Consider the following 56,109-nt stretch of genomic DNA (forward strand, 5'->3'; position numbering starts at 1 on the left):
GCGCAGTCCTGGGATCACCACCAGCCGTGGTGGTATTTCCTGGGCACGATGCCGTCGATGTGGATCCCGGCTTTCCTGGCGATTCCGTGGGCGATTCCGGCCTGGCGCCGGCGTCTGCAGCGCCGCGATGCGCGCTACCTGCTGCCGTTGGTGTGGTGGTTGCTGATCGTGCTGTTCTTCTCCATCCCCAACGGCAAGCGCGACGTCTACATCCTGCCGGCGCTGCCGATGTTCTGCCTGGCGCTGGCACCGCTGCTGCCGGGGCTGCTGCGCAAGCGCGCGTTCCAGTGGCTGCTGGGCGGTTTCGTCGCGCTGCTGGCGCTGGGCCTGCTCGGCATCGGCATCTCGATGTTGCTGGGACAGCCGGGCTTCGAGCGCAAACTGATTCTGGATCGGGGCATTGATACCGCGGTGACCTCCGGCCTGGGCTGGGTGGCAGTCGCGCTGGGCAGTTGGGCGGTGCTCACCCTCTGCGTCGCCGGCGTGCGGCGCTTCCATCTGGCGGTCGTGGCGACGCTGACCATGGCGTGGGTGGCGTTCGGGCTGATCGGCTACCCCCTGTTCAACGACTCCAGTTCCGCGCGGGGCCTGATGCACCAGGTCGGCCAGCGCATCGGCCCCGATGCCGAACTCGGCCTGGTGGCCTGGAAAGAGCAGAACCTGCTGATGGCCGACCGTGATGCGGCCACCTTCGGGTTCAACCGCCGTTGGGACCGCCAGCTCGCCGATGGCGTTGCCTGGCAGGCGGCGTTGCCGCAGCAGCGCTGGCTGCTGGTGCAGGAGGACGCGCTGCTGGCCTGTGTGGACCGCACCAGCGCCGAGCTGGCCGGGGTCGCCAACCGTCGTCGTTGGTGGTTGGTAAGGCCGGGCGACATCCATGGCCCCTGCGTAGCCAGTGCCGAGGAACAGGCACGCGAGCGTGCGCTGCACCGGATCGACGGCGATGAATGATCTCTGCACTGCTGCGTGTGGTAATCGAGGTTGGCAATGACGTTCTCCCCTGCATCCGAGCCGGCTGCGCCTGTCTCCCTGCCGCCGCTGCAGGGACGTGCCGGCGTGGCCCATTGGATCGCCACCGTCGGCCTGTTCTGCATGCCGGCGCTGGTGTTGACGCTGCCTCAGAACCTGCTGCCCTACGGGATCCTGTTGCTGCTGAGCACGCTGCTGGCGCCGGACTACCTGTGGCGCGCGCGGGGCGTGGCGGGGCGCCCCGTGAAGGTGTTGACCTGGTTGATGCTGGCGGCGATCGGCTTCGCGCTGCTGTCGATGTACCTGTTCGAGCAGGGGCTGCGTGATATCGACAACCGCTCGCGGTTCGTGGTGATCCCCTGGATCGCGCTGTGGGTGTGCGCATTGCGCCCGGACATCCGGTGGCTGTGGGCAGGCGCGCTGGCCGGCCTGATCGGCACGATGGTGCTGTCGATCCTGCAGGTCGCCGGCGGCGCACCGCGTGCCGACCTGAATACCAACGCCATCGTGCTGGCCGACATCGTGCTGGTGCTGATGGTGCTGCTGGTGTTCTGCCGGCCGCACCAGCGCTGGACCTGGGTGATCGCGGGCATGGTGGCCGGCTGCGTGACCATCGTGCTCAGCGGCAGCCGGGGTGTCTGGCTGGCGTTGCTGGCGTTGCTGGTGGTGATGGCAATGAGCCTGCGCTGGCGAACCGGGCCCGCGCGCCTGGGCGTTCTGCTGGCCCTGGTGGCGATTGCCGGCACCTTGACCCTGACCATTCCCAGCCTGCGCGAGCAGGTCCGGCTGACCGAGCTCAAGCACGACGTGGTACGGATGGAGCGCGGTGACAGCGATTCCTCGGCCGGTGCGCGCGTGGAGCGGTTGCAGGTGGCCTATGAGACCTTCCTGGACCACCCGTTGACCGGCGTGGGCATCGGCCATTTCGACAGCGCGATGCAGCGGCTGCCGGTCTGCCGGGACGATCCCAGCGAGCTGCGCTGCCATCTGGGCCACGCGCACAACGATCTGGCCGAGTGGGCCGCGACCCAGGGCGCACCGGGCCTGCTGTTGCTGCTGGCCATCTACGGCGTACCGCTGTGGGTGTTCACCGGCCTGCACCGGCGCAGCGGCGAGCAGACCTTCCGTGGCCCGGCCGCCGCCGGGATCATGGTGGTGGTGACCTATGTGCTGTGCGGGATCACCCAGTCGATGTTCGCGCACCAGATCACGGCCAGCTTCTACGTCACCATCGTCGGCCTGCTGGCCGGGCTGTCCATCGTCCAGGGCCATACGCGTCGTCTGGCGGTGGCGCGGGCCAGGGCTCAGCCGCCGCGCTGATCCCGCGGTGGGTCGGTGACCGGCTGCCCGTTCTGCAGCATCCACAGCATGATGGTCTTCTGGCGCACGTAGTTGGCGCGGACATAGGCATAGACCAGCCCGTGCCAGCCATCGCGGAAGCCGCCGCGCAGCAGCAGTCCACGCCAGAACCGCCACGCCGGGGCCAGGATCAGCTTGGGCAAGGTGGCGCGCTTGCCGCGTGCGAACTCGTGCTCGGCCATCATCCGCGCGTAGCGCTGGGTCTTGAGGAGCTGCTGCTCCAGCGAACGGTAGGGGTAATGGATCAGATCGCCACGCAGGGTGCCGACCGCGCCATCGACACTGGCCGCCTCATGGATCTCGCGCTTGCCGCGCCAACCGCCCTGGCGGCGGTCGAACAGGCGCAGCACCCGGTCCGGGTAGGCGTTGCCATGCTTCAGGAACTTGCCGAAGTACTCGGAAAGCCGCGCGAACCGGTAGCCGTGGTGGCCGGCGAAACCGTTGGCCTGGGCGGACAGAATCGCCTCACGCAGGGCATCGCTGATGCGCTCATCCGCGTCCAGGCACAGCACCCAGTCATGCGTGGCCTGCTCGACGCAGAACGCCTTCTGGCTGCGGAAACCATCGAAAGGGCGTTGTAGTACCCGGGCGCCGGCGGCCGTCGCGATCGACACGGTCGCATCGGTGGACTGCGAGTCCACCACGACGATTTCGTCGCAGAAGGCCAGCGAGGCCAGACAGTCGCCGATGCGGTCGGCTTCATTGAACGCGATAATGCAGGCCGAAATGCGAGGCCGTTCAGTGGGAGCGGTCGAGGAGGACATGATGGCCGAGTACCTGCTGTTTGCGACGGAGCGTTATGCGCTGCCCATTCTCGCCCCTCTGGCGCAGGCGTTGCACGCATCCGGTCAATCGGTGTCGGCCTGGTTCGCCGATGGCGCCGCCGGCGCGTCGCTGCCCGGCGTGCCCAATGTGGGCCTGAAAGACGCGCTGGCACTGCGCCCGCGCGCGGTGTTCAGCGCCGCCAACTGGGTGCCGCCGTTCATTGCCGGGGCCAAGGTGCAGGTCTTCCACGGCTTCAATGTGCAGAAGCGCGACAGCGCCCGCGGCCACTTCCGGGTGCGTGGCCTGTTCGACCTGTACTGCACGCAGGGCCCGGCCACGACCACCCCGTTCCGCGAGCTGGCCGCGCGCGAGGGTCACTTCGCCGTGGCCGAGACCGGTTGGCCCAAGCTGGACCCGCTGTTCCGCGATGACGGTGGCTTTAGCGCGGGATTGCGCGTGCCTGCACAGGACCGCCCGGTGATCCTGTTCGGCTCGACCTTCACCGAGCGGCTGAGCGCCGCGCCGCACCTGTACGAGCAGATCGCGGCCGATATCGCCCGCGGCGAGCACTATTGGCTGCTGACCCTGCACCCCAAATGCGCTCCGGAGCTGTTCGAGCGCTACCGCGCGCTGGCCGGCGCGAATGCGCGCTTCATTGAGCCGGAACAGGTGATGGCCGCGCAGCGCGCCGCCGATGTGCTGGTCTCGGACACCTCCTCGATCGTCTCCGAGTTCATCGTGCAGCACAAACCGGTGGTGACCTTCCGCAACCGGGTTCCGCAGCCGCACATGATCGATTTCGACGATGCCCCCCAGTTGCCGACGATGCTGGCTCAGGCGTTGAATCCCGCCCCGGCGTTGATGGCCGAGATCCGCCGCTACGCCGATACCATCCACCCGTTCCGCGATGGGTACTCCTCCGAGCGGGTGATCGCGGCGACCGAGGACTTTCTGTCCGGTGAACTCGGCACGCTCAAGCGCAAGCCGTTCGGTGCGTGGACGCGCGGTCTGCAGATCCGCAAGGATCTCGGGTATTGGGGGCCGGCCAAGCGGTAAGGCGCTCTCCTACCAGCGCAGGCGACGCTTCGCCAACGCGCGGCCCAACTGTTCGTACACCGCACGCGCCTCCGCCTCCGGCAGGTACTGCAGCACCAGCGGCGTGCCCAGGCTTGCCCCCGCGGTATCCAGCCACACGCTGGCGGTGCCCAGCCGGCGGTCCAGCGGCGAGCGGGTCAGGCGCAGTGCCTGCAACTTGTCCAGCTCGGCAAAGCGCCACCAGCGCTGCCACCAGCCACCGCGCACGGCGACGTAGTCGTCATCCAAGTGATAGCCGATGCGGGCCATCTGCCGATGCGCGCGGAACGCCGACCACGGCAACCACAGCAGCAACACCGCGCCCCACGGGCCGCCGTACCAGATCGCGCCTGCGGTCAGCAGCGGCACGATGCACAGCGCGCCCAGGCACAGTCGCCACCAGCCGTGCATCTGGACCGGCTGCCAGCGCGCTGGCGGCCACTGCAGGTGCGGCAGCAGATGCTGGACCAGCCCATCGCACACGGCCGGCGTGGCCAGCGGTGCGAGCTCGCGCAGGTCGCGGCGCTCGCCTTCGCCGGGGTTGCCGGCAGCGATATCGATACGCAGTTGCCGGCGCTGGAACCAGCGCTGCAGCGCGCTCTCGCGCAACGTCCACGCCTGGATACGGCGCCGCGCCACACTGGTGCGCATGCGGGTCAGCAAGCCGCTGGCCACGGTCAGCCGGCGCTCGTGCTCACTGAGCCGGAAGCCGTAGTAACGCAGCAGCGCGAGCACCACCGACAACACCCGCAGCATGACCCAGAAGCCCACCACGGCGACCACGGCGGCCATCGCCCACAGCCACATCCCGGGGTGCAGGTGGCTGGCATAGCCGAAGGCCTGGCGGCCGCCGGCTTCGATCACATCGGAGACGCTCCCGCGCGGAAACAACTGCACCATCGCGCCCAGCACCGCCACCACCACGACCCAGCCGCGGTTGGAGAGCAGGCCGATACGCACCACCTCGCCGGGGCTCAAGGCGAGCAGCACGTCTTCGGCAGGCTCGGTGATGGGCGCCTCACCCTCGGCCGTGACCGGCGCGGCTTGGCCGCGCTGGCGCACCAGGCGCTCCAGTGCGAGGGCCTGGTCGAGCTTGAGGACCCGCATCTCCGCCTCGGGGCGATTCCCACCGGCCGATTCCAGCTTCAGCTCGGCCACGCCGAACAGGCGATGCAGCGGGTTCTGATGGACCACCACGTTGTGGATGCGCGCGAAGGGGATCTCGCGCCGATTGCGCGCGAACACACCACTTCGCACGGTGATCGCGGTGGTTCCGATCCGGTAGCGATAGGTGAGGTACTGCAGGACCGAGAACGCCACCAGCGCCACCACCGCGATCACCGGGCCGAGTGACAGCCACAGCTCATCGCGATCGCCGCGCTGGCCGAACACCACCAGCGCGATCAGGGGCACCAAGCCTTGGCGCAGCTGCATCAGCAGCACGAACAGCCATGACCAGGGATGCAGCCGCTGCTCCGGCGCGGCGTCAAGCGGCGGCGGGGTACTCACAGCGCGTCGTCGTCCTGGTCCAGCTGGTGCGCGAGGGTGTCGCGCAGGTGTTCGGCATCGGCGCTGTCCAGGCCGCTGAGCGTGACGGCGCTGAAGCGGCTGCCGGCGGTATGCACGACCAGCGTGCTCAATCCCGCGCTGCGTTCCATCGGGCCACGGCGCAGATCCAGGTGCTGCACGCGCGAAGTCGGCACGCGGGTTTCGTTCTGCCAGAGCAGGTCACGGCGCAAGCCGAGGCCTTGCGCGTCGAGCCGCCAATAGGTGCGGCGCTGACGACGGAAGGCGAGTGCGGCACCGACCAGCGCGCCGATCACGAGCATGCCGGCCGCACCCCACCAGCGTCCCGGCAGATCGAACACCACCCACAGCACGCCGAGCACGCCGCCGAGCAGGAGCGCGCCTGCGATCGCACCGCCAAACGCGGCCAGTGAGGCCGAACGCAGCGGCATCGCCTGCCAGTCGGGGGCGGCCGGCAATGGCGGCAGGGGCGGCGGCATGGGAGTGTCGAGGAGTTCGGACAAGGCAGGGCGCTCGGCTGGGAAACGGGCCGGGCGCATGCGTACAGGTGCAACCGCCCGTGGCGCAGACGGTAGCAGGTTGCCGTGGGCTATTGCGCGGCCTGGATCAGTGCGTCCACATCGAGCAGGTGGCCCGCGCGTTCGGCCTTGGTACGCAGGTACTGCTCGTTCTCGGCGGTGATGTCGCCGGTAACCGGCACGCACTCCACGACATCGATGCCGGCATTGCGCAGGCGCTGGGCCTTGGTAGGGTTGTTGCTGAGCAGCTGCACACGGGTTACGCCCAGCCCTTGCAGCATCGCCACCGCACTGCCGTAGCGGCGCTCATCGGCACCGAAGCCGAGCTGGGCATCGGCGTCGATCGTGTCCAGGCCATCGTGCTGGTAGCCGTAGGCGCGCATCTTCGCGGCGATGCCGGTACCACGGCCTTCCTGGTCCAGATACAGCAGCACGCCGCCGCCGAGCTCCTTGAGCTTGCGCAGGCCGCGCCGCAATTGGTCGCCGCAGTCGCATTTGAGCGAACCGAACAGATCCCCGGTCAGGCAGGAGGAATGCACCCGCACCGGCACCACGGCCGACAGATCCGGGGTGCCGACGATGATCGCGACCTGGTCGCGCTGGGCCACGCCGCCGCGGAACACCGCGAATTCGGTCATGCCGACCTCGCGCAGCGGCACCGGCGAGCGGGCCACCAGCTCATACGCGTGCGCGGCCTGCTCGGCACCCTGGCTCAGGTCGCACAGCGAGACCTGTGCGCAGCCATCAAAGCGTCGGTCATCGGCGTTCAACAGCACCCCGACCATCGCCGGCAGCAGCAGGCCGAGGCGGGCAATCTCCACGGCGCCATCATCCAGCGCCTCGCCACCGGTCCAGCCCGGCGGCATCGCGCCCGGATCGCGCAGGTAGCTGAGCGAGGGCAGGGCATCGAAGTCGATCCCGGCCAGCGGCACGCGCGCGCCACGTTCGGCACTGACGCCGAGCACGCGGGCGCGGGTGGCGGTGAGGAACAGGTAGTGGCGCTCTTCCGCGGCCGAGGCGAAGGCGGTGAAACTAGTGCGGGTGCTGCTGTCCAATGCGATGAAGGCCAAGCGCTGGCCGTGGCCATCGTCGATCACCACCGGGCGACCGGCACGCAGTTCGGCCACCGCGCGCTCGCAGCGGATCGCGGCCGGATCGCCGAACAGGGAAGAAGCAGGGGACATGGCAGGGGCCGTGGGGGACATCGTGGTTTCCACAGTGGGGACGGATCGCGGCGATTCAATCGCACCAGGGGCGCGACGCTGCGTCGCAGTCAGTGCGGATGGTCCTCGGTGGCATAGGGATCGTCCTCGCCGCTCTGCGGTGGGCGCAGCGTATAGCGCTTGTAGGTCCACTGGTACTGCGCCGGATCGCGCCGGGCGATGCGTTCGATGCCGGCGTTGAGGACGCTGGCGGCGGTACGCGGGTCCGGATCGGCCACGCCGGGCGGGGTCGCTTCAATATGCAGGGCGAACTCCATGCCCGGGCCGATCCGCTCGCACCAGCCGTACAGCACGGTCGCGCCGGTGCGCTCGGCCAGCCGGTTGACCAGGGTCATGGTCAGCGCCTCCACGCCGAAGAAGGGGGCGAACACGCCGTCGCCGGCCTTGGGCTGCTGGTCGGGCAGGATGCCGGTGGCGCCGCCGTCCTTGAGCACCTTGAACAGCTGGCGCACGGCCGGGCCCTCGGCGCGCACCTGCTGCACGTTGTCGCCGCCGCGGACCAGCTGCAGGAAGGCATCGCCCACTTCCTCATCCGGCGCCTTGTAGACGATCGCGATCGGCCCGCGCGAGGCCAGCCACTGATTGAGCAGCTCCCAGTTCCCGTAATGCGGGGCAGCCACGATCACGCCCTTGCCGGCGGCCAGGGCGGCGTCGTACAGCGCCTCGCCGTGGCGCTCGGTGAGCCGGGCCAGGTTGCGATCGCGCGGCTGGGTCCACAGGCGCAGGGTCTCGATGGCCTGCAGCGCGGTGGAGCGCAGCACGTTCCGATGCAGCACCGCACGTTCGGCGTCGCTCAGTTCGGGGTAGGCCAGCTCGAGGTTGCGGCGGGTGACGCGGCTCTCACGGGCATTGAGACGTATCCACAGCCAGGCCAGCCCGTTGGCGAAGGCACGCAGCCAGGACCAGGGCAGGCGGGTGAACAGGGCAGCGGCGCGGTAGGCCAGGCGGGCAGTGGTGTGCGGTTTCATCACCGCAAAGTCTAGCCGCTGGCGGCCTGCCTGTCGGCGCGCGGGCACGTTAAGGTAGGCCGCCTTCAGTTGCGGAGCCGTGTGCATGCTTGTCCTGATCCAGCGCGTCAGCGAAGCCAGCGTCCGCGTCGAAGACGAGGTCGTCGGCCAGATCGGCCCCGGCCTGCTGGCCCTGGTGGGCATGGAGCCGGGCGATGGCGAGGCCCAGATCACCCGCATGGCCGATCGCCTGCTTGGTTACCGTGTGTTTGGCGATGAGGCCGGAAAGATGAACCGGTCCCTGCGCGATACCGGCGGCGGATTGCTGCTGGTCAGCCAATTCACCCTGGCGGCCGATACATCCAGCGGGATGCGGCCGGGCTTCAGTACCGCCGCGCCGCCGGCGGAGGCTGAACGCGGATTCAATCGACTGGTCGATATCTGCAGGCAAAAACACGCTCCGGGGGTGGAAACCGGCCAGTTTGGTGCCCATATGGTTGTCAGCCTGGTCAACGATGGTCCGGTGACCTTCCTGCTCAGACCCTAGCCCCCGGGACCACCGCCCGGGAACGCGGGGCGCCGGGCTGGTATAATGTAGGTTCTATTCCCTCTCCCAGCCGGTGGCGCGAGCACTACATGGCCAACGAACGTCCTGCCCAGCAAAACGACATCAAGCTTCTGATCAGCAAGGGCCTGGAACAGGGCTACCTGACCTACGCCGAAGTCAATGACCACCTGCCCGACGACATTGTCGACCCGGAGCAGATCGAAGATATCATCGGCATGATCAACGGCATGGGCATTGATGTCCATGAAGTTGCGCCCGATGCAGAAACCCTGTTGCTCAACGATGGCAACACCGGCAACCGCGAAGTCGATGACACCGCGGCCGAAGAAGCCGCCGCCGCGCTGAGCGCGCTCGATACCGAAGGTGGCCGCACCACCGACCCGGTGCGCATGTACATGCGCGAAATGGGTACGGTCGAGCTGCTGACCCGCGAAGGCGAAATCGCCATCGCCAAGCGCATCGAAGAAGGTCTGGGCCAGGTCCAGGCTGCACTCGGTACCTTCCCGGTATCGGTGGAATCGCTGCTGGCCGACTACGACGCGCACAAGGAAGGCAAGAAGCGCCTGGCCGAAGTGATCGTCGGCTTCAACGACCTGGTCGAAGAAGTCCCGGCCCCGGCCGTGGCCGAAGACACCAGCGAAGACGCTGACGACGACGCCGATGAAGACGACGACGGCGACGACGTCGAGGAAGAGGCCGGCCCGACCGGTCCGGATCCGGAAGAAGTCGCACGCCGCATGCAGGCCCTGAGCGATGCGTACACCGCGTTCAAGAAGGCTGCTGCCAAGGGCGACCGCAAGCCGCTGGCCAAGCTGCGCGACGACATGGCTGCCGTGTTCGTGACCCTGAAGCTGCCGTTGCCGCTGACCGATGTGCTGGTCAAGCAGCTGCGCGACGTCATGGCCTCGATCAAGTCCCACGAACGCCGCGTGCTGAACCTGGCCACCGTGACTGCGCGCATGCCGCGCAAGGACTTCATCCGCTCGTGGGAAGGCAACCAGACCAACCTGGAGTGGGTGGAAGATGCACTGAAGCGCAAGCAGAAGTGGTCCTCGGCCCTGCGTGACGTGAAGGATCAGATCATCGCCGAACAGCAGGCGACGATCGACATCGAGAAGACCACCTGGCTGGAACTGGACGAGCTGAAGGAAATCAGCCGCGCCATGGCCTACGGTGAAGCGCGCGCGCGCAAGGCCAAGAAGGAAATGGTCGAAGCGAACCTGCGCCTGGTCATCTCGATCGCCAAGAAGTACACCAACCGCGGCCTGCAGTTCCTCGATCTGATCCAGGAAGGCAACATCGGCCTGATGAAGGCCGTGGACAAGTTCGAATACCGCCGTGGTTACAAGTTCTCCACGTATGCGACCTGGTGGATCCGCCAGGCCATCACCCGTTCGATCGCCGATCAGGCGCGCACCATCCGTATCCCGGTGCACATGATCGAAACGATCAACAAGTTGAACCGCATTTCCCGCCAGATGCTCCAGCAGTACGGCCGCGAGGCTACGCCGGAGGAGCTGGCCAAGGAAATGGACATGCCGGAAGACAAGATCCGCAAGGTGATGAAGATCGCCAAGGAGCCGATCTCGATGGAAACCCCGATCGGCGACGACGAGGATTCCCATCTGGGCGACTTCATCGAGGACACCAACGTGGAGTCCCCGATCGAGAACACCACCAACATCAACTTGTCTGAAACCGTGCGTGACGTGCTGGCCGGCCTCACCCCGAGGGAAGCCAAGGTGCTGCGCATGCGCTTCGGCATCGACATGAACACCGACCACACCCTCGAGGAAGTCGGCAAGCAGTTCGATGTCACCCGCGAGCGCATCCGCCAGATCGAAGCGAAGGCGCTGCGCAAGCTGCGTCACCCGAGCCGGTCCGAGCAGCTGCGCAGCTTCCTGGATATCGATTGATCGATACCGGCAGTTCGCGATGAAACACCAACAGACCCCGCGCAAGCGGGGTTTGTTTTTTGGGGCGGTCGCGGAGCTGCAACAACCTGCCTGCAACGCAGCTGATTTCTTCCAGACCCAGCCCGACCTCACCGTCGGCCGCGTCGTGGATGCCGGCAACGTGGCCCTGATGGCTGAGCGCCCCGGCTGCCTGGACACGCCGCAGGACGGCTGCCGCAGCGGCGATGAAGTTGAACCGGGCAGTGGCCTGGTGATCGGCAGCCGCTGGAACGACTACTACTGCGTGCAGGTTCTGCCACCCGGCAAAGAAGTGGTGGGCTGGGCGCCGGAACAGCGTGTCATGAAGACCGGCCACATGGCCGACACCGACTTCAGCAGTTGGCTGGGGCAGTGGGACGGCAGTGCCGGACGCGTGCTGGAGATCCAGGCCGAAGGCGACACGCTGCATCTGCGCATGCTGCCCTCGGGCGATAAAGGCGAGGGCACGCTGATCGGCAGCGCCGAGCCGATGGGCGATGAGCTGTTCCTGGGTGAGGAACCCTGCGCAGTGCGGGCCTCGCTGCAGGGAGCGGAGTTGGTCGTCACCGACAACGGGCAGTGCGTGATCGGCGCCGTCAACCCGGGTGGCGTCTACTCGAGCCGGGCGGCGGCGCAGCGGATGGAGCGGTTGTTCGAGGGGGCGGGAAATCACTAGGTTGCTTTTTATTTTTGTTTCTTGTTTCGTAACTTAATTGCTGCTGTGTCTTTGTTGGTGGCCGATGCGATGTTATTTTAATCAACGGCTTAGAGATATCATGAGGTTGCGGCTCGCTAAAGATTGGCGTATAGGTTCGTAACTTAATTCGTCTCGAAATCCAGGCCATGGCCCGTCCCCGTACCATCCAGCTCCAAACGCTGTTCGACAGCCTGCCGGCTGGCGAGGTGGTATCGGCGGCCGATCTCATTGATCGCCTGGGGGTCACCCGGGCAACCCTGAGTCGTCTGGTCGCCGAGGCCGGGGACCGCGTGGTGCGACTTGGCCGCACCCGCGCCACGGCCTATGCCGTCCGCCAGCAGACCGCCGCGGGCAGCGAGTGGCCGCTGTACCGTCTGCGCCCAGACGCCACCCTTGAAGAACTGGGCTCGGTCGTGGCACTCACGGGCGAGACCTTCCACGTGGCGACCCCTGCTGCACGTCCCAATCTGACCCGTTCGCCCGACGAAACCGTCGACGGCCACTTCCCGGGGCTGCCGTGGTATCTGGACGACCTGCGCCCACAGGGCTTCCTCGGGCGCACGTTCGCGCATCGTCGCAGGCGTGATCTGGGCATCCCCGAGGACCTCAATCGATGGCAATTGGGTGACACTCTGCAGGCTCTGGTACGTGCAGGCGGCACCGAGATCGGTGACCTCCTGCTTGGCGGCGATGCCGTGCAGATGGCGTTGCGCGCGCTTGATGCGCCTGGCGATCACGTCCCTACCGGGCAGCGCGCACGTCGTTATCCCGAGCGCGCCGCAGCGGCACTGGAAGGCGAAGACGTCGGATCGTCGCCGGGTGGCGAGCAACCGAAGTTCACTGCCACGGTGGAGCACGAGGGAGGGCGCTATGCGGCGCTGGTGAAGTTCGCGCAGCCCACTGCGGGCGAGGCTGCCGAACGCTGGGCGGACCTGCTGGTCTGCGAGCACCTCGCCCTGCATTGCCTGCGCGACGCGGGGGTGGACGCGGCGGCGTCCGAGATTCTCCAGACCGACACGCACACGTTCCTCGAGGTGCAGCGCTTCGACCGTACCGTCGACGTGCTCGGCCGGCGTGGCTTCGTCTCGCTGCTGGCGCTGTCTTCGGCCTTCGTCGGTGACGTGACCCTGGACTGGGGGACGGCGGCCGACGCGCTGCTGACGCAGGGCTGGGTCGATCGCGACGCGCAGGCCGCCATGGGCAGGCTGCACGCCTTCGGCCGGCTGATCGGCAACAGCGATATGCATCAGGGTAATCTGGGTTTCCACCTGGTCGACCGCGGCCCGCTGCCGTTGGCGCCCGCGTATGACATGTTGCCGATGTCACTGGCACCCTCGCGCACAGGGGTGCTGCGTGCAGCTACGCCGCTCGCCTCCATCGCGCCGGAGCGCAGCGGCCAGCTCGCGCACCTGCAATGGGCGGCGCCGCTGGCGGTGGACTACTGGCAGCGCGTGGCGGGCTCGGCGCTGCTGCACTCGGACGCGCTGCGTGAGCTGGCTGCGGAGAATGCGCGTCGGGTGCAGGCGATGGGGCAGCGTTTCGGCTGATGTGAGGGGTGCAGTGGAAAGCGCCTGCGGGCCTCCACTACACTGTGCGGCCGCAAGGGCCTATAGCTCAACGGTTAGAGCAGAGGACTCATAATCCTTTGGTTCCAGGTTCGAATCCTGGTGGGCCCACCACACCGGCGTCTCTGGTGACCGGCATCCCTGCGACCTACTTCGCTCACCTCGCCGCATCCCAAGCCAGAGACGCGCGCTGTCGTAGGCCGACCGCGCAGGCAAGCAACCGCTCCATGGGCCACCGCACCTCGCCGCTGTGAGTGCCGCAGCCATAGCTCCCATCCCATGACTTCTGCCACTCCTTCATGACTACAGCTGTAGTTACGCTGTGTCCGTTTCCGGAGGAATGCGCATGCGCTTGAAATGTTGGTGGATGGCATTGAGCTGGCTGGTGTGCTGCAACGCGTTTGCTGCCAGCGGCGGGATGGAGGATGCCCTGGCCAATTTGAAGGCCAAGGCGGCGGCATCGCGCTCCGATGCGATGCTGATACAGCGCGATGGAGAGACACTGCTCGAGACCCGCAGCACGGCTGCAGCGCAGCCGATCGAACTGATGTCGGCGACCAAGTCGGTGGTGGCACTGTCCATCGGGCTGCTGCTGCACAGTGGCGCGCTGGAATCGCTGGATCAGCCGGTAAGCGCGATCTATCCACAGTGGGCACAGGGGCGCAAGCAGCACATCACGGTGCGGATGCTGCTCAATCACACCTCCGGCCTGCAGAATGTGCCGAATGCAGGCATCGAACTGGAAGGTGCGCCGGATCTGGTCAAGCTGGCATTGGCGGCTGAACTGTCAACGGATCCCGGGTCGACGTTCTCCTACAACAACAAGGCGACCAACCTCCTCGCCGGCATCGTCGAGCGCGCTTCGGGGAAGACGATGGATCGCGTCGTCGAGAGTGGCTTGTTCCAGCCACTGGGCATCACGGACTACACGTGGCGCAAGGATGAGGCGGGCACGCCGATCGGCATGGCCGGCCTGGCACTGTCCGCTGCCGACCTGGCCAAACTGGGCCGGTTGATTCTGGACAAGGGTGTCGCGCCAGACGGGCGTCGCCTGCTGGGAGAAGACTTCGTCGCTGAACTCATCGCCGAAAGCGCCCGCTCGAAGGACGTGGGGCTGCTGTGGTGGAGAATTCCTGCCTGGGAGCGGTTTACGCTGAAGCCGGACGCGGCATCGATTCTGTCGCGCAACGGCGTCGATGCGGGCGTGGCGGCTGGGCTGTTGAAGGCGGGCAGTCGCGGGTTTGCCGGCAAGGGCGAGCTGTTCGCGTTTTTCGGAGAAAGCCTCGGGCCTGCGTGGGCTGACATCTACGGCCGGGAAATCACCAGCCGAAGCATCAAGCTCACGGACCTGTTCGATCAGGTGCGCGGGCCGGTCGCCGCCTACGCTGCCATGGGTTACATGGGCCAGTATCTGGTCGTGGTTCCAGAGACATCCCTGGTGGGGGTACGGCAGATCGCGCGCAAGGAGGGCCACGATTTCGCCGTCGACGACTATGCGACGTTTGCCGCCGACGTGTTGACCTTGTCCGAAGCACTGTAAGACGTTCGAGCCCATCTCCCCTGCAACTGCGGCGCCCAGCCCGAAGGCCGCACACACCGCGCCGAGCGTCACATTGAAGCGGCTGGTTCGCTGGGCCAGGTCGCTGATGATGACGGGGAGCAGTGCACGGACGATCTCCGCACCGACGTCAGGCATGTCTCCTGAGCGCGCCCGTCCGCGGGCGCCTCGTGTCAATGTGACCGCCCGCCCACGGGGTCAAGCGCGGCACGCGGCAAACAGGTCCAGGTCACGCTGGTAGACCTGGCTGCGGACATCGAACAGCCCCAGCAAGGAGTGGTAAACGTTGTCGTGACTGTACGCCGTGCCCTCGGCACGGTTTCGCAGGCAGGCCAGGTTGAGGTTTGCATGGTGCGCAAACGCCGGCGAGAACCACATCACCATCGGGACGCGGGTCTGTTCCTGAGGCGCAATGAGGTAAGGCGTGCCGTGGAGATACATACCGCGCTCGCCAAGCGACTCGCCATGATCCGAGACGTAGATCATGGCCACGTCCCGCTGCTCCGAATAGCTCTGCAGCAGATCAATGGTCCTGCCCAGCACGCGGTCGGTGTAGACCAGTGTGTTGTCGTACGTATTGGCCAGCGCCGCGTTGGTGCACTTCTGGATCTGGTTGCTATCGCAGGTCGGGGTGAAGACGTTGCCGTCGGCAGGGTAACGCTCGAAGTAGGTTGGGCCGTGGCTGCCCAGCTGGTGGAGTACGATCAGGCCATCCCCCTGCATGGCGTCGATGCGTGCGTTCAGTTGATACAGCAACACTTCGTCGTAGCAGGTGCCGTCCTTGTTGACACACTGTCCGGCTACCTTGAATGCCGGCATGTCGTCGGTGGCCACGCGCGCGCACACGCCTTTGCAGCCGCCATTATTGTTGTTGCGCCAGAGGATGTTCACGCCGGTACGCTTCAGGATATCCAGAACGTTTTCTTCCGTCGCCGCGCGGACGTCATCGTACTGGGTACGTGTCATTCTGGAGAACATGCAGGGAAGGGAGATGGCCGTGGCCGTGCCGCAGGATGAGACGTTCTTGAAGGCGATGATGTCGCTTCGCTTTGACAGCACGGGATTGGTGGCACGCGGGTAGCCGTTGAGCTGGAAGTTCTGCGCACGCGCGGTTTCGCCCACCACGGTAATCACCAGCCTCGGACGCCTGCCCATGCTTGTTGGCGGGCGGGTGGCATCCTCGGCGACGGGCTGCAGTGGCCGTGACATTGCGATGTACTTGCGCTTGAGATAGCCGTTGGCATGGCGCACGAAGTTGACCGGCAGTACCTGGTCCCTGAGCTCGCGGTTATTGCGCAGCAGGGAGGCATAGTCCTTGTAGAACACCATGGATATCACGGTCAGGATCGCCAAGGTCGCCAGCACGTTGATCAGCATCCAGGAGGCGGTCTGCAGCACGCGCCCGCTGCGGATGCGCAGCGAGATCATCGCCGCAGCTGGCAGCGCGCCCAGAAGTACGATGGTGAGCAGCAAGGGGACGGAGAAGTAAGACCCGAGCTCGGCCTGGTTGGTCTCGAAGACGTTCTGCACCATGCTGCGATCGATCAGGACGTTGTAGTGCACCATGAAGTAGGTGCTTGCGGCGCTGATGATCACCAGCAACGCCAGCAACGGCTTGCGCAGGTAGGGCAGCGCAAGCACCGGCATGAGCAGCAGGTTGAACAGGCAGAAGAAAAAGACCGGCAGGCTCAGGAAGAACAGCACGCCGCGCACGCTGTCGAGTTCCGCGTGCCCCCATAGCGCCTGCCACAGTGCAACGTTGCCGAGGGTGGTGAAGAACAGTGCGACTATCCATGTCAGCTGCACCGGGTTGATTCGCACGAACATAAGACGCTGAAACACGCGCATTCTTCCAATGAATGAAAAGTGCGCGCAGTATCAGAATGCGTGTATCAGGAAGTTGTCAGGCGCAGAACCAGGCGTTCCTCGGTGCTCTATCCAAGCAGGACGACCGCCCATATGGCGCCCACCATCAACAAGGCCGTGGCCTGAGCGGTACTCCCCATGTCCTTCGCATTCTTTGACAGCGGGTGGAGGTCGAGCGAGATGCGATCAACAACGGCTTCGATGGCGGAGTTGAGCAGTTCCACGATCAGGCTGATGAAGCTGACGGCCAACATCAGCGCACGCTCCACCGGGCTGACGTCGAGCACAAACGTGCCTCCCATCAGGACGCCATGCAGGACCAGCAGTTGTCGAAAAGCGGCCTCGCCTCGCACGGTCGCGAGCAACCCGTCGCGCGAGTGGATCACCGTGTGGACAATCCGGTTGAATCCGGTCCTGCCGTGGCGATACTTGCCGGCTCCGTCCGGGTCTGACCAGTGCATCTGACTCTCCTGCGAGGATTGATGGTTGCACAGGATCGGAGGGTCTGTGTCAGGAAGCTGTCAGGAGTTGGCGCGCAAGTGGCTGGTTGCCGAAGCCAGCGCGCGTCTAGGGTTGTTGGTCATCCGTGCCGGACATGTCCAGCGTAAAGCGGCAACCGTGCTCCGAACTCTCCACCGCCATGTGCCAGCCCAGGTGGTCTACGATCCGTTGCACGATCGACAGGCCAAGTCCTTCCCCGCTCTGGCGCAGGCTGGGCGCGAAGCGTTGGAACTGCTGAGGATCCATGCTGGGAGGCAGGCCTGGACCAGTGTCGACGATGGACAGCGTAGCCTCCCGTACGGTGATGCGGATTTCGCCTTTGTCGGTGTATTGGCAGGCGTTGCGCAGCAGGTTCCAGAGCACGCTACGCGCCAGTTCGGCATTGGTGTGGATGAAGGCGTCCTGCGGTGCATCCAGCAGCAGGACGACCGGCTTGCCCGCCAGCCAGGGCTGGCAGCGCGTCATGCATTCCTCGATCAACGGACGCAGCGGTACATTCTCCTTGGCAAGACGCTGTGGATCCCGTGAGAGCAGCAACAGGCAGGACAGCTGGCGCTGCATTTCCTGTGTAGTCCGAACGATCCGCTCGCCGCTCGCCCTCAGGTGGCTGTCCTCGGGCAGTTGGTGAACGATGGTCTCGGCCGCGCCGGAAATAATGGCCAGGGGCGTGCGCAGTTCATGACTGGCATCTCCAACGAAGCACCGTTCACGCTGCAGGTACTGCTCCGCCTCGTCGCTGTGCTGTGCGAAGGCGCGCGCCAGCACCCCGATCTCGTCGCGCGCCTCCTGGAAGGGAAACGGCGTCTGCCCGCGCTGCACCGCATCGGCCAGCAGGGTGATGGGGGCGATGACGCGCGCTGCCGTCAGTCGCCCGATCCAGAACGCGCAGAGGATGCACAACAGCATGACCACGAGCGCATAGCCATCGATCACGTGCTCCAGATATTGATACCGCTCGGCATCCTGGCGGAGGTAATAGCGTTGGCCGCCGAGGTCGAACACCAGCAGGTGCCAGACGTCGGGCGGGGCGGCGCTGTAATAGCCCGGTTCATACGGGCGCAGGGCATCGGGTACGTTTCGCGCTTCAAAGAGTTCACTGCCCGGAGACAGCGTCGGCGGCGTGCCATCGGCAAGGTTGCCCTGCAGGCGATCCATCTCGTCGTGCAGGCTTCTGGAGATGACGTAGGCCCTGAGCTCGTCATAATCCAACTGCTCGGCGGCGACCACGAAGCCCATGACGGCCACCATCAGCAGCACGAAGGACACGGTGATCCGCGTTCTGAGCGTCATCTGGCGGTAGAGCGCTTTCATGACGGCAACTGCCCTCCTCGGGTCGTCATTCCGGGACAGACGTCGTTGGCGCACTCAAGCGCCATCCGATGCCGTGCACCGTCTCAATAAGCGGATACGTGAAACTCTTGTCCGCATGCTGCCGAAGCTCGTGGATATGCGTCCGCAACGCACCGCTTTCCGGCGGGTGGTCACCCCACAGGAGGTATTCCATCTCCTGCTTCCTGACCACGCCGGGCGCGGCCCGCATCAGGCACACCAACAGCTTATGGGTGCTGGGGGTCAGCGTAATGGTCTGGCCCTGCCGCCACGCCTGTGGTGCACGGGTGTCCACCCGCAGGTCCTGCCAGGTCAGCGTGCCTTGGACGCTGCGGCCCTGGGCACGGCGCACCAGCGCCTGGATGCGTGCATCAAGTTCTATCAATGAGAAGGGCTTGACCAGGTAGTCGTCCGCGCCCATTGCAAAGCCCTGCACGCGGTCATCCACTGGGTCGCGCGCGGTCAGCATGATCACCGGTACGGGATTCTGGAATTCCTGACGAAGTCTGTGGCAAAGCGTCATGCCGTCCAGCCGCGGCAGCATGAGATCCAGCAGGATGGCGTCGTAGTCATTCCCGGTTGCCAGGCGCAGGCCCGCAGCGCCATCGCGTGCATCGTCGAGCACATAGCCCAGCGGCTCCAGGAATGCGTACAGGTTGGCCACCAACTCGGGGTTGTCCTCAATGATGAGCAGGCGTGTCATGGTTTGTTGGGACCTGGGCGCATCGGGGAACTGTGCGGGATCGTCATAGTGTTGCCAAGCGCTGCGGTCAGGCAGAGGCACCCTGTCGCCAGGTACGGCAGCCGGAACCACAGCGGGCGCATGCCTTACCTCAACACCGATGGTGCCTGGTCAATCCGCCACGCGCCATTCAACGCAAGCACCACCGCGAACTTCCCGCACAGCAGCACGTCGGCTTCATTGTCCGCGCGCACGCAGCGATCAGCGCCCGGCAGCATCAGGACCTCGACCTCGCCAATGAAGTCATGCCGCTCATGGTGCTGGCCACGCACCAGCACGCGATACGGTCCGCGAAGCGTACGCACCACCGGGTGACGGCCCGCGGCCTGTGTCGCCCCTACAAGGTCGATCGCCTTCCCGCGGGGCATCCGCCAGGCGATGCGCTCGGGTTGGCCGAACCACTCCAACGCTTTCACCTCGCGCGTCTGCAGGGCCCGCGTGGGCGGCGTGCGGCGCAGTGCGGCCGCGGCCCGCTGGCTGCGCAGTGCGGTCCACAGCATGCTGCCTACGATGAACATGCTGGCAGCAATCAGGTACACGAACACCAGGCCAAACCACGGCGAGCTGTTGGGAATGCCGAACAGCATCGCAACAAAGATGAGCAGCATCGCCCATCTGATCCATTCGTTCGAGCTCGTCCGTTCTGCCATGTTCGCTTTCTTCCGCCACACTCCGCAGCGTGCGGAGAATCGCCTATTCTGACACCGGGCGGCGGGCAGAATTCAGGTGTCGGAACGTTTTCCAAGGCGTCGCACGACGACGACTATCACCGCAGCAATGGCGACGGGGATAAGCATCACTGCGAAAATGACGAGCCAGTGGTAGATGCTGAAACTGCCCATGCGCGGTGCCTCCTGATGGTCGGTTCAATCCTACTATCCTCGCGGCAGGGCGCGTTGGAAAACTGTGTGGTGACGCTCATATCCTGGAAATGGCAGACGCCTTTCGTCACCCTGCCATTGGGCAGGTGTCCCCGCGCAGGTGCGGTGCTAAAACATCCAGCAACACCCCGCTCAGGCTCTGGATGATGAAGCAACGCTACTCAACACTGTCGGCCTGCCTGACGCTTCTGCTGCCCGCGGCCGCGTACGCCGGTGTCGACCTCGCCGCGCTCGACAAGGACATGGTCGGCCCACGAACCGAGATCCTCGTGCTGGGCAGCATCCACCTGAGCGAGCACGAGGCCCTCGATCCCAAGGCACTGGATCCGCTGCTGGACAGGCTCGCAGCCTTCAAGCCCGGCTACATCACCATCGAAGCCATCAGCGGTGAGCAGTGCGACCTGGCCACGCGCCATGCGGCGGTCTACGGCAATGATTACTGCGCCAGCACGGACATGGCGAAAGCGGCCACGGGCTTGGAGGTGCCGGCCGCGATCGTGCAGGTCAACACGACCTTGGCGGCCTGGCCGGAAGCCCCGACCGCCGCGCAGCGCCGCCAGCTGGCGGCGCTGTTCCTTGCCGCTGGCGAGCGGGCGTCCGCCTATGTGCAGTGGCTGCAGCTGCCCGCGGCGGAGCGACGGGCGGGTGATGGTCTGGACGACAGCCTGGTCGACCTGCTCAAGCAGCTTGGCACGCGCAAGAACGAGAGCTATCAGATCGCCGCAGTGCTCGCGGCCCGACTCGGCCAGCAGCGTGTGTACGCCATCGACGACCACACCGGTGACAACCACCAGATCGCGGATCGCAAGGCATTCGGCACGGCGCTCCAGCAGGCGTGGAGCACCTACGGACCTGCACTGGATGCTATGGCTGAACGCGAAGCGGCCTTCATCGCCTCCAACGACGTGCTCGGGCTGTATCGCAGCGTCAACGATCCCGTGGCGCTGCAGGTGCTCGCCGAGTCCAACGTGAGCCAGACACTGGCTGCCGTGTCGCCGCAGCACTATCCCCAGATCTGGGTGCAGGGCTGGGAAATCCGCAACCTGCGCATGATCGCCAATGTGCTTGAAGTGGTGCGCGATCACCCCGGCTCCCGAGTCCTCTCCATCGTTGGCGCCTCGCACAAGCCGTGGTTCGATGGTTGGCTGGGGCAGATCTCCGGGGTGGATATCGCCGACACGCAGGCAGTGTTGAAGTAGGCGGGGGGGACACCGGCCGGCCTTGATCCGTGTTGCCTTATCCTTGCGCCAGCCCCTGTCCACCCACCGGCTCGGTCTCAAACCGCTCGCCGAATCCCGTGATCATCGGTCGGGCCTTCGCGATCGCCGCCTGCACGGCCGGCAGCGCCAGCGAGGCGCGGTGCAGTTCCTGGCTGTCCCACACCTCGGTCACCCAGATTGCCTCCGCCGCGGTCGGGTCGCGCGCCACTACGTAGCTGCAGCAGCCCGGCATTGCGCTGGTGCCCTCCAGCAGGATCGCGATGACCGCGTCGCGCTGGCCGGGCGCGGTCAACATCTTGCCGATCAAACCGTACATGGATGCATTCCGGGGCAGGGAGGGTGCGCGCATCCTGCGCGACGCCGCCACGGCCGGTCAATGGCCGCCCGTTTGAGGACCCTGTCGCCCTGCGGTATCCTGCGCGCCCCTCCTGTTCCGGTCGCCGTGTGATGACGCCACCCTGATACCGCGTTGACGACGCGCCGGCCCTTGCGCTGGCTCAGGGAGTGCCTTGTCTTCATCACACAACGCGCCGTGCGGATCGCCGGTGCGTGGAGTCTGTCCATGTCTGTGTCCTATCCGCTGCGCCAGCAATGGCTTGGCAACATCCGCGGTGATCTGCTGTCCGGTGCCGTGGTCGCCCTCGCGCTGATTCCCGAAGCGATTGCGTTTTCCATCATTGCCGGGGTCGACCCCAAGGTCGGCTTGTACGCTTCGTTCTGCATCGCGGTGGTCACCGCCATCGCCGGCGGCCGGCCGGGCATGATCTCCGCGGCCACCGGCGCGATGGCGCTGGTGATGGTCGATCTGGTCCGCGACCACGGCCTGCAGTACCTGTTGGCCGCCACGATTCTGGCCGGACTGCTGCAGATCGTCGCCGGCGCGCTCAAGCTCGGTGCACTCATGCGCTTCGTCTCGCGCTCGGTGATCACCGGCTTCGTCAACGCACTGGCCATCCTGATTTTCCTGGCGCAGTTGCCCGAGCTGATCGGGATGCCATGGACGGTCTATGCGGTCTGCGCGGCCGGATTGGCGATCATCTATCTACTGCCATTGCTGACCCGGGCAGTGCCCTCACCACTGGTGGCAATCGTGGTGCTGACCGCGCTGTCGATCTGGCTCGGCCTGGACATCCGCACCGTAGGGGACATGGGGGCGCTGCCGGACAGCCTGCCCACCTTCCTGTTGCCGGACGTGCCGCTCACCTGGGAGACGCTGCGCATCCTGTTGCCCGTGTCGGCCACGCTGGCGGTCGTCGGTTTGCTCGAGTCGATGATGACCGCGCAGATCGTGGAAGACATGACCGACACCCCCAGCCAGCGTAACCGCGAGTGTGCCGGGCAGGGCCTGGCCAACATCACTGCCGGGCTGTTCGGTGGCATGGGTGGCTGCGCGATGATCGGGCAGTCGGTGATCAACGTGTCCTCCGGCGGCCGTGGTCGGTTGTCCTGTCTGGTGGCGGGTGTGCTGTTGCTGCTGCTGGTGGTCTACGGCGCGGACTGGGTCCGGCAGATTCCGATGGCCGCACTGGTCGCGGTGATGATCATGGTCAGCATCGGCACCTTCCACTGGCGCTCGTTTGCCGAGTTCCGGCGGCATCCGAAAAGTTCCTCGGTGGTGATGCTGGGCACGGTGGTTGTGACCGTGGCCACGCACGATCTGGCCAAGGGGGTGCTGACCGGGGTGCTGCTGTCGGCGCTGTTCTTCGCCCGCAAGGTGGGCCGGATGCTGGACATCGCCGATGCCGAAACAGCCGAGGGCACCCGCGTGTACACCGTGAGCGGCCAGGTGTTCTTTGCCTCGGCGGGGCAATTCGCGGCGGCCTTCGATCTGCTGCGGGTGCCCGAACGCGTGGTGATCGATCTGACCCGGGCGCACTTCTGGGACCTGAGCGCAGTGGGCGCGCTGGAGCGCGTGACCGGCAAGCTGCGCGCGCGGGGAGCGCAGGTGGAGGTGATCGGGCTCAACGCGGCCAGCCAGACATTGGTGGAGCGGCTGGGGCGGGGCGATCACGGCGTCGGTGGTCACTGAACACGGTCAGGAAGCGGCGCTAAACATCGCAGGCGTGGCGCCGTTATCCAACTGAGTCCCCTCTCTGGGCAGGCACCGTCGCGGTGCCTGCAGGCGGTATCTCCACAGGGCGGGGTGGTGGCATCGATCCCCGACTTCCGCTGGCCGCGCCGTGATTGCACCGCGCGCGTGCCGGCCCGCAATGGACTGCGTGTTTCCGTGGCGGCGCATGACTGCGTCCGCCGGTATGCCCTTATTCCGGAACCGCCCCCCATGTCCGTGTCCCGCCCCACTGCGTCCAAGCGCCCCGGCAGCATCGCCAACCGACTGATGTTGGGTACGGCGTTGATCGCCATGCTCTGCTTCGGTGTCACCGCCGCCATCAGCTACCGCGAAGCCAGTGCGTCGCTGGTCGATGCCTCCCGTCACACCATGCAGAGCGAGGCCCAGGCCGAGGCGCTGCGGGTGAGCGGTGATCTGTCCAACGCTTTCGCCACCAGCCAGGCGCTCGCACAGAACCTGCTGGTACAGCGGGCTGCTGGCACGCTGTCGCGGGCGACGGTGTCCGCGGTGATCCACCAGCAGGTGAAGGTGCACCCGGAGTGGGTGGGTTTTGGCACGTTGTGGGAGCCCGATGCCTTCGATGGCAAGGATGCCGAGTTCGTCGGTGCCGAGGCGCACGATGACACCGGCCGGTTCATGAGCTACTGGGCCTGGCACGACGGTGCACCGATGCAGGATGCGCTGACCGGCTATGACGTGCCTGGCGATGGCGACTGGTATCTCAAGCCAAAGGCGCTCAAGCGGCAGACCGTGGCCGAACCGTACACCTATGAAATCGGCGGGCAGAAGGTGCTGATGACCACGCTCTCCACCCCGGTGATCGATGCGGGGACGTTCGTTGGCGCGGTGACGGTGGACTTCGCGCTGGCCGCCTTGCAGAAGCACCTGGCCGCGTTGCGCCCGATGGGCGAAGGCCACGTTGAACTGATCTCACCCGGTGGCATCGTGCTGGCTGCGAAGGATCCGAACGAGATCGGCAAGCGTCGCGAGGATGCGCTGACCACGCAGGTACTGGCGGCGGTCAAGGCTGGCAAGACATTTGACGCCTTCGAGCCGGATGCGGCGGGCGATGTGAAAACCTACGTGCCGCTGCGTATCGGCGGCAGCCAGGAGCATTTCGCGCTGGGGGTGATCGTGCCGCATGCGCTGATCACCGCGCAGGCGCGCGCGCTGCTGTGGATCATCCTGGCCGTTGGCCTGGGTGCGGCACTGGTGCTCAGTGGCAGCGTGTATGTGCTGCTGCGCCGGCAGGCGATCCGCCCGCTGGCCGATGCGGTCCGTCTGTCGGCCGACGTGGCCGAGGGTCGTCTGGATACGCCGCTGCCGCCCGCGCGTAATGACGAAGTCGGCCGGCTGCTCGAATCGATGCAGCGCATGCGCAGCCAGCTGCGTGCCGTGATGGCCGCGAAGGGCGAGATGGCCCAGCGCCACGAGGCGGGCGAGCTGAGCTACCGGATGGACGCGCAGACGTTCCCGGGCGAGTACGGCAAGATGGTGGAAGACACCAACCAGCTGGTGGGCGCCAACATCGCGGTGACGCGTCGCCTGGTCGAGGTGATGCAGCGCTATGCGGTCGGTGACCTGAGCCAGGACATGGATCGCCTGCCCGGCGAGCAGGCTGCTTTTACCGCCGCGATGGATACGACCAAGGCCAACCTGCGCGCCATCAACACCCAGATCGGCGATCTGGCCAGCGCTGCGGCGATGGGCGACTTCAGCCAGCGTGGCGACGTGGTGCGCTTCAACCACGATTTCCGCGTGATGGTCGAGAACCTCAACACGATGATGCAGGTCAGCGACGACAACCTGCAGCAGATTTCCGCGTTGCTGCGTGCGATCGCCGCCGGCGATCTCACCGCGCGCATGCAGGGTGACTTCCACGGCGTGTTCGCGCGGATGCGTGATGATGCCAACACCACCGTGGTGCAGCTGACCGACATCGTCGGCCGCATCCAGCAGGCCACCGGCAGCATCAACCTCGCCGCCGGTGAGATTGCCGCAGGCAACAGCGACCTGTCGCGCCGTACCGAACAGCAGGCCGCCAGCCTGGAAGAAACCGCCGCCTCGATGGAGGAACTGACCTCCACCGTGCGGCAGAACGCAGACCATGCGGTGCAGGCGAACCAGCTCGCCGCTGGCGCCGCCGACGTGGCGTCCAAGGGTGGTGAGGTGGTCGGCAAGGTGGTGACCACCATGGCCGGGATCGAGGCGTCCTCCAAGCGGATCGCCGAGATCATCTCGGTGATCGACGGCATCGCATTCCAGACCAACATCCTGGCCCTGAACGCCGCAGTGGAAGCGGCGCGTGCGGGCGAGCAGGGACGCGGTTTTGCCGTGGTCGCCACGGAGGTGCGCGCGCTGGCGCAGCGCTCGGCCGGTGCGGCAAAGGAGATCAAGGGGCTGATCGACGATTCGGTCACCCAGGTGAGCGCGGGCTCGGCGCTGGTCCAGACCGCCGGCCGCACCATGGAAGAGATCGTGACCGGCGTGCGTCGGGTCAACGACATCATGGCCGAGATTTCGGCGGCGTCGAAGGAGCAGTCCGCCGGCATCGAGCAGGTCAACCAGACCATCACTCAGATGGATGAAACCACCCAGCAGAATGCCGCGCTGGTCGAGGAAGCCACGGCGGCGGCGCGTGCGATGGAAGAGCAGGCGCAGCAGCTGGGCACGGCGGTGGCGATCTTCCGGCTGCAGGCCCATCCGGGCACGGCGGCCGCACCAGCGCGTCGTAGTGCGCCTGCGCGCGGTGCCTCGCGCCTACCGGTGGCGGCGGTGGCGGGCGAGGAGTGGCAGACGTTCTGAGGCCGGCTCCTGCCGATTACTCTGGTTGGTCGGCGCGCCCCATCGCGGTGGTACGTCGGGCGTTGATGTAAGCCAGCAGACGGTGCCCGGCGCGTATGCCGGGTACTTCAACAGGCTCGATTCGTTTCAATGGGGGAGTGCGGCGGTCTCATTGAAGCAGCGGCGTCCGAGGCGCAGCGCCAGATGGACCAGTACGATCAACACCGGCACCTCCACCAAGGGCCCGATCACGGCAGCGAATGCAACCGGTGAGCCCAGGCCGAAGGCGGCAATCGCCACGGCGATGGCCAGTTCGAAGTTGTTGCCCGTTGCGGTGAAGGCGATGGCGGTGGTGCGCGGATAGTCGCGTGCGATCCAGCGGCCCATGAAGAAGCTCAGCAGGAACTGCACGAAGAAGTAGATCGTCAGTGGGATGGCGATGCGTACCGCATCCAGGGGGATGCGCACCAGATCGCCGCCTTTGAGGCTGAACATCGCAATGATGGTGAACAGCAGCGCGACCAAGGTGATCGGGCTGATGGCGGGCAGGAAGCGCGTTTCGTACCAGTCGGCCCCGCGCACGCGCAGCAGCAGGCGTCGCCCCAGATAGCCCGCCGCAAAGGGAATGCCCAGATACACCAGCACCGCACCGGCAATCGTCCAGGTGCTGACATCGATCACGCTGCGCTGTAACCCGAACAGCGGCGGCAGCACGGTCAGAAACAGCCACGCATAGACGCTGAAGAAGGCGATCTGGAACAGGGAGTTGAACGCGACCAGGCCTGCCACGTACTGATTGTCGCCGCGCGCGAGCTGGTTCCAGACCAGCACCATCGCGATGCAACGGGCCAGACCGATCAGGATCAGCCCGGTCATGTACTCCGGCCGGTCGTGGAGGAACAGCGCGGCCAGCGCGAACATCAGCATCGGTCCCACCACCCAGTTTTGCAGCAGCGACAGCGCCAGCACGCGCTTGTCGGCGAAGACGGCGGGCAGCGCCTCGTACTTCACCTTGGCCAGGGGCGGGTACATCATCAGGATAAGACCAGCTGCGATCGGCAGGTTGGTACCGCCGATGGTCATCGCGTCCAGCGCGGCGGGCAGGCCATCGAAGACGGTGCCCAGCACCACGCCGAGCGCCATCGCCGCGAAGATCCACAGGGTAAGCCAGCGGTCCAGAAAGGACAGGCGGGAGGTGGGACGTGTGGTCATCGCGATGGGCCCGGCAGTCAACGGATCAGCACGACGGCGCGCATTGGCCGGCGGGACCGCAGTCCGCCTCGCCGGCACAGCAGTTCTCGGTGAGGTAGCTGATCAGGCCATTCATCGCCTCGAAGTCGGCGCGGTAGCAGATGCTGCGCCCGCGCGACTCGGCGCCGACCAGGCCCGCCGCGCTCAGTTCCTTGAGGTGGAAGGACAGCGTGGCACCGGGAAGGCCGAGGTCGGCGGCGATTTCTCCGGCCAACCGACCACCCTGGCCGGCCTGGACCAGCAGGCGGAAAACGCTCAGGCGGGTGTTATGACCCAGGGCGGCAAGGGCGTGGGTTGCAGTGTTGTGTTCCATGTTTCTAGAATAGTCGAACAATTAAGCCGGAGCAGCCTCATGTCCTTGCTGCCACAACCCGATGGGCAACCACGCATGAAGGCCGTGATCTATCACAACCCGGCCTGCGCGACCTCGCGCAATGTGCTCGCACTGATGCGCCATGCTGGCGTGGCGCCGGAGGTAGTGGAGTACCTGCGCGATCCGCCGGATCGCGAGCGCTTGATCGAACTGATTTCCGCCGCCGGCCTTCAGGTCCGCGACGCGCTGCGCCAGAAAGGGACCCCCTACGCCGAACTGGGTCTGGCCGATCCAACGCTGGAGGACACCCAACTGCTGGATGCGATGCTGGCCCATCCGATCCTGATCAACCGGCCCTTCGTGCAGACCGAACTGGGGGTGCGCCTGGCGCGACCCTCGGAGACCGTGCTGGAGATCCTGCCGCCGGTGCAGGCGCCGTTCCGCAAAGAAGATGGGGAGGTGGTGATCGACGCCCACGGCCGGCGCGGCACAAAAAAGCCCGGTCAGTGACCGGGCTTCTTCATCCAGGCGTGCGCAGTACTTACCAGCGCATGCCGGCAAAGGGGTTCCAGCTGGTGTCGCCCTTCACCTTTTCCAGGTAGTACGAGTAGTTGGTCGTCAGCGCGATCAACACCGACCAGGCCATGCCGATCGCCCGGCCGACCACGTCCGGCAGGAACGCCACGATCACCATCAGCACGAGGGTAATGCCCAGGATGGTGAGCGCCTTGCGCCACATGCCCAGGATCAGCAGGTAGATCCAGCTGAAGAACAGCGCGAAGAAGTTGAAGTTGACCTTGATCTTCTGGCCGAACGTCAACGTTTTGAACGCGGTCTTGAAACCCGGCGAATTGGGGGCGCCGTGCTGTTCGAAGAAGTTGAAGCGGAACTGCCACTTGGGGCTGAAGGGGGAAGCAGTGTTGGAATCCATATCCGAATCGTTGTTTGAAAACGATTACATGATAGCGGGGCGACCTACAGAAGCGCCAATTTTTCCGCGCATTCCACCCCCTCCAGCAGGCACTGCGCGCACCGTCACACATTCGTCCCGGTTTTCCGATAGGGTGCGCAATCCGCGCGGCCGGAAGCCCCGCGGGCAATGCGACGTCAACGAGATGCCATTCCATGTCCACTGATGTAATGACCCCCGAGCGCCCCCAGGCAGGACCGCAGATTGCGCCGTGTCCGGTGGCCACCCAGGCGCAGCATCTGCTCGCCCAGCTGCAGTTCTCGCAGGTGAGCGCGCGCGCGCTGTCGCGCCTGCCGGTTGATGCCGACCTGGCCATCGCCGCGCCCACCATCTGAGCGGATGGACCTCGCCGAGCTTTCGGCTTGGCGACCTGCTTCCCTCGTCCTGCTGCCTCGACTCCGGGGCCGCCGCCATGCCTGGCGGACGGATGAGCTGCGCAATGTCGGCACCTGCCGCATAGGGGACAGGCGTAAGGTTTACCTTCCTGGGCCTGTCGTGGGCCAACAGGATCCTCTGTAAGATGAATGGGGAAAGGCCCACGGCACAGGGCCTGCGCCTCCGTTGTCCCGGGGGCTGCCCACTTGGCTCGATCCAAAAGCTGAATGCGGAGAAATCACCGGTGAAACCTTCGCACCCACCTTACAATTCGCGCCATAGACTGAGCCGCATTTTTCGTCTTAAGTCGGTTGGAGAGTTCGTGGGTTCCGGGAGTCACAGACAACAGCGGCGTGCCGGTGATCGGCCCGCACCGACAGGACGAATGCGCGCCATCGCGCGCGCCGGGCTCAGGACGCCCCTTTGCGCATCTTGCATCTCCGGCCTGGCACGCCCTGCACAGGGATACCGCGCATGAGTACCCAGACCCTCCACGCCCGACTGGATGCCGGTCGGGCGACGCTGCCGGCCGAGTCGCCGTTGCCGATGCCCGAGCAGTCCCTCCAGGAAGGCGAGCTGCAGGTCCGCCGGCAGCGCACCGCGCCGCGGATGATCGGCCTGCGCCGCTTCTACATCCTGGGTGGCACCGCGGCGATGACCGCCGCCGCCAGCCGGATGATGTGGAAGGTACTGGCCGTCAACGGCATCAGCGTGCTGGAAGCCTGCCTGCTGGTACTGTTCGTGGGCCTGTTCGCGTGGATCGCGCTGTCCTTTGCCGGGGCCGTGGCCGGCTTTCTGACCGCGGTATTCGATCGTGGTTACAAGCTGGGGATCGATCCGGATGCGCCGCTGCCGACCGTGCACACGCGCACCGCGCTGCTGATGCCCACCTACAACGAGGACCCGCGTCGGCTCTTGGCGGGCCTGCAGGCGATCTATGAGTCGGTGGCCGAGACGGGCCAACTGGAAAACTTCGATTTCTATGTGCTCAGCGATACCCGCCGCGATGACATCGGGCAGGCCGAAGAAGAAGCCTTCCACGCGCTGTGCGATGCAGTGGGCGGCCATGACCGCATCTTCTACCGTCGCCGCGGCGACAACAGCGGGCGCAAGGCCGGCAACATCGCCGATTGGGTCCGTCGTTTCGGCGGCGCCTACCCGCAAATGCTGATCCTGGATGCCGACAGCCTGATGACCGGCGACACCATCGTGCGCCTGGTCGCCGGCATGGAGCACAACCCGGATGTCGGGCTGATCCAGACCCTGCCGGCGGTGGTCGGCGGACGCACCCTGTTTGCCCGCATGCAGCAGTTCGGCGGGCGCGTGTACGGTCCGGTAATCGGCCGCGGCGTGGCCTGGTGGCATGGCGCGGAGAGCAACTACTGGGGCCACAACGCGATCATCCGCACCCAGGCGTTCGCCGAACAGGCCGGCCTGCCGTCGCTGCCGGGCAAAGAGCCGTTCGGTGGGCATGTGCTCAGCCACGATTTCGTCGAAGCGGCGCTGATGCGCCGTGGCGGCTGGGCCACCCATATGGTGCCGTACCTCAAAGGCAGCTATGAGGAAGGCCCGCCAACCCTGACCGACCTGCTGGTGCGCGATCGCCGCTGGTGCCAGGGCAATCTGCAGCACGCCAAGATCGTCGGCTCAAAAGGCCTGCACTGGGTCAGCCGCATGCACATGCTGGTCGGCATCGGGCATTACTTCACCGCGCCGATGTGGGCGATGCTGATGCTGATCGGCATCGCCATTCCCTTGTTCCAGGGCGGCATCGACATCAACGAAGTGCTGCATCTCTCGCCGGGCGTTTACTGGCGCCACCAGGATGAGACGCAGGTGATCCGCATGTTTGCGATCACCATGGTGGTGCTGCTCTCGCCCAAGGTGCTGGGCTATCTGGCGATGTTGCTGGAACCGGTCGAGCGCCGTGGCTGCGGCGGCACGATCCGCGCCTTCATCTCGATGCTGCTGGAGACCATCCTCGCCGCGCTGATGGCGCCGGTGGTGATGTACGTGCAGTCGCGCGGTGTGGCCGAAGTGCTGGCCGGCAAGGACTCGGGCTGGGACGCGCAGCAGCGCGACGATGGCGGCGTGTCCTGGTCGGCGTTGGCGCGCGGCTATGGTGGCTTGAGCGTGTTCGGACTGTTCATGGGAGTGCTGGCCTACGCCGTCTCGCCTTCGTTGGCGGCATGGATGGCCCCGGTAGTGATCGGCATGGTGCTGGCGATTCCGGTGGTCGGCTTCACGTCCTCGCGCAGCGCCGGCGTCTGGATGCACCGGCTCGGGCTGATGGAGATTCCCGAAGAATCGGCACCGCCCAAGGTGCTGGTGCGCGCGGCCGAGCTGCGCCGGGCCGCCGCCGAGGCACACCCCGCCGTCTGATCACGGCACTCCGGGCATCGCCCCCCATTGCGCTGGGGCGCGGTCATAATGCGGCTTGAACGTACTGGAGCCGCCTGATGCTGGATACCGTGGAAAACGAAACCGGCGCCGACCCGCAGTGGTCGGTGCTGTGGCTGCATGGCCTGGGTGCCGATGGCCATGACTTCGCCCCGATCGTGCCCGAACTGGTGCGCCCGCACTGGCCGGCGATCCGCTTCGTGTTCCCGCATGCCCCGGTGCAGCCGATCACGATCAACAACGGCGTGCCGATGCGCGCCTGGTACGACATCGTCAGCGCCGACTTCCGCTCGCGCGCCGACAGCGCCGGTGTGGACGCCTCCATCGTGGAACTGGAGCTGCTGATCGAGCGCGAGATCGCCCGCGGTATTCCGGCCGAACGGATCCTGCTGGCCGGTTTCTCTCAGGGCGGGGCAGTGATCCTGAGCGCGCTGCTGCGTCGCACGCGCCCGTTGGGCGGGCTGATCGCGTTGTCGACCTATCTCCCCGATCCGGCCAAGGCCGCTGCTGCGCGCGTGCCCGGGGCGATCAGCGTGCCGGTCTTCATGGCCCATGGCACGCACGATCCGGTGATTCCGGTGGCGATCGCCCGGGACACCGCGCAGACCCTTGAGACCCTCGGTCTGCCGGTGGAGTGGCACACCTATACGATGGCCCACCAGGTATGTGCGGAAGAAATGCACGCGCTGGGCGAGTGGCTCGAGGCGCGCTTCGCCGCCTGACGCCATGAACGACCCGCGCCAGCAGTCCTGGTTGCCCGAGCTGTGCCGCCTGCCGCGCCTGGCGGCGATGCTGGGGTTGGCCGAGCTGGTGGTGGTGGTCGTGGCGCTGGCACCCGATGGCAGCCGCCACTGGACGCTGTCGGATTTCCTGTCCGCCAGCGGCTTCGCGCTGTGGCTGGCGCTGGCGGTGACGGTCAGCCTGTGCAGTCTGCGCGCGATGCTTTCGCGCCTGCCGGAAGTGCCCGGCATGGTGCTGGTGGTGGCGATGACCGGGCTGATCGCCGGCGCCTGCGCGGCGATCGTGCACGCACTGTATGGCGTGCTCGGTGGCAGCAGCTTCGCCCAGGCGGTGGGCTTCTGGCGGTTCACGCTCGGCAGCGCGGCGATGACCGCCTTGATCACAGCGCTGGCGTTGCGCTACTTCTACGTCAGTGACCGTGGCAGCGCACAGATGCTGGCCAACGCGCGTGCGCAGGCCGATGCACTGCAGGCACGGATCCGCCCGCATTTCCTCTTCAACAGCATGAACCTCATCGCCAGCCTGCTGCGCCGCGATCCGGACGTGGCCGAGCGCGCGGTGCTCGATCTGTCCGATCTGTTCCGCGCCGCGCTCGGTGCCGGTGATGGCGATTCCACGCTGCAGGCCGAGTGCGAACTGGCCGAGCGCTATCTCTCGATCGAGTCGCTGCGCCTGGGCGACCGATTGAAGGTGATCTGGCTGCGCGACGAACCGCTGCCCTGGTCACTGCCGATGCCGCGGCTGGTGCTGCAGCCGCTGGTGGAAAACGCCGTGCTGCATGGTATCTCGCGCGTGCCGGCCGGCGGCACCATCGTGCTGGCACTGTCCAGTGACGGGACGAATCTGCGCATCCGCGTGCGCAATCCCGCACCGGATCCGGCCACGCGCGGGTTGCCGCTGCTGCAGGGGGCCGGCCACGCGCAGCGCAATATCGCCCATCGCCTGGCCTGGCGCTTCGGCCCGGCCGCGCGGATGACGGGGGCGTGGGCCGACGGCTACTATGCTTGCGAAATCACGGTCCCGGTCCAGTGAGGAAACTGTGTTGAAGGTGGTGATCGCCGACGACGAACCGCTGGCCCGCGAGCGCCTGCGTGCCCTGCTGGCCGACCAGGCCGGTATCGAGGTCGTGGCCGAAGCGGAGAACGGCGAACAGGCCCTGCACGCCTGCGCCGAGCTGCAGCCGGACCTGGTCCTGCTCGATATCGCGATGCCCGGCCTGGATGGACTGGAGGCGGCCCGCCACCTGGCCACCTTCGAGCCGCGCCCGGCCGTGGTGTTCTGCACCGCCTATGACGCCCATGCGCTGTCCGCGTTCGAGGCGGCGGCCATCGATTACCTGATGAAGCCGGTGCGTCCCGAGCGCCTGGCCGCTGCACTGGAGCGGGCCCGCACCTTCCTCGCCGGCCGCAGCGTCCCGCTCACGGCCGCCAGCCAACAGGCGCGCACGCTGCTGTGCGCACGCCTGCGTGGCAGCCTGCGCTTGATTCCGGTGGAGGACATCCACTATCTGCAGGCCGAAGAAAAGTACGTGGTCGTGCACCATGCCCGCGGTGAGGATCTGCTGGAAGAATCGCTGAAGTCGCTGGAAGAGGAGTTCGGCAACCGTTTCGTGCGCATCCATCGCAATTGCCTGGTCGCCCGGCACGAACTGGTGGAGCTGCGACGAAATGGCGCAGGCCAGGTCCAGGCGGTGCTTCGGCACGGGCATGAGCCGCTGGAAGTGAGCCGCCGCTGCGTGGCCAGCCTCAAGCAGGACCTCAAGCACCTGTGACGCGAGGGCAGGCGACCGTTGGTCGATATGCCCCTGTGCGCCGATAATGGCGGCATGAAGACCCTGCGCATCGCCACCCGAAAGAGCCCGCTTGCCCTGTGGCAGAGCGAATACGTCGCCGACCGCCTGCGAGAGGCGCATCCGGGGCTGGAGGTGGTGCTGATCCCGCTGAGCACGCGCGGCGACGAAGTGCTGGACCGCTCGCTGGCGGCGATCGGTGGCAAGGGACTGTTCCTCAAGGAGCTGGAACTGGCGATGCTGCGCGGGGAAGCCGATTGCGCGGTGCATTCGCTCAAGGATGTGCCGATGGAGCTGGACGCGCCGTTCGCGCTGCCGGCGATGCTGCCCCGCCACGATGCCGCCGATGGCTTCATCTCCAACCTGTACGCCTCACTGGATGCGCTGCCGATCGGCGCGCGTGTCGGCACCTCGTCGCTGCGCCGTCAGGCCCAGCTGCGCGCGCTGCGTCCGGACCTGGAGCTGTCGGACCTGCGTGGCAACGTCAACACGCGCTTGGCCAAGCTCGACAACGGTGGCTATGACGCCATCGTGCTGGCGGTGGCCGGGCTGGAACGCCTGGGCCTGGGCAACCGCATCGTGGCGCGACTGACGGCACCAGACTGGCTGCCGGCGCCGGCGCAGGGCGCGGTGACGGTGGAATGCAACGGCGAGGATGCCGGCGTGATGGCGCTGTTCGCCGCGCTGGACGATGCCGACACGCGGGCCTGCGTGGAAGCCGAGCGCGCCATGAACCGCGCGCTGCACGGCAGCTGTCATGTGCCGGTCGCCGGCTTTGCGCAATGGGAAGGCGAGAATCTGTTCCTGCAGGGCCTGGTCGGCGGTGTCGCCGATGGCCGCATCGTGCGCGCGGAGGCGCGTGGCCCGGCCAGTGATCCGGAAACGCTGGGCCAGCGCGTGGCACGTGGCCTGCTTGATGCCGGTGCCGGGGAACTGCTCGCGGTCTGAGGCGCGTAGTGCCGGCCAGCGGTCGGCACTACCTCAAGACGGCGGGCGCACAGGCGCCCGCGGCGATTACTTGAACTTGTAGACCACATTCATGGTGGTCAGCGTGTCGGTCTTGCGCTTGTCTTCGGCAACGTCGCTGTTGTGACGCGCCTGCCAGCCAGCCTTCAGCGCCAGATGCTCGTTCATGCTCACCGACACGCCGAAATCGTTCTGCGCGAAGGTGTTGTACGAACCCGATTCCACGAGCAGCGTGTTCACCAGGTCGGTGTTCGGGGTCAGCGTGTACTTGAGATCGAACAGGCCACGACCGATCAGGCCGGTACGTGTCGCATCGTCTTCGGTGTTGTGGGTGCGGCGCACACCGGGGCCGATCTGCGCATCCATGTAGAAGCGCTCGCCGTCGATGATCCGGGTGCCGTAACCCAGACCGAACGAGCTCTGGCGGTCGTAGGTGGCGAAGTCGTCGCGCTCATATCGCACCGTCGCGGTGATCTGGCGGTGCTCGCCCAGCTGCAGCGCGCTGCCGGCACTGCCGGTATAGCGGTTGGCGGTCGTGTTGCGGCGGCGGATGGTGGTGCCGTCATCGTTGGTATCGGTGTATTCCGAGCGTGAGCGCAGGCCGAACAGGTCCATGCTGTGCACCCAGTCATCGTCGGTGTAGCGCAGGCGCAGACGACCGTTGAAGCTCTCGGTATTGCTGTTGCCGCGGGCCGAGGCAAAGCCCAGTTCACCGCCACTGCCGCTCCAGGGGGAGGTCATCGCCGCCAGTTCGGCAACGTCCTGTGCATAAACCGCCGGGGCGCAGAGCAGCAGGGGAACAAGCAACGAAACGCGCAGGGACATCAACGGTTCTCCGTGATCGGACAAGGGGGAGGGACAACAAGGGGGGGATGATACTTGATGCGTTCTGCGTCACATTCGGCCGCGGGCCCCGGCTTTAGGACCCGTTCGGCCTTGATCCCTGTTCAGGGAACATCGATGCGCAGTGAGGCGTCGTCGAAGCGCGAGTAGGTAACGGTGATGCGGAACGCCTGGCCGTTGGTCTCGCCCTTGCGCTCGATCTGCACCGGCAGGCCCTGTGCATTGACCCAGTACAGCAGGCCGTCGGGCGCCGCGGTGGCGTGGCGCACCTCGTATTTATGGGCGCGCTGGCCGCCGGCGCGGTCCTCGCCAAGATCGCGCACCGTCAGCTGCGCGGGCTGCAGATCGGCCGGCAGCGGGTTGCGCCACTGGGCCAGCATGCCTTCGGGCACGGGAATCTGGCGCACTTCGCCGGCACGCTGCAGGAAGAACGTGCCGCCGATGATGGTCTGTGGGCCATCGTCGGTGATCAGCCGATAGCGGTCCGGGGCCACATAGTCCATCTGCGCCTCCACGGCGCGCGGGCCCTGCATCTTCATCACCGCATGGAAGCTGCGCAGCTGGCCGAAGCGCTGGCTGGCCGCCAGTACGGTACCGACCGGATCGGCCGCCGGTGCCGTTGCGGCAGGCACGGCGGCCGCCGGCGTTTCAGTTCGCCCACAGCCCCCCAGCAGCAGGGCGGCAGCAGACAGGGCAAGGGCGGGCAACAGGCGCATGGCGGGCGGCAGCAGGCGGTGGGGGCCCCACGATAGCCGAAGATGCAGCCGAAGCCGCCACAACGACGGCGACTCGGACATAATCGGGTCATGGACCGATATGAACGCATCAACGCCCTGCATCGCCTGCTCAAGTCCGCCCGTTACCCGGTAACGGTGGCGGCACTGCAGGAAAAACTGGAGTGTTCCCGCGCGACTGTCTACCGCGACCTGGCCTTCCTGCGCGACGCGCTGATGGCGCCGGTGGAAGGCGATGGCGAGGCAGGCTTCCGCTACCAGGCCGACGAAAGCGACCGCTTCGAGCTGCCGGGCCTGTGGCTCAGCTCGGAAGAGCTGCACGCGCTGCTGGCCTCCCAGCATCTGCTCTCGCGCACCGGCGGTGGCGTGCTGTCCTCGGTGCTGGCCCCGCTGCAGCAGCGCATCGAAGGCCTGCTGGCGGCACAGGCTGGCGTCTCGACCTGGCCGGTCGACCGGGTCCGGGTGATTCCGCACCGGGGCCGCAAGTTCGATGAAGCCAGCTTCCGCGCAGTGGCTTCGGCGGTGCTGGAGCGCAAGCAGCTGGCCTTCGAGTACCGGGCCCGCTCCACCGATGAGGCGACCCAGCGCACCGTGTCGCCGCAGCGCATGACCCACTACCGCGACAACTGGTATCTGGATGCGTGGGACCACGGCCGCGAGGGCCTGCGCAGTTTCGCGGTGGACCGCATCTACAAGGCACGCGTGATCGATACCACCGCGCGCGATGTGGACGAGACCGAGCTGGACGAGCAGCTGGGCGCCAGCTACGGCATCTTCTCCGGGCCGCCCAAGGGCTGGGCCACGATCGTGTTCAGTGCCAAGGCCGCACGCTGGGTGGCCGATGAGCATTGGCATTCCAAGCAGCAGGGCCGCTTCCTGTCCGATGGCCGCTACGAGCTGAAACTGCCTTACAGCGTCTCGCGCGAGCTGCTGATGGACGTGCTGCATTACGGCTCGGATGCGGAAATCGTCGAGCCGGTGATGCTGCGCGAACAGGCCAAAGCCCTGCTCGCGCTGGCGCTGACCAGTTACGAGTAAGCGGGCCACGCCGGCATCGGCTCATGCCGTGGGGTCATATGCCCCGGATTCCGCAAGGGCCGGGGCGTGCGGTATCGTGGGGCGTTGCTGCCCTTATGGATCCCGCTGCTCCCATGAAAAAGTACCTGCTGCTCCCGTTGCTTGCCGCCTCGCTGGCCCTGGCCGCCTGCGGCAAGCCGGCCAATGATTCCAAGAAGCTGGTGGTCGCCGCCACCGCGGTGCCGCACGCCGAGATCCTCGCCGTGGTCAAGCCGATCCTGGAAAAGGAAGGCCTGACCTTGGACGTGCGCGTGTTCAACGACTACGTGCAGCCCAACGACCAGCTGGTGCAGAAGCAGGTCGACGTGAACTACTTCCAGACCGAGCCCTATCTGGATGCCTACAACCGTGATCGCAAGACGGATCTGGTCAAGGTGATCGGCGTGCATATCGAGCCCTTCGGTGCGTACTCGCGGCGTTTCACATCACTCGATGCGCTGCCCAACGGCGCCGATGTGGTGATCCCCAACGACCCGAGCAACAACAGCCGCGCGCTGATCCTGCTGCACAAGGCCGGCGTGATCACGCTCAAGGACCCGACCAATGCGTTGGCCACCCAGCGTGACATCATCGCCAACCCGAAGCAGCTCAAGTTCCGCGAGCTGGACTCGGCGATGCTGCCGCGCGTGCTGGACCAGGTGGATCTGGCCCTGATCAATACCAACTACGCGCTGGATGCCGGGCTCAACCCGACCCAGGATGCGCTGGCGATCGAAAGCAAGGATTCGCCGTACGTGAACTTCCTCGTCGCCCGCCCGGACAACAAGGATGATGCCCGCGTGCAGCAGTTGGCCAAGGCCCTGACCGGCCCGGAAGTGAAAGCCTTCATCGCCGAAAAGTACAAGGGCGCCGTTCTTCCGGCATTCTGACCGGCATCCACGGCAGAGCCACGCCATGCGTGGCTGGACGCGCCCGCGCGGCAGTGATCGCCGACGCGGGCGTCACCCCACCCGGAACCCCATCGTTGCGTCCACCGCCTGCTGCCAGCCGCTGTACAGCGCCTCGCGCTGATCCGCCGGCATCTGCGGCGTGAAGCGGCGATCCACCGCCCATTGCGCGGCGATCTCCGCCCGGCTGCTCCAGAACCCGGTGGCCAGCCCGGCCAGATAGGCCGCGCCCAGCGCGGTGGTTTCGGCCACCTGTGGGCGCAGCACCGGTACACCCAGGATGTCGCTCTGGAACTGCGCCATGAAATCATTGGCGATCGCGCCGCCATCGGCGCGCAGCTCCTTCAGCTCGATTCCCGCATCGGCCTGCATCGCCGCCAGCACGTCGCGGGTCTGGTAGGCCATCGATTCCACCGCCGCGCGGATGAAGTGCTCTTTGGTGGTGCCGCGGGTCAGCCCGAACATCGCGCCGCGCACATCGCCGCGCCAGTACGGCGCTCCAAGCCCCACGAAGGCTGGCACCAGGTACACACCGCCGTTGTCGGCCGCACGCTCGGCGTAGGCCTGACAGTCGCTGGATTTGCCGAACATGCGCAGCCCGTCGCGCAACCACTGCACCACCGAGCCGGCGACGAAGATCGAGCCTTCCAGCGCATATTCCACACGGCCATCGAGGCCCCACGCGATGGTGGTGAGCAGGCCATTGTCGGAGGTCACCGCCTTCTCGCCGGTGTTCATCAGCATGAAACAGCCGGTGCCATAGGTGTTCTTGGCCATGCCCGGCTCGAAGCAGGCCTGGCCGAACAGCGCGGCCTGCTGGTCGCCGGCGATGCCGGCAATCGGCAAGTGCTGATCGAAAAAGAACTGCGCCTGGGTGGTGGCATACACCTCACTGGAACTGCGCACCTGCGGCAGCATCGCGCGCGGGATGTTGAACAGCGCCAGCAGTTCATCGTCCCACTGCAGCGCGTGGATATCGAACAGCAGCGTGCGCGCGGCATTGGTGACATCGGTGACGTGTGCCTGGCCGCCGCTGAGGTTCCAGATCAACCAGCTGTCGATGGTGCCGAACAGCAGTTCGCCGCGCTCGGCGCGTGCCTGCGCGCCCTCGACGTGATCAAGGATCCAGCGGATCTTGGTCGCCGAGAAATAGGCATCGATCAACAGCCCGGTCTTGCGCCGTATCAGCGGCTCGTGGCCGTCGGCCTTGAGCTGTTCGCAGATCGCATGGCTCTGCCGCGACTGCCACACCACGGCATTGTGGATCGGCTGGCCGGTGGCCTTGTCCCAGACCACCGTGGTCTCGCGCTGGTTGGTGATGCCGATGCCGGCGATCGTGCGCGGGTCCACCTGGTGGCGGTTCAGCAGTTCGGTGATCGTGGTGTACACGCTGGTCAGGATCTCGCGCGGGTCATGCTCCACCCAGCCCGGCTGCGGGAAGATCTGGGTGAACTCGCGTTGCGCGCTGCCGGCGATGCGCCCGGCACGATCAAACAGGATGGCGCGCGAACTGGTCGTGCCCTGGTCGATGGCGAGCACGTAGTGCTTGTCCATGGTCTGCTCCGTGGAAATCGAGGCCGTGAGGCGTGACAGAGGTACAGCCTACGGCATCGAAACACGCGCCTGCAGGGTGGCGGTCAATGCCCCGCGCTGTGCGGCGTCCATGCGCAATCCCAGATGGCTGCGGCGCCACAGCACGTCGTCGGCGGTGCGCGCCCACTCGTGGGCGATGAGGTACTCCAGCTCGCGGTCGTAAAGGCCGGCGCCGTGGTCCTGGCCCAACGCGTCGAGGGTCTGTGTACCGGCAAGCAGACCGGCCGCGCGGGTGCCGTAGCTGCCGGCCAGGCGCTGCAGCAGGGGAGCGGGCAGGCGAGGGTGGTCACACCGCAGTGCCTCGGCAACTTCCGCGGCCGTGCCGCCATCGCCACCCGGTAATGGCGGTCCACCGGCGGTCCATGCCGCGCCCATTTCCGGCAGTGAGGATGTAAGCCGCCCAAGCGCTTCCTCGGCCAGTGCGCGGTAGGTGGTGAGCTTGCCACCCAGCACGCTGAGCAGCGCCGCGCCAGCGGTATCCAGTTCCAATCGGTAGTCGCGGGTGACCCGCGACGCATCCCGGTGATGATCGGCCAATAGTGGTCGCACCCCGCTGTAGCGCCAGACGATGTCCTCGGCGCGCACGGGGAGGCGGACGAACCGGTTCACCGCATCCAGCAGATACGCTTCCTCGTCCGGGCGCGGCTGCGCCAGCGCCGGGTCGCCGTCGTAGTCGGTATCGGTGGTGCCGATCAGGGTGAAATCCTGCTCGAAGGGAATGGCAAACACCACACGCTGGTCGGGCTGCTGGAACAGGTAGGCGCTGTCGTGCGCGAACAGGCGGGGCACCACCAGGTGGCTGCCCTGCACGAGCCGCAGGCCCAGCGGCGCATCCAGTCCGGCACGCTCCAGCACCGTGCCCGCCCATGGGCCGCTCGCGTTGACCACGCACCGGGCGCGAATACGCTGCACGTCGCCGTTGGCGGTGCGCAGGACAGCCCACCAGTGGTCGCGGTGACGGATCAGCTGTTCGCAGCGGGTGCGTGTGCGGATGTCGGCACCGCGCTCATGCGCATCGAGCGCGTTGAGCACCACCAGCCGGGCATCGTTGACGCGTGCATCGGCATAGGTGAAGCCGGTCCGGTAGGCGGGCTGCAATGCAGCGCCGCTCCGATCGCGCTGCAGGTCGATGCGCTGCGAGCGCGGAAAATGGGGATTGGCGTGGCCAAGGTGGTCGTAGAGCCACAATCCTGCGCGCAGCATCCAGGCTGGGCGCAGGTGGCGCGCATGCGGCAGCACGAAGCGGGTCTGGGCGATCAGATGCGGTGCAAGCTGGCGCAGTGTTTCGCGCTCGTTGAGCGCCTTGCGTACCAAGGCGAACTCGCCCTGCTGCAGATAGCGCAGGCCACCGTGGATCAGTTTGGTACTGGCGCTGGAGGTGTGGGCGGCCAGATCATCCTGCTCGCACAGGCATACCGACAGCCCGCGCCCGGCGGCATCCCGGGCGATACCGGCGCCGTTGATGCCGCCGCCCACCACCAGCATGTCGAAGGACTCGCGCATCGGCTCCCCGCGGGCGGACCGGCGTGGTCCGTTGTTGGCGCCAGTGTCGGCCAGCGACCGGAAAAGCAGGATGAAAGTGGCCCCACCAACGACAACGGGCCCGCGAGGGGCCCGTTGTGCGTACTACGTGATGCGGAAGGGCGTGCTTAGAAGCGCGCGCCGATGCCAAAGCCCACGGTCCACGGATCCAGCTTGGCCTTGTCGCCGGTGCCTTCACCGTTGACGGTCAGCTCCGGGCGCGAATGCATGTAGCGGGCATCGGCACGGGCGAACCAGGTGCTGTTGATGTTCATGTCCACACCGACGGTGCCGATCGCGCCCTTGGCGGTCTTGACGCCGATGTGGCCGATGTCGCTGGCGAGGTCTTCATTGCTGAAGTTGGACTCGTAGTAACCGGCGCCCACGAACGGACGGAACACGTTGTCGGCCTGGCCGAAGTGGTACTGGCCGCTCAGCGCGATCGGCTGCTGCTCGACGGTGCCCAGGCGGGCGCCATCGGTGCCGCGCACGCGGTGATCGAACTTGTCGGCTGCGCCCCACAGTTCCACGGCCCAGTTGTCGTTGATGTAGTAGCTCAAACTCAGGGTCGGGGCCGGGCCGCCGTCCACCTTGCGCACGCCATCGAGCGGATCGTTCTTCGGCTGCAGCAGCGAGACGCCGCCGACCACGGCGAAGTGCTTGCCAGAAGCGGTATCAACAGTGCTGTCCTGCGCGAAAGCAGCCGGCGCAAAAGCAAGAGCAGTCAGGGTAGCCAGGGTCAGGGTACGGATGGAGCGCATGGGGGAATCTCCTCAGGATGTTTTTGTTCTGGGCCCCGGTGTTGTGGGGCGAGGCAACCGTAGTCCCCGCAATCTGAATCGCGTCCGACGCACGTTAAAATTTAGTTGTTTCCATTCAGCGATCAGTGCGAAACCGCTGTATTTACAGGCGATCATGCAACTCCTGACATTCATGCATCTGGTGATGGCGTGATGGAAACGACAACATGCATCGGCTTCCCCGCGCAGCTGAACGCCGACTGCCGCCTGCTGGTACTCGGCTCGATGCCGGGCGTTGCCTCGCTGCAGGCCGCGCAGTACTACGCGCATCCGCGCAATCGTTTCTGGCCATTGATGGGCGTGCTGTGCGGGATCGACGCGACACTGTCTTATCCGGAGCGCGTGCGCGTATTGAACGCGTGCGGTGTGGGCGTGTGGGATGTGATCGGGCAGTGCGAGCGACGCGGCAGCCTGGATGCGTCGATCGTGCGCGGCACTGAAACACCCAACGCGCTGGGGGTACTGATCGACGGATTGCCTGCGCTGCGTGCGATCGCCTGCAATGGGGGCACCGCGTACCGCGCGTTCCAGCGTTTCATCCTGCCCACGCTGGTCGGCGCGGCGCGCGAGGTGACGGTCTGGTCGCTGCCTTCCACCAGCCCGGCCAACGCGGCCTGGCCGTTGCCCAGGCTTGTCGAGGCCTGGCACCCGCTGGCCGATGCCGTACGGCGCTGAGGCGGGGGACAGTGGCGGACAATACGGTGCCGACTGGAACATTCCGCTTTGCACTGTGCCAAGCCGAATCCGGCCAAAGCAGATGCCTGCAACAGCCTGTCCCGGGACAGCGGCGCTGAAAATTCGCCAAGCTGGTTGGCGCTGGCGCGCGATGCCCCCACAATAGGCGATTCCCTACACCAGATTGCCGGAGTTTTCCCCATGGCCGAAATCAAGGAAGCACTTGTCCCCGATATCGGTGACTACAGCGATATCCCGGTAATCGAGGTGCTGGTCGCCGTTGGAGATACCGTCAAGAAAGACCAGGGTCTGGTGACGCTGGAATCGGACAAGGCCACGATGGAAGTGCCGTCCTCGGTGGCCGGTATCGTCAAGGAAATCAAGGTCAAGATCGGCGACAACCTCTCCGAGGGCAAGCTCGTCGCGCTGATCGAAGTCAGCGACGAGCCCGCCGCGCCGGCCGCTGCTGCCGCGCCGGCCCCCGCCGCCAAGACCGAAGCCGCCGAGACCGCGACCAAGGTCGAGCCCGTCGCTGCCCCGGCCGAACCGGACAGGCTGGCCGCCCGTGATATCGAACAGTCGGCTGCCAGGCCGACCCAGCCGGCGCCGGCCGCCGCTGCCCCGTCGGGTGGCTCGCCGACCAGCCCGCCGGTGGCCTTCAATGCCGACAGCGTGCTGCCGCAGAAGGTCCCCTACGCCTCGCCGGCCGTGCGCGTGTTCGCCCGCGAGCTGGGCGTGGACCTCAATCAGCTGAGCGGCACAGAGAAGGGCGGCCGCATCACCAAGTCCGACGTGCAGAAGTTCGTCAAGTCGGCGCTGTCCGGCGGCGGCGCTGCCACCGGCGGTACCGTGGCAGCTGGTGGCGGCCTGAACCTGCTGGCCTGGCCGAAGGTCGACTTCAGCAAGTTCGGTGAGGTCGAGGTCCAGCCGCTGTCGCGGATCAAGAAGATCTCGGGCGCGAACCTGGCCCGCAACTGGGCGATGATTCCGCATGTCACCCAGTTCGAACAGGCCGACATCACCGAACTGGAAGCCCTGCGCGTGGCCCTGAACAAGGAAAACGAGAAGGCCGGCATCAAGCTGACCATGCTCGCCTTCCTGGTCAAGGCCAGCGCCGCGGCGCTGAAGAAGTTCCCGGAGTTCAACGCCTCGCTGGATGCCAGCGGCGAGAATCTGACCCTGAAGAAGTACTTCAACATCGGTTTCGCGGCTGATACCCCGAGCGGCCTGGTCGTGCCGGTGATCCGCGACGTCGACAAGAAGGGTGTGGTGCAGATCGCGCAGGAATCCGGCGAACTGGCCAAGAAGGCCCGCGACGGCAAGCTCGGCCCGGCCGACATGAGCGGTGGCTGCTTCTCGATCAGCTCGCTGGGCGGCATCGGTGGCACCGCGTTCACCCCGATCGTCAATGCACCGGAAGTGGCCATCCTGGGCGTGTCCAAGTCGTCGATCCAGCCGGTCTGGAACGGCAAGGAATTCGCGCCGAAGCTGATGCTGCCGCTGTCGCTGAGCTATGACCACCGCGTCATCGACGGCGCGCTGGCCGCCCGCTTCACCACCTACCTCTCGCAGGTGCTGGCCGACATGCGGCGCGTCCTGCTGTGAAGCAGGGCCTGGTCCTGACCGGGCTGCTGATGGCGCTGCCGATGGCACAGGCGGGCGCGCGCGAATGCGCGTCCGACCTGGGCCATGGCTGGCCACCGGCGGTCGGCAACTATGGCCAGGCAGTGGAAACCCTGTTCGACGGCAAGGCGCAGCCGGCACTGTCGCTGGTCAGCCTGCCCAAAAGTGGCGTGGAGACCGGCGTGGCGTTGCTGCCCGGCACCCAGGACCAGGAATGGACCTTGCGCTACAGCCGGGCCGACAAGCGCGTCTACAACTGGAACAGCGGCGCCCGCCAGGGCGGCGTGGAACTGCGCGTGGACCAGGAGCCGGACCAGTACCAGGTCAGCATCCCGGCGCCGTTGGCGCAGCGGCTGCTGCACAGCTGGCAGGCCGCCTTGGCCGCGCAGGTGCCGGGCGACCGCAAGGCGCCGGTGCTGGAGGGTGATGTGCTGTCCTTCACCGTGGATGGCCAGCGTTACAGCGGCACCCGGCCCGAATGCGGTGCGGGCCAGCTGATGATGAAACAGGTGGCGCTGCTGATCGAAGCCAGCGACACCAAGGAAAAGAAGCTCGACCGTCGCTGGAAAGATCTGGACGAGTCGCTCGACGAACTGCAGCAACTGCTCGGCGGCAAGGCCGGCTGAGCACCAGGAGAACACGAATGGCCGCAATTGAAATCAAGGTTCCCGACATCGGCGATTACAGCGGTGTCCCGGTGATCGAACTGCTGGTCGCCGTGGGTGACACGGTGAAGAAGGACCAGGGTCTGGTCACGCTGGAATCGGACAAGGCAACGCTGGAAGTGCCGTCCTCGGCCGCCGGTGTGGTCAAGGAAATCAAGGTCAAGCTCGGCGACAACCTCTCCGAAGGCGACGTCGTGCTGCTGCTGGAGGCCGAAGGCGAGGCCGCTGCGCCTGCCGCCCCGGCCAAGGCCGAGGCACCCAAGGCCGAGGCCGCACCGGCCAGCAAGCCGCCGGTGACCCCGTCGCACCGCGCCCCGGCCGAACCGGCCGCGCCGCAGCCGGCGCTGTCCTCGGGCAAGCCGGCCGACATCGAATGCAAGATGGTGGTGCTGGGCGCAGGCCCGGGCGGTTACACCGCCGCCTTCCGTTCGGCCGATCTGGGCGTGGATACCGTGCTGATCGAGCGTTACGCCAGCCTCGGCGGCGTCTGCCTCAACGTGGGCTGCATCCCCTCCAAGGCACTGCTGCATGCGGCCGCGGTGATCGACGAAGTCGCCCACGCCGGTGATTTCGGCGTGGAGTTCGGCAAGCCGACCATCACCCTGGACAAGCTGCGCGGCTACAAGGAAAAGGTGGTTACCCAGCTGACCAAGGGCCTGGCCGGCATGGCCAAGCAGCGCAAGGTGCGCACCGTACAGGGCCTGGCGAAGTTCGTCTCGGCCAACGAGCTGGAGATCGTCGGCGACGACGGCAAGACCCAGCTGCTGCGCTTTGAGCAATGCATCATCGCCGCCGGTTCGCAGGCGGTGAAGCTGCCCAACTTCCCGTGGGACGACGAGCGCGTCATGGACTCCACCGATGCGCTGGAGCTGGCCGACGTGCCGGGTTCGCTGCTGGTGGTCGGTGGCGGCATCATCGGCCTGGAAATGGCGACGGTGTATGCGGCGCTGGGCAGCAAGGTGACCGTGGTCGAGTTCATGGACCAGCTGATGCCGGGCGCCGACAAGGACCTGGTCAAGCCGCTGGCCGATCGCCTGAAGAAGCAGGGCGTGGAGGTCCACCTGAAGACCAAGGCGACCGACGTCAAGGCCGACAAGGCCGGCATCACCGTGTCCTTCGAAGCGGCGGTGGAAGGCGAAAAGCCGGGTCTGGACGCCAGCACCTTCGACCGCGTGCTGGTCGCGGTGGGTCGCTCGCCGAACGGCAGGAAGATCGATGCCGAGAAGGCCGGCGTGCAGGTCACCGACCGTGGCTTCATCCCGGCCGACCGCCAGATGCGCACCAACGTGCCGCACATCTTTGCCATCGGCGACATCGTCGGCAACCCGATGCTGGCCCACAAGGCCACGCACGAGGGCAAGCTGGCCGCGGAAGTGGCTTCCGGCGAGAAGAAGGAATGGGTGGCGCGCGTGATTCCGTCGGTGGCCTACACCAATCCGGAAATCGCGTGGGTCGGCGTAACCGAAACCGAAGCCAAGGCCAAGGGCCTGAAGGTCGGCGTGGCCAAGTTCCCGTGGGCCGCCAGCGGCCGTGCGATCGGCATCGGCCGGACCGAGGGCTTCACCAAGCTGATTTTCGACGAAGAAACCCACCGCATCATCGGTGGTGCGATCGTCGGCGTGCATGCGGGTGATCTGCTGGCCGAGATCGGTCTGGCGATCGAGATGGGTGCGGAGGCCGAAGACATCGGCCACACCATCCATGCGCATCCGACGCTGAGCGAATCGGTGGCGATGGCCGCGGAAATCTACGACGGCACGATCACCGATCTGTACATGCCGAAGAAGAAGTAATTGGGCGATCACCGCTGTTGGTGGTGGCTCCGCTTCAACGAAAAACCCCGGTGAAAGCCGGGGTTTTTTGTTGCTGACCTCCCGGCGGCTACCGGAGTTTTGTCGAGGCGGGCACGGACACCCTGTGGGGCGAAATCAAGGAGGAGGTGACGGCCACAGGCCGTCGCCGGGGGACATTCGCACGACAGGGTGTCCGTGGCCGCCACTCCACCAGCCCGCCGTTGCTTCACCAAAAAAAACGCGGCCCCCGATATTCCGGAGGCCGCGCTTGGAGAGAGCGGTGTTGCGAAGGGCTTAGAAGACGAAGCTGACGCCTGCCACCGGGCCCTTGAACTCCTGCTTCAGACCGATCGTGCCATCGCTGCCGGTCTGATCCACGTCCAGCTTGAACCAGTCGTAGCCGGCGAACACGCCGAAGTTCTTGGTGAAGCGGTAATCGACGATCGCATTGGCACGGCTCAGATCGCCGTCGTAATCGTCGAAGTTGCCCCACTTGGTGTTCAGGTACTGGCCCTGGAAGGTGATCATCCACTTCTCGGACGGGGTGAAGCTCAGGCGTGCGCCAACCACCGGGGCGACACCGTCGGCCTTCTCGTCCAGGAACTCGCCCTGGTACAGATCACCCACATCGGCATACGCCTTGGTGCTGACCTTGGCGTACTCGGCACCCAGCTGCAGGCCCAGGTCGAACTTGTCGGTATCCACCACCGAGTAGTCATACACCAGGCTGGCCACCTGATACTTCAGCTCACCCTTGATGAAGCTGCCGGCCGGCACATTGGTATCACCGAAGCTCACGCCCTGATCGAGGGTCTCGCGGCGATCCTTGTCGTACTTGAAGTAGTTGAACAGCAGGCGCTGACGGTTGCTGATGCGGAACATGCCGTCAATGCGCGGCTCCCATTCCTTGCCACCGAGGCCGAAATCTTCGGAGAAGCCAACGTCCTGGCCCGCGATGTTGGTGTTGCCGCGGATCGTGTTGTCCGAATCGATCTGCATCGCACCCAGACGCAGCGCGAAGCGATCATCGCCCTCGGCAGCGTGGGACGGGGCGGCGTAGGAGAGTGCGGCCAGAGCGACTGGCACGGCAAGCAGGGAGAGCATCGGGCGCATCGGGGGTCCTTGCGGTGGTTCTAAGTGATGTGCCGTCACATTGCCCACTGCGACGTCCACCATTCGTGAAGGTATGGTGGACGCTGTGTGTACCGTTCATGCGTGCCGGGCGACCGCAGGTCCGCGCGTTGGCCGTTTGCGGGTCGAACCGCCGTTCATGTCAGGCCCGGCATCGCCAGGTCCGTGATCACGCCGCCCGCGTCTCAAAAAAGAGGGTGGCCCCGGAGAGGGCTTCGGGGCCACCCTGTACCAGCCCGCTCGCGGGACGCCGACGAGGATTCAACGGCAGGCTCATGGATCTGACAGTAGTGGGTGGGCAAAGTTCAACGTGCTGCACTGCCGCATCGAGCCGCTTCCGCGCAAACCGATTGGACCGCAGGTGGCACAGGCACGCACGAGGCCCCAACGGCGGGGGTACATCCGGGATGAACAGGCAGCGGTTGTCTCTCAAATTGTCCCATTGCTATAATTTGGCGGCTCGACGAGGCGTTTGCTTGCAGCCTCGGCCTTTCCTACTCACAACCATGCAGGACATTCACGTGCTGAACTCCGTTGACGCGGGTCGGCGACTGATGCTGCGCGCAGCGGTTTACCCGCTGGCTGCAGTGGCTGTCCTGGCTCTGGCCCTGCTGCTGTGGGGTGGCCCGAAGGCAGCCCTGGGGGCGTTGCTCTCCGGTGTGGCGGTTTCTGCAGCCGGCTGGGTCGCCGCGCGGATGGCGCTGGGCGGCGGGGTGCAGGCGGCAGGTTCGGCGATGACCCGCCTGATCCTGGCGGTGGTGGCAAAGTGGGTGCTCGTATTCGGCGTCCTGATGGTGGGGTTCCTGGTCTTCAAGCTGCCTGCATTGGCGCTGCTGGCCGGTATCGCCGTCGGGTTGATGTTCCAGGTCCTGGCTCTGGCCAGGCGCTGATCCAATTTATTTAACTCAAGGTTCCGGACACATGGCAGGCGAGGCGCTGACACCCACCTCCTACATCCAACATCACCTGCACAACCTGACGTTCCATATGCAGGAAGGTGGTTTCTGGGCAATTCACGTCGACACCATTGTGACTTCGGTCCTGATGGGTTTGTTGATGGTGTTTGGCTTCTGGATGGCAACCCGCAAGGCCACGGCCGGCGTCCCGGGCAAGTGGCAGGCGTTCGTCGAGATCTGCCTGGAATTCGTTGACCGCCAGGCCAAGGACACCTACCACGGCACCAGCAAGCTGGTGACCCCGATCGCGATCACCCTGTTCTTCTGGATCCTCATGATGAATCTCATCAAGATGATCCCGGCCGACTTCATCGCCAAGCCGCTCGAGCTGCTCGGCGTGCCGTACTGGAAGCCGGTCCCGACCGCCGACGTCAATGCCACCTTGGGCATGTCGATCAGCGTGTTCTTCCTGATGCTGTTCTTCGCGCTGCGTTCCAAGGGCCTGGGTGGTTTCACCAAGGAATTCCTGACCGCGCCGTTCGGCAAGTGGATGATGCCGTTCAACCTGATCCTCAACATCGTCGAATGGCTGAGCAAGCCGATTTCGCTGGCGATGCGACTGTTCGGCAACATGTTCGGCGGCGAGATCGTCTTCCTGCTGATCTGGGTGCTGGGCGGTGCTGGTATCGCCGGTGCCATTGCAGGCGGTGCATTCGGCCTGGGCTGGATGCTGTTCCACCTGCTGGTGATTCCGCTGCAGGCGTTCATCTTCATGATGTTGTCCATCGTGTACCTGAGCCTGTCGGAAGACGCTCACTGAGTTTTCGTTTCACCCTTCATCCGTTTGTTTCTAAACCCTTAGCTATTCAAAGTTCCAGGAGAAAACCATGTACTTCGCCGTCCTGACCAACCTCGCCCAAGTCCAGAGCTCCACCGTCCTCGCCGTCGGCATCATGATCGGCCTGGCCGCGCTGGGTGCCGGTCTCGGTCTGGCCATCATGGCCGGTAAGTTCCTGGAATCGGCTGCCCGTCAGCCGGAACTGATTCCGGTTCTGCAGGTCCGCATGTTCATCACCGCCGGCCTGATCGACGCCGCGTTCATCATCTCGGTCGCCGTCGGCCTGCTGCTGGCCTTCGCCAACCCGATGATCGGCGAGTTCGTTGCACGCCTGCCGCAGGTTGCTGGTTAATCCAGCAACAGCGAAACGATCAGGCGCCTTGTGCGCCTGATCGCGGATGAAGGATCGGATGCGCCGCCACGGCGGCCCATCCACCCCGTCACCCCCGATTGAGCGAACCCCATGGATATCGGTTTTACCCTCGTTGCCCAGGGACTGGCATTTGCCGGTCTGATCTGGATCATCGCGACCAAGATCTGGCCGCCGTTGATGAACGCCATCGAAGAGCGTCAGCAGAAGATCGCTGAAGGCCTCGCCGCTGCTGACCGCAGCCAGAAGGATCTGGCCCAGGCGCAGGAAAAGGTCAACGATGCCCTGAAGGATGCGCGCACCAAGGCCAACGAGATCATCGATCAGGCCCATGCCCGCGCCAACCAGATCGTTGATGCGGCCAAGAACGAAGCCATCGTCGAAGCGACCCGCCAGAAAGATCTGGCCTACGCCGAGATCGACGCTGCCGCCAACCGTGCCCGTGAAGATCTGCGCAAGCAGGTGTCCGCGCTGGCCGTGAGCGGTGCCGAAAAGCTGCTCAAGCGCGAAATCGATGCCAACGCCCACAAGGCGCTGCTCGACGAGCTGGCATCGGAGATCTGATCGATGAGCCAGGCCCTCACGCTTGCACGCCCGTATGCCCGCGCCGCGTTCGCGACCGCGCGCGACGAAGGCACGTTCGCGCCGTGGTCGGACGCGCTTGCGTTCTCCGCCCACGTAGCTGCCGACCCGCGCGTGGCGGCCCTGCTGTCGAACCCGGAGCTGGAGCGCGACGCCGCCGTCGCGCTGCTGGTGCCGGAATCGTCCAGCGAGACCTTCGGTCGCTTCCTGGCCGTGCTGGCCGATGCGCACCGTCTGCCGCTGCTGCCGGAAATCGCCGGCATGTACGACCAGCTGCGCGCTGAAGCCGAACACGTGGTCAAGGCCACCGTGACCTCGGCCTCGGAACTGTCCGGCGCCGAACTGGACGCCATCAAGGCCGCGCTGCGCAAGCGCTTCGGCCGCGAGGTGGACGTGACGACCGCGGTCGATGCGTCGCTGATCGGCGGTGCCGTGATCGACGCCGGCGATGTGGTCATCGATGGCTCGCTCAAGGGCAAGCTGTCGCGCCTGCAGACCGCGCTCGCTAACTGAATTCATTTAACGTCCGGCGTGACCGCCGGCACTAGGACTTGACGATGGCAACCACGCTCAACCCCTCCGAAATCAGCGAACTGATCAAGAACCGCATCGAGAAGGTCAAGCTGGCCGCGGAATCGCGCAACGAAGGCACCGTGACCAGCGTGTCCGACGGCATCGTGCGCATCTTCGGTCTGGCCGACGTGATGCAGGGCGAAATGATCGAACTGCCGAACAACACCTTCGCCCTGGCCCTGAACCTGGAGCGCGACTCGGTCGGCGCCGTGGTCCTGGGTGATTACCAGAACCTGCGCGAAGGCGACGTGGCCAAGACCACCGGTCGCATCCTGGAAGTGCCGGTGGGTCCGGAAATGCTGGGTCGCGTGGTCAACGCGCTCGGTGAGCCGATCGACGGCAAGGGCCCGATCGCGGCCAAGCTGTCCGCTCCGGTGGAGCGTGTGGCCCCGGGCGTGATCTGGCGCAAGTCCGTCGACCAGCCGGTGCAGACCGGTTACAAGTCGGTCGACTCCATGATCCCGATCGGCCGTGGCCAGCGCGAGCTGGTCATCGGTGACCGCCAGACCGGCAAGACCGCCCTGGCCATCGATGCGGTGATCAACCAGAAGGCGACCGGCATCAAGTGCGTGTACGTCGCGATCGGCCAGAAGGCCTCGACCGTCGCCAACATCGTGCGCAAGCTGGAAGAGAACGGCGCCCTGGCGCACACCGTGGTGGTCGCTGCGACCGCGTCCGAATCGGCCGCGATGCAGTACATCAGCGCCTACTCGGGCTGCACCATGGGTGAGTACTTCATGGACCGCGGCGAAGACGCGCTGATCGTGTACGACGATCTGTCCAAGCAGGCCGTCGCCTACCGCCAGATCTCGCTGCTGCTGAAGCGTCCGCCGGGCCGTGAAGCCTACCCGGGTGACGTGTTCTACCTGCACTCCCGCCTGCTCGAGCGCGCTGCCCGCGTGTCCGAAGAGTATGTGGAAAAGTTCACCAACGGCGCCGTCAAGGGCAAGACCGGCTCGCTCACCGCGCTGCCGATCATCGAAACCCAGGCCGGTGACGTCTCGGCCTTCGTGCCGACCAACGTGATCTCCATCACCGACGGCCAGATCTTCCTGGAAACCGATCTGTTCAACTCCGGCATCCGCCCGGCCGTGAACGCCGGTATCTCGGTGTCGCGCGTGGGTGGTGCGGCCCAGACCAAGATCATCAAGAAGCTGTCCGGCGGCATCCGTATCTCGCTGGCGCAGTACCGCGAGCTGGCTGCGTTCGCGCAGTTCGCCTCGGATCTGGACGAAGCCACCCGCAAGCAGCTCGAGCGCGGTCAGCGCGTCACCGAGCTGATGAAGCAGAAGCAGTACGCGCCGATGTCGATCGCCAACCAGGCGCTGACCATCTACGCCGTCAACGAGGGTTACCTCGACGACGTGCCGGTCAGCAAGCTGCTGGCGCTGGAAGAAGGCCTGCATGCCCACTTCGCCAACACCCAGGGCGAGCTGATCGAGAAGGTCAACGCCACCGGCGGTTGGGACAACGATATCGAGGCTGCCTTCAAGAAGGGCATCACCGAGTTCAAGACCACCGGCAGCTGGTAAGCCGCATGTAGAGCGGGGCTCAGCCCCGCTTCACTGTGACAAAGCGGGGCACCCCTCCGCTCTACGGGAATAAGAGATGGCAAGCGGACGCGAAATCAAAACCAAGATCAAGAGCGTGCAGAACACCCGCAAGGTGACGCGCGCGCTCGAAATGGTCTCGGCCTCCAAAATCCGCAAGGCGCAGGAGCGGATGAAGACGTCGCGTCCGTATGCGCAGGCGATGAAGCAGGTGATCGGTCACCTGGCCCAGGCCAGCACCGATTACCAGCATCCGTTCCTGGTCCAGCGTGACGAGGTCAAGCGGGTCGGTTACATCGTGATCTCCTCCGACCGCGGCCTGGCCGGCGGCCTGAACAACAACCTGTTCCGCAAGATGCTGGGCGAAGTGCGCCAGTACCAGGAAAAGGGCGCCGAGATCGACGTGGTCACCGTCGGCCAGAAGGCTTCGACCTTCTTCCGCCGGGTCAAGGTCAACATGGTCGGCAGCGTCACCCACATGGGCGATGTGCCGCACCTGGAACAGCTGATCGGCGTGATCAAGGTGATGCTCGACGCCTTCACCGAGGGCAAGGTCGACCGCGTGTACCTGGTCTACAACCGCTTCATCAACACGATGACGCAGAAGGCCAGCTTCGATCAGCTGCTGCCGTTGCCGGCTGCTGAGAAGCAGGTCGCGCATCACGACTGGGACTACCTGTACGAACCCGACGCCGCGACCGTGCTCGAGCACGTGATGACGCGTTACGTCGAGTCGCTGGTGTACCAGGCCGTGCTGGAAAACGTCGCCTCCGAGCATGCGGCACGCATGGTGGCGATGAAGTCGGCCAGTGACAACGCGAACAAGCTGATCGGAACCCTGCAGCTGGTCTACAACAAGGCCCGCCAGGCAGCGATCACCCAGGAAATCTCCGAAATCGTCGGCGGCGCGGCAGCAGTCTGACGCGCACAGTCAAAGCACACATTAGAGGATTGCAGCAATGAGTCAGGGCAAGATCGTTCAGATCATCGGCGCCGTCGTCGACGTCGAATTCCCCCGCGAGTCGGTGCCGAAGGTGTACCACGCGCTGAAGGTGGACAACACCGAAATCACGCTGGAAGTGCAGCAGCAGCTGGGTGACGGCGTGGTCCGCTGCATCGCGCTGGGCTCCACCGACGGCCTGAAGCGCAACCTGGTCGCCACCAACACCGAACGCGCCATTTCGGTGCCGGTCGGCGCGGGCACGCTGGGCCGCATCATGGACGTGCTGGGTCGCCCGATCGACGAAGCCGGTCCGGTCACCGCCAGCGACACCTGGGAAATCCATCGTTCGGCTCCGTCGTACGAAGACCAGTCCCCGGCCACCGAGCTGCTGGAAACCGGCATCAAGGTCATCGACCTGATGTGCCCGTTCGCCAAGGGCGGCAAGGTCGGCCTGTTCGGCGGCGCCGGCGTCGGCAAGACCGTCAACATGATGGAACTGATCAACAACATCGCCAAGGCGCACAGCGGTCTGTCCGTGTTCGCCGGCGTGGGTGAGCGTACCCGTGAGGGCAACGACTTCTACCACGAGATGAAGGACTCCAACGTCCTGGACAAGGTCGCGATGGTGTACGGCCAGATGAACGAGCCGCCGGGCAACCGTCTGCGCGTCGCCCTGACCGGCCTGACCATGGCCGAGTACTTCCGCGATGAGAAGGACGAAAACGGCAAGGGCAAGGACGTGCTGCTGTTCGTCGACAACATCTACCGCTACACCCTGGCCGGTACCGAAGTGTCGGCACTGTTGGGCCGTATGCCGTCGGCCGTGGGCTACCAGCCGACCCTGGCCGAGGAAATGGGCGTCCTGCAGGAGCGCATCACCTCGACCAAGAACGGCTCGATCACCTCGATCCAGGCCGTCTACGTGCCCGCCGATGACTTGACCGATCCGTCGCCGGCCACCACGTTCGCCCACTTGGATTCGACCGTGACCCTGTCGCGTTCGATCGCCTCGCTGGGTATCTACCCGGCCGTGGATCCGCTCGATTCGACCAGCCGCCAGATGGATCCGCTGGTCATCGGCCACGAGCATTACGACACCGCCCAGCGCGTCCAGCAGACCCTGCAGAAGTACAAGGAACTGAAGGACATCATCGCGATCCTGGGCATGGACGAACTGTCTGAAGAAGACAAGCAGGCCGTGACCCGCGCCCGTAAGATCGAACGCTTCTTCAGCCAGCCGTTCCACGTGGCCGAAGTGTTCACCGGCTCGCCGGGCAAGTACGTGTCGCTGAAGGACACCATCCGTGGCTTCAAGGCCATCGTCGATGGCGAATACGACCACCTGCCGGAACAGGCGTTCTACATGGTCGGCAGCATCGAAGAAGCGGTCGAGAAGGCCAAGAAGATGGCCGAGAAGGCCTGATGCGGCGGGGACGGGCTCCGGTCCGTCCCGACCGTGACACGGGGTGGGCATCTGCCCACCGCTGCGGAACACCTGCGGTGGGTTCAACCCGCCCCCTAGCGAAGAGAGTTACATGAGCACCATTCGTTGCGACATCGTCAGCGCCGAGCAGGAAATCTTCCGTGGTGAAGCGACCCTGGTCGTGGCCACCGGCGAGCTGGGCGAGCTGGGCATCGCGCCCAAGCACGCTCCGCTGATCACCCGCCTGAAGCCGGGCAAGGTGGTAGTGACCACGCCGAACGGCGAACAGCTCGATTTCGCCATCTCCGGCGGCATCCTCGAGGTGCAGCCGCAGGTCGTGACCGTGCTGGCCGACACCGCGATCCGTGCCCAGGACATCGATGAAGCCTCGGTCCGCAAGGCCAAGGAAGAAGCCGAGCGCATCCTGGCCAATCGTGGCGAAGCGATGGAAGTGGCCGAAGCCCAGCAGAAGCTGGCCGAAGCCGTGGTCCAGCTGCAGGCCCTCGAGCGCCTGCGCAAGACGCTCAAGCACTGAGTGGAGCGGCGCGACGGCGCCATCCACGAAGGGAAAACGCCGGCTTGCCGGCGTTTTTTTTTGCCTGCCGGCGGCGGATGGCTCAGCGGAAGATCAAGGTGCGCATCAGCAGGAACGACACCGCGGCCAGGCCGCCCTCCACCAGTGGTTTGGC

54 protein-coding genes and 1 tRNA gene (2 of these 55 cut by a window edge) are annotated in these 56,109 nt (G+C 65.9%); 34 read left to right on the forward strand and 21 right to left on the reverse strand.

The window, feature by feature from the left end:
• Window positions 1-951: the 3' portion of a glycosyltransferase family 39 protein gene (locus ABE464_RS06425; protein WP_346471258.1), read on the forward strand. Its footprint begins 771 nt before the window's first position; 951 of the gene's 1,722 nt are visible here — the last part of the coding sequence; the start codon falls outside the window, past its left edge; the stop codon is at window positions 949-951.
• A gap of 36 nt (window positions 952-987) precedes the next feature.
• Window positions 988-2,289 (forward strand): O-antigen ligase, encoded by a 1,302-nt coding sequence (locus ABE464_RS06430; RefSeq protein WP_346471259.1) that lies wholly within the window; start codon window positions 988-990, stop codon window positions 2,287-2,289.
• Here ABE464_RS06430 and ABE464_RS06435 read toward each other — a convergent pair.
• Complete coding sequence (locus tag ABE464_RS06435) at window positions 2,274-3,092, reverse strand: glycosyltransferase family 2 protein (protein WP_346471260.1); 819 nt, start codon at window positions 3,090-3,092, stop codon at window positions 2,274-2,276. The genes ABE464_RS06430 and ABE464_RS06435 overlap by 16 nt on opposite strands.
• On the opposite strand from ABE464_RS06435, the gene ABE464_RS06440 reads away from it, so the two are divergent.
• Window positions 3,091-4,149, forward strand: a complete 1,059-nt coding sequence (locus tag ABE464_RS06440) for a CDP-glycerol glycerophosphotransferase family protein (protein WP_346471437.1) — start codon at window positions 3,091-3,093, stop codon at window positions 4,147-4,149. The two genes, ABE464_RS06435 and ABE464_RS06440, sit on opposite strands and share 2 nt — an antisense overlap.
• Window positions 4,150-4,158: 9 nt before the next feature.
• Here the strand turns inward: ABE464_RS06440 and ABE464_RS06445 are convergent, their stop codons facing one another.
• From ABE464_RS06445 to ABE464_RS06460, 4 genes are all read right to left on the reverse strand, one after another.
• Window positions 4,159-5,676, reverse strand: coding sequence for a PH domain-containing protein (locus ABE464_RS06445; RefSeq protein ID WP_346471261.1), 1,518 nt, complete (start codon window positions 5,674-5,676; stop codon window positions 4,159-4,161).
• Window positions 5,673-6,173, reverse strand: a complete 501-nt coding sequence (locus tag ABE464_RS06450; RefSeq protein WP_346471262.1) for a PH domain-containing protein — start codon at window positions 6,171-6,173, stop codon at window positions 5,673-5,675. Before ABE464_RS06450 ends, ABE464_RS06445 begins: the two co-directional genes overlap by 4 nt.
• Window positions 6,174-6,283: 110 nt before the next feature.
• Window positions 6,284-7,417: a GTP cyclohydrolase II RibA gene (gene ribA, locus ABE464_RS06455; RefSeq protein WP_346471263.1), complete on the reverse strand. Its 1,134-nt coding sequence runs from the start codon at window positions 7,415-7,417 to the stop codon at window positions 6,284-6,286.
• Window positions 7,418-7,485: 68 nt separating this feature from the next.
• The gene (locus ABE464_RS06460) at window positions 7,486-8,403 is read right to left on the reverse strand and encodes a lauroyl acyltransferase (protein WP_346471264.1); all 918 of its coding nucleotides are present in this window, start codon (window positions 8,401-8,403) and stop codon (window positions 7,486-7,488) included.
• 85 nt (window positions 8,404-8,488) lie between these two features.
• On the opposite strand from ABE464_RS06460, the gene dtd reads away from it, so the two are divergent.
• From dtd to ABE464_RS06490, 6 genes are all read left to right on the forward strand, one after another.
• Window positions 8,489-8,929, forward strand: coding sequence for a D-aminoacyl-tRNA deacylase (gene dtd / locus ABE464_RS06465; protein WP_346471265.1), 441 nt, complete (start codon window positions 8,489-8,491; stop codon window positions 8,927-8,929).
• An 89-nt stretch (window positions 8,930-9,018) separates the two neighbouring features.
• Entirely contained in the window at window positions 9,019-10,866 is a 1,848-nt protein-coding gene (gene rpoD, locus ABE464_RS06470) for an RNA polymerase sigma factor RpoD (RefSeq protein WP_088433679.1), read from the forward strand.
• Window positions 10,867-10,885: 19 nt separating this feature from the next.
• Complete coding sequence (locus ABE464_RS06475) at window positions 10,886-11,560, forward strand: hypothetical protein (protein ID WP_346471266.1); 675 nt, start codon at window positions 10,886-10,888, stop codon at window positions 11,558-11,560.
• Between the two features lie 167 nt (window positions 11,561-11,727).
• Window positions 11,728-13,128, forward strand: a complete 1,401-nt coding sequence (gene yjjJ, locus ABE464_RS06480) for a type II toxin-antitoxin system HipA family toxin YjjJ (protein WP_346471267.1) — start codon at window positions 11,728-11,730, stop codon at window positions 13,126-13,128.
• 56 nt (window positions 13,129-13,184) lie between these two features.
• A tRNA-Ile gene (locus ABE464_RS06485) sits at window positions 13,185-13,260 on the forward strand.
• A 253-nt stretch (window positions 13,261-13,513) separates the two neighbouring features.
• Window positions 13,514-14,686, forward strand: coding sequence for a serine hydrolase domain-containing protein (locus ABE464_RS06490; RefSeq protein ID WP_346471268.1), 1,173 nt, complete (start codon window positions 13,514-13,516; stop codon window positions 14,684-14,686).
• Between the two features lie 216 nt (window positions 14,687-14,902).
• Here the strand turns inward: ABE464_RS06490 and ABE464_RS06495 are convergent, their stop codons facing one another.
• The 5 genes from ABE464_RS06495 to ABE464_RS06515 all read right to left on the reverse strand — a co-directional run bounded on the left by ABE464_RS06495 (window position 14,903) and on the right by ABE464_RS06515 (window position 19,813).
• Window positions 14,903-16,552: a phosphoethanolamine--lipid A transferase gene (locus ABE464_RS06495; RefSeq protein WP_346471269.1), complete on the reverse strand. Its 1,650-nt coding sequence runs from the start codon at window positions 16,550-16,552 to the stop codon at window positions 14,903-14,905.
• Between the two features lie 86 nt (window positions 16,553-16,638).
• Window positions 16,639-17,031 (reverse strand): diacylglycerol kinase, encoded by a 393-nt coding sequence (locus ABE464_RS06500; RefSeq protein ID WP_346471270.1) that lies wholly within the window; start codon window positions 17,029-17,031, stop codon window positions 16,639-16,641.
• A gap of 106 nt (window positions 17,032-17,137) precedes the next feature.
• A complete protein-coding gene (locus tag ABE464_RS06505; protein WP_346471271.1) occupies window positions 17,138-18,382 on the reverse strand; it encodes a HAMP domain-containing sensor histidine kinase in 1,245 nt (414 codons plus the stop codon).
• Window positions 18,383-18,407: 25 nt separating this feature from the next.
• On the reverse strand, window positions 18,408-19,103 hold the full coding sequence (locus ABE464_RS06510; RefSeq protein WP_346471272.1) for a response regulator transcription factor: 696 nt from the start codon (window positions 19,101-19,103) through the stop codon (window positions 18,408-18,410).
• 125 nt (window positions 19,104-19,228) lie between these two features.
• Window positions 19,229-19,813 carry a hypothetical protein gene (locus tag ABE464_RS06515; RefSeq protein ID WP_346471273.1) on the reverse strand — a complete coding sequence of 195 codons (585 nt, stop codon included), beginning with the start codon at window positions 19,811-19,813 and terminating at the stop codon, window positions 19,229-19,231.
• 356 nt (window positions 19,814-20,169) lie between these two features.
• On the opposite strand from ABE464_RS06515, the gene ABE464_RS06520 reads away from it, so the two are divergent.
• Window positions 20,170-21,222, forward strand: a complete 1,053-nt coding sequence (locus tag ABE464_RS06520) for a DUF5694 domain-containing protein (protein WP_346471274.1) — start codon at window positions 20,170-20,172, stop codon at window positions 21,220-21,222.
• A 37-nt stretch (window positions 21,223-21,259) separates the two neighbouring features.
• On the opposite strand, the gene ABE464_RS06525 is transcribed toward ABE464_RS06520, so the two are convergent.
• Window positions 21,260-21,559, reverse strand: coding sequence for a putative quinol monooxygenase (locus ABE464_RS06525; RefSeq protein ID WP_346471275.1), 300 nt, complete (start codon window positions 21,557-21,559; stop codon window positions 21,260-21,262).
• 246 nt (window positions 21,560-21,805) lie between these two features.
• Here ABE464_RS06525 and ABE464_RS06530 point away from each other — a divergent pair, with 246 nt between their 5' ends.
• Both ABE464_RS06530 and ABE464_RS06535 read left to right on the forward strand, forming a co-directional pair.
• Window positions 21,806-23,272, forward strand: coding sequence for a SulP family inorganic anion transporter (locus ABE464_RS06530; RefSeq protein WP_346471276.1), 1,467 nt, complete (start codon window positions 21,806-21,808; stop codon window positions 23,270-23,272).
• Window positions 23,273-23,524: 252 nt separating this feature from the next.
• Window positions 23,525-26,119 (forward strand): methyl-accepting chemotaxis protein, encoded by a 2,595-nt coding sequence (locus ABE464_RS06535; protein WP_346471277.1) that lies wholly within the window; start codon window positions 23,525-23,527, stop codon window positions 26,117-26,119.
• A gap of 126 nt (window positions 26,120-26,245) precedes the next feature.
• On the opposite strand, the gene arsB is transcribed toward ABE464_RS06535, so the two are convergent.
• Window positions 26,246-27,310, reverse strand: coding sequence for an ACR3 family arsenite efflux transporter (arsB, locus tag ABE464_RS06540; RefSeq protein ID WP_346471278.1), 1,065 nt, complete (start codon window positions 27,308-27,310; stop codon window positions 26,246-26,248).
• Window positions 27,311-27,335: 25 nt separating this feature from the next.
• Window positions 27,336-27,662, reverse strand: a complete 327-nt coding sequence (locus ABE464_RS06545) for a metalloregulator ArsR/SmtB family transcription factor (RefSeq protein ID WP_346471279.1) — start codon at window positions 27,660-27,662, stop codon at window positions 27,336-27,338.
• A 75-nt stretch (window positions 27,663-27,737) separates the two neighbouring features.
• Between ABE464_RS06545 and arsC the strand changes: the two genes are divergently transcribed.
• A complete protein-coding gene (arsC, locus tag ABE464_RS06550; protein WP_346471438.1) occupies window positions 27,738-28,172 on the forward strand; it encodes an arsenate reductase (glutaredoxin) in 435 nt (144 codons plus the stop codon).
• A gap of 31 nt (window positions 28,173-28,203) precedes the next feature.
• Here arsC and ABE464_RS06555 read toward each other — a convergent pair whose 3' ends face one another.
• The gene (locus ABE464_RS06555; RefSeq protein ID WP_346471280.1) at window positions 28,204-28,593 is read right to left on the reverse strand and encodes a DUF2628 domain-containing protein; all 390 of its coding nucleotides are present in this window, start codon (window positions 28,591-28,593) and stop codon (window positions 28,204-28,206) included.
• A gap of 194 nt (window positions 28,594-28,787) precedes the next feature.
• Here ABE464_RS06555 and ABE464_RS06560 point away from each other — a divergent pair, with 194 nt between their 5' ends.
• The 6 genes from ABE464_RS06560 to hemC all read left to right on the forward strand — a co-directional run bounded on the left by ABE464_RS06560 (window position 28,788) and on the right by hemC (window position 34,885).
• Window positions 28,788-28,967, forward strand: a complete 180-nt coding sequence (locus ABE464_RS06560) for a hypothetical protein (protein WP_346471281.1) — start codon at window positions 28,788-28,790, stop codon at window positions 28,965-28,967.
• Window positions 28,968-29,481: 514 nt separating this feature from the next.
• Window positions 29,482-31,389, forward strand: coding sequence for a glucans biosynthesis glucosyltransferase MdoH (gene mdoH / locus ABE464_RS06565; RefSeq protein WP_346471282.1), 1,908 nt, complete (start codon window positions 29,482-29,484; stop codon window positions 31,387-31,389).
• Window positions 31,390-31,463: 74 nt separating this feature from the next.
• Window positions 31,464-32,129: a carboxylesterase gene (locus ABE464_RS06570; protein WP_346471439.1), complete on the forward strand. Its 666-nt coding sequence runs from the start codon at window positions 31,464-31,466 to the stop codon at window positions 32,127-32,129.
• A gap of 4 nt (window positions 32,130-32,133) precedes the next feature.
• On the forward strand, window positions 32,134-33,180 hold the full coding sequence (locus tag ABE464_RS06575) for a histidine kinase (RefSeq protein ID WP_346471283.1): 1,047 nt from the start codon (window positions 32,134-32,136) through the stop codon (window positions 33,178-33,180).
• 10 nt (window positions 33,181-33,190) lie between these two features.
• The gene (locus ABE464_RS06580; RefSeq protein WP_346471284.1) at window positions 33,191-33,919 is read left to right on the forward strand and encodes a LytTR family DNA-binding domain-containing protein; all 729 of its coding nucleotides are present in this window, start codon (window positions 33,191-33,193) and stop codon (window positions 33,917-33,919) included.
• 54 nt (window positions 33,920-33,973) lie between these two features.
• Window positions 33,974-34,885 carry a hydroxymethylbilane synthase gene (gene hemC / locus ABE464_RS06585; RefSeq protein ID WP_346471285.1) on the forward strand — a complete coding sequence of 304 codons (912 nt, stop codon included), beginning with the start codon at window positions 33,974-33,976 and terminating at the stop codon, window positions 34,883-34,885.
• A 66-nt stretch (window positions 34,886-34,951) separates the two neighbouring features.
• Here hemC and ABE464_RS06590 read toward each other — a convergent pair whose 3' ends face one another.
• Window positions 34,952-35,728, reverse strand: a complete 777-nt coding sequence (locus tag ABE464_RS06590) for a DUF481 domain-containing protein (protein WP_346471286.1) — start codon at window positions 35,726-35,728, stop codon at window positions 34,952-34,954.
• A 122-nt stretch (window positions 35,729-35,850) separates the two neighbouring features.
• The gene (locus ABE464_RS06595) at window positions 35,851-36,462 is read right to left on the reverse strand and encodes a hypothetical protein (RefSeq protein WP_346471287.1); all 612 of its coding nucleotides are present in this window, start codon (window positions 36,460-36,462) and stop codon (window positions 35,851-35,853) included.
• Between the two features lie 90 nt (window positions 36,463-36,552).
• On the opposite strand from ABE464_RS06595, the gene ABE464_RS06600 reads away from it, so the two are divergent.
• Entirely contained in the window at window positions 36,553-37,518 is a 966-nt protein-coding gene (locus ABE464_RS06600) for a YafY family protein (protein ID WP_346471288.1), read from the forward strand.
• 113 nt (window positions 37,519-37,631) lie between these two features.
• Window positions 37,632-38,426, forward strand: coding sequence for a MetQ/NlpA family ABC transporter substrate-binding protein (locus ABE464_RS06605; RefSeq protein ID WP_313209094.1), 795 nt, complete (start codon window positions 37,632-37,634; stop codon window positions 38,424-38,426).
• Between the two features lie 72 nt (window positions 38,427-38,498).
• Here the strand turns inward: ABE464_RS06605 and glpK are convergent, their stop codons facing one another.
• The 3 genes from glpK to ABE464_RS06620 form a co-directional block, all read right to left on the reverse strand.
• Window positions 38,499-39,998, reverse strand: a complete 1,500-nt coding sequence (glpK, locus tag ABE464_RS06610; protein ID WP_346471289.1) for a glycerol kinase GlpK — start codon at window positions 39,996-39,998, stop codon at window positions 38,499-38,501.
• A 48-nt stretch (window positions 39,999-40,046) separates the two neighbouring features.
• Window positions 40,047-41,540, reverse strand: a complete 1,494-nt coding sequence (gene glpD / locus ABE464_RS06615) for a glycerol-3-phosphate dehydrogenase (RefSeq protein WP_346471290.1) — start codon at window positions 41,538-41,540, stop codon at window positions 40,047-40,049.
• Between the two features lie 146 nt (window positions 41,541-41,686).
• Window positions 41,687-42,319 (reverse strand): OmpW family outer membrane protein, encoded by a 633-nt coding sequence (locus ABE464_RS06620; protein WP_346471291.1) that lies wholly within the window; start codon window positions 42,317-42,319, stop codon window positions 41,687-41,689.
• Between the two features lie 192 nt (window positions 42,320-42,511).
• Here ABE464_RS06620 and ABE464_RS06625 point away from each other — a divergent pair, with 192 nt between their 5' ends.
• The 4 genes from ABE464_RS06625 to lpdA all read left to right on the forward strand — a co-directional run bounded on the left by ABE464_RS06625 (window position 42,512) and on the right by lpdA (window position 47,114).
• Complete coding sequence (locus ABE464_RS06625) at window positions 42,512-43,033, forward strand: DNA-deoxyinosine glycosylase (protein ID WP_346471292.1); 522 nt, start codon at window positions 42,512-42,514, stop codon at window positions 43,031-43,033.
• Between the two features lie 201 nt (window positions 43,034-43,234).
• A complete protein-coding gene (locus tag ABE464_RS06630) occupies window positions 43,235-44,638 on the forward strand; it encodes a dihydrolipoyllysine-residue acetyltransferase (protein ID WP_346471293.1) in 1,404 nt (467 codons plus the stop codon).
• A gap of 29 nt (window positions 44,639-44,667) precedes the next feature.
• Entirely contained in the window at window positions 44,668-45,282 is a 615-nt protein-coding gene (locus ABE464_RS06635) for a hypothetical protein (RefSeq protein WP_346471440.1), read from the forward strand.
• A 17-nt stretch (window positions 45,283-45,299) separates the two neighbouring features.
• Entirely contained in the window at window positions 45,300-47,114 is a 1,815-nt protein-coding gene (gene lpdA / locus ABE464_RS06640) for a dihydrolipoyl dehydrogenase (protein ID WP_346471294.1), read from the forward strand.
• Window positions 47,115-47,408: 294 nt separating this feature from the next.
• Here lpdA and ABE464_RS06645 read toward each other — a convergent pair whose 3' ends face one another.
• Window positions 47,409-48,227 (reverse strand): hypothetical protein, encoded by an 819-nt coding sequence (locus ABE464_RS06645; RefSeq protein WP_346471295.1) that lies wholly within the window; start codon window positions 48,225-48,227, stop codon window positions 47,409-47,411.
• A gap of 539 nt (window positions 48,228-48,766) precedes the next feature.
• On the opposite strand from ABE464_RS06645, the gene ABE464_RS06650 reads away from it, so the two are divergent.
• From ABE464_RS06650 to ABE464_RS06690, 9 genes are all read left to right on the forward strand, one after another.
• Complete coding sequence (locus tag ABE464_RS06650) at window positions 48,767-49,135, forward strand: hypothetical protein (RefSeq protein ID WP_172407534.1); 369 nt, start codon at window positions 48,767-48,769, stop codon at window positions 49,133-49,135.
• A gap of 31 nt (window positions 49,136-49,166) precedes the next feature.
• The gene (atpB, locus tag ABE464_RS06655) at window positions 49,167-49,961 is read left to right on the forward strand and encodes a F0F1 ATP synthase subunit A (RefSeq protein WP_346471296.1); all 795 of its coding nucleotides are present in this window, start codon (window positions 49,167-49,169) and stop codon (window positions 49,959-49,961) included.
• A gap of 67 nt (window positions 49,962-50,028) precedes the next feature.
• The gene (gene atpE, locus ABE464_RS06660; RefSeq protein ID WP_017354883.1) at window positions 50,029-50,331 is read left to right on the forward strand and encodes a F0F1 ATP synthase subunit C; all 303 of its coding nucleotides are present in this window, start codon (window positions 50,029-50,031) and stop codon (window positions 50,329-50,331) included.
• Between the two features lie 111 nt (window positions 50,332-50,442).
• A complete protein-coding gene (locus ABE464_RS06665) occupies window positions 50,443-50,913 on the forward strand; it encodes a F0F1 ATP synthase subunit B (RefSeq protein WP_346471297.1) in 471 nt (156 codons plus the stop codon).
• Between the two features lie 3 nt (window positions 50,914-50,916).
• Window positions 50,917-51,444 (forward strand): F0F1 ATP synthase subunit delta, encoded by a 528-nt coding sequence (locus ABE464_RS06670; RefSeq protein ID WP_123730107.1) that lies wholly within the window; start codon window positions 50,917-50,919, stop codon window positions 51,442-51,444.
• Window positions 51,445-51,488: 44 nt separating this feature from the next.
• A complete protein-coding gene (gene atpA / locus ABE464_RS06675) occupies window positions 51,489-53,036 on the forward strand; it encodes a F0F1 ATP synthase subunit alpha (RefSeq protein WP_123730108.1) in 1,548 nt (515 codons plus the stop codon).
• A 76-nt stretch (window positions 53,037-53,112) separates the two neighbouring features.
• Window positions 53,113-53,976: a F0F1 ATP synthase subunit gamma gene (atpG, locus tag ABE464_RS06680; protein ID WP_123730109.1), complete on the forward strand. Its 864-nt coding sequence runs from the start codon at window positions 53,113-53,115 to the stop codon at window positions 53,974-53,976.
• Between the two features lie 37 nt (window positions 53,977-54,013).
• A complete protein-coding gene (atpD, locus tag ABE464_RS06685; protein ID WP_313209101.1) occupies window positions 54,014-55,420 on the forward strand; it encodes a F0F1 ATP synthase subunit beta in 1,407 nt (468 codons plus the stop codon).
• Between the two features lie 112 nt (window positions 55,421-55,532).
• The gene (locus ABE464_RS06690) at window positions 55,533-55,955 is read left to right on the forward strand and encodes a F0F1 ATP synthase subunit epsilon (RefSeq protein ID WP_005411127.1); all 423 of its coding nucleotides are present in this window, start codon (window positions 55,533-55,535) and stop codon (window positions 55,953-55,955) included.
• An 82-nt stretch (window positions 55,956-56,037) separates the two neighbouring features.
• On the opposite strand, the gene ABE464_RS06695 is transcribed toward ABE464_RS06690, so the two are convergent.
• A protein-coding gene (locus ABE464_RS06695) for a GtrA family protein (protein ID WP_346471298.1) crosses the window boundary here: on the reverse strand, window positions 56,038-56,109 show its final stretch. It continues 312 nt past the right edge of the window; only the last 72 of its 384 coding nucleotides appear in the window; its start codon lies off the right edge, out of view; its stop codon occupies window positions 56,038-56,040.

Source organism: Stenotrophomonas sp. TWI587 (genome assembly GCF_039674145.1).
In the GTDB taxonomy this organism is placed as follows: Bacteria; Pseudomonadota; Gammaproteobacteria; order Xanthomonadales; family Xanthomonadaceae; genus Stenotrophomonas; species Stenotrophomonas maltophilia_AY.

Excerpts from the sequence above, each read along its gene's own strand:
- ABE464_RS06430 (WP_346471259.1), top strand. The coding sequence starts at position 988 with ATGACGTTCTCCCCTGCATCCGAGCCGGCTGCGCCTGTCTCCCTGCCG.
- ABE464_RS06440 (WP_346471437.1), top strand. The coding sequence starts at position 3,091 with ATGATGGCCGAGTACCTGCTGTTTGCGACGGAGCGTTATGCGCTGCCC.
- ABE464_RS06435 (WP_346471260.1), bottom strand. The coding sequence starts at position 3,092 with ATGTCCTCCTCGACCGCTCCCACTGAACGGCCTCGCATTTCGGCCTGC.
- ABE464_RS06450 (WP_346471262.1), bottom strand. The coding sequence starts at position 6,173 with ATGCCGCCGCCCCTGCCGCCATTGCCGGCCGCCCCCGACTGGCAGGCG.
- ribA (WP_346471263.1), bottom strand. The coding sequence starts at position 7,417 with ATGTCCCCCACGGCCCCTGCCATGTCCCCTGCTTCTTCCCTGTTCGGC.
- ABE464_RS06460 (WP_346471264.1), bottom strand. The coding sequence starts at position 8,403 with ATGAAACCGCACACCACTGCCCGCCTGGCCTACCGCGCCGCTGCCCTG.
- dtd (WP_346471265.1), top strand. The coding sequence starts at position 8,489 with ATGCTTGTCCTGATCCAGCGCGTCAGCGAAGCCAGCGTCCGCGTCGAA.
- rpoD (WP_088433679.1), top strand. The coding sequence starts at position 9,019 with ATGGCCAACGAACGTCCTGCCCAGCAAAACGACATCAAGCTTCTGATC.
- ABE464_RS06475 (WP_346471266.1), top strand. The coding sequence starts at position 10,886 with ATGAAACACCAACAGACCCCGCGCAAGCGGGGTTTGTTTTTTGGGGCG.
- yjjJ (WP_346471267.1), top strand. The coding sequence starts at position 11,728 with ATGGCCCGTCCCCGTACCATCCAGCTCCAAACGCTGTTCGACAGCCTG.
- ABE464_RS06490 (WP_346471268.1), top strand. The coding sequence starts at position 13,514 with ATGGCATTGAGCTGGCTGGTGTGCTGCAACGCGTTTGCTGCCAGCGGC.
- ABE464_RS06495 (WP_346471269.1), bottom strand. The coding sequence starts at position 16,552 with ATGCGCGTGTTTCAGCGTCTTATGTTCGTGCGAATCAACCCGGTGCAG.
- ABE464_RS06500 (WP_346471270.1), bottom strand. The coding sequence starts at position 17,031 with ATGCACTGGTCAGACCCGGACGGAGCCGGCAAGTATCGCCACGGCAGG.
- ABE464_RS06505 (WP_346471271.1), bottom strand. The coding sequence starts at position 18,382 with ATGAAAGCGCTCTACCGCCAGATGACGCTCAGAACGCGGATCACCGTG.
- ABE464_RS06510 (WP_346471272.1), bottom strand. The coding sequence starts at position 19,103 with ATGACACGCCTGCTCATCATTGAGGACAACCCCGAGTTGGTGGCCAAC.
- ABE464_RS06520 (WP_346471274.1), top strand. The coding sequence starts at position 20,170 with ATGAAGCAACGCTACTCAACACTGTCGGCCTGCCTGACGCTTCTGCTG.
- ABE464_RS06525 (WP_346471275.1), bottom strand. The coding sequence starts at position 21,559 with ATGTACGGTTTGATCGGCAAGATGTTGACCGCGCCCGGCCAGCGCGAC.
- ABE464_RS06530 (WP_346471276.1), top strand. The coding sequence starts at position 21,806 with ATGTCTGTGTCCTATCCGCTGCGCCAGCAATGGCTTGGCAACATCCGC.
- ABE464_RS06535 (WP_346471277.1), top strand. The coding sequence starts at position 23,525 with ATGTCCGTGTCCCGCCCCACTGCGTCCAAGCGCCCCGGCAGCATCGCC.
- arsB (WP_346471278.1), bottom strand. The coding sequence starts at position 27,310 with ATGACCACACGTCCCACCTCCCGCCTGTCCTTTCTGGACCGCTGGCTT.
- ABE464_RS06545 (WP_346471279.1), bottom strand. The coding sequence starts at position 27,662 with ATGGAACACAACACTGCAACCCACGCCCTTGCCGCCCTGGGTCATAAC.
- arsC (WP_346471438.1), top strand. The coding sequence starts at position 27,738 with ATGAAGGCCGTGATCTATCACAACCCGGCCTGCGCGACCTCGCGCAAT.
- ABE464_RS06555 (WP_346471280.1), bottom strand. The coding sequence starts at position 28,593 with ATGGATTCCAACACTGCTTCCCCCTTCAGCCCCAAGTGGCAGTTCCGC.
- ABE464_RS06560 (WP_346471281.1), top strand. The coding sequence starts at position 28,788 with ATGTCCACTGATGTAATGACCCCCGAGCGCCCCCAGGCAGGACCGCAG.
- mdoH (WP_346471282.1), top strand. The coding sequence starts at position 29,482 with ATGAGTACCCAGACCCTCCACGCCCGACTGGATGCCGGTCGGGCGACG.
- ABE464_RS06575 (WP_346471283.1), top strand. The coding sequence starts at position 32,134 with ATGAACGACCCGCGCCAGCAGTCCTGGTTGCCCGAGCTGTGCCGCCTG.
- hemC (WP_346471285.1), top strand. The coding sequence starts at position 33,974 with ATGAAGACCCTGCGCATCGCCACCCGAAAGAGCCCGCTTGCCCTGTGG.
- ABE464_RS06590 (WP_346471286.1), bottom strand. The coding sequence starts at position 35,728 with ATGTCCCTGCGCGTTTCGTTGCTTGTTCCCCTGCTGCTCTGCGCCCCG.
- ABE464_RS06595 (WP_346471287.1), bottom strand. The coding sequence starts at position 36,462 with ATGCGCCTGTTGCCCGCCCTTGCCCTGTCTGCTGCCGCCCTGCTGCTG.
- ABE464_RS06600 (WP_346471288.1), top strand. The coding sequence starts at position 36,553 with ATGGACCGATATGAACGCATCAACGCCCTGCATCGCCTGCTCAAGTCC.
- ABE464_RS06605 (WP_313209094.1), top strand. The coding sequence starts at position 37,632 with ATGAAAAAGTACCTGCTGCTCCCGTTGCTTGCCGCCTCGCTGGCCCTG.
- glpK (WP_346471289.1), bottom strand. The coding sequence starts at position 39,998 with ATGGACAAGCACTACGTGCTCGCCATCGACCAGGGCACGACCAGTTCG.
- glpD (WP_346471290.1), bottom strand. The coding sequence starts at position 41,540 with ATGCGCGAGTCCTTCGACATGCTGGTGGTGGGCGGCGGCATCAACGGC.
- ABE464_RS06620 (WP_346471291.1), bottom strand. The coding sequence starts at position 42,319 with ATGCGCTCCATCCGTACCCTGACCCTGGCTACCCTGACTGCTCTTGCT.
- ABE464_RS06625 (WP_346471292.1), top strand. The coding sequence starts at position 42,512 with ATGGAAACGACAACATGCATCGGCTTCCCCGCGCAGCTGAACGCCGAC.
- ABE464_RS06630 (WP_346471293.1), top strand. The coding sequence starts at position 43,235 with ATGGCCGAAATCAAGGAAGCACTTGTCCCCGATATCGGTGACTACAGC.
- ABE464_RS06635 (WP_346471440.1), top strand. The coding sequence starts at position 44,668 with ATGGCGCTGCCGATGGCACAGGCGGGCGCGCGCGAATGCGCGTCCGAC.
- lpdA (WP_346471294.1), top strand. The coding sequence starts at position 45,300 with ATGGCCGCAATTGAAATCAAGGTTCCCGACATCGGCGATTACAGCGGT.
- ABE464_RS06645 (WP_346471295.1), bottom strand. The coding sequence starts at position 48,227 with ATGCGCCCGATGCTCTCCCTGCTTGCCGTGCCAGTCGCTCTGGCCGCA.
- atpB (WP_346471296.1), top strand. The coding sequence starts at position 49,167 with ATGGCAGGCGAGGCGCTGACACCCACCTCCTACATCCAACATCACCTG.
- atpE (WP_017354883.1), top strand. The coding sequence starts at position 50,029 with ATGTACTTCGCCGTCCTGACCAACCTCGCCCAAGTCCAGAGCTCCACC.
- ABE464_RS06665 (WP_346471297.1), top strand. The coding sequence starts at position 50,443 with ATGGATATCGGTTTTACCCTCGTTGCCCAGGGACTGGCATTTGCCGGT.
- ABE464_RS06670 (WP_123730107.1), top strand. The coding sequence starts at position 50,917 with ATGAGCCAGGCCCTCACGCTTGCACGCCCGTATGCCCGCGCCGCGTTC.
- atpA (WP_123730108.1), top strand. The coding sequence starts at position 51,489 with ATGGCAACCACGCTCAACCCCTCCGAAATCAGCGAACTGATCAAGAAC.
- atpG (WP_123730109.1), top strand. The coding sequence starts at position 53,113 with ATGGCAAGCGGACGCGAAATCAAAACCAAGATCAAGAGCGTGCAGAAC.
- atpD (WP_313209101.1), top strand. The coding sequence starts at position 54,014 with ATGAGTCAGGGCAAGATCGTTCAGATCATCGGCGCCGTCGTCGACGTC.
- ABE464_RS06690 (WP_005411127.1), top strand. The coding sequence starts at position 55,533 with ATGAGCACCATTCGTTGCGACATCGTCAGCGCCGAGCAGGAAATCTTC.